Annotated in this window: 52 protein-coding genes, 2 tRNA genes and 1 pseudogene (2 of these 55 only partly in view); 12 read left to right on the top strand and 43 right to left on the bottom strand. The window is 49.0% G+C overall.

Going from position 1 to position 57,671, the window contains the following annotated elements; translation table 11 throughout:
* The 4 genes from ACO0LG_RS01280 to ACO0LG_RS01295 all read left to right on the top strand — a co-directional run.
* Window positions 1–34, top strand: the final stretch of a protein-coding gene (locus tag ACO0LG_RS01280; RefSeq protein ID WP_423022555.1) for a DNA-binding protein. Its footprint begins 230 nt before the window's first position; 34 of the gene's 264 nt are visible here — the last part of the coding sequence; the start codon falls outside the window, past its left edge; it ends in the stop codon at window positions 32–34.
* A 141-nt stretch (window positions 35–175) separates the two neighbouring features.
* A complete protein-coding gene (locus tag ACO0LG_RS01285) occupies window positions 176–505 on the top strand; it encodes a hypothetical protein (protein ID WP_423022557.1) in 330 nt (109 codons plus the stop codon).
* Window positions 505–1,683, top strand: coding sequence for a plasmid recombination protein (locus ACO0LG_RS01290; RefSeq protein ID WP_423022559.1), 1,179 nt, complete (start codon window positions 505–507; stop codon window positions 1,681–1,683). Before ACO0LG_RS01285 ends, ACO0LG_RS01290 begins: the two co-directional genes overlap by 1 nt.
* A gap of 2 nt (window positions 1,684–1,685) precedes the next feature.
* Window positions 1,686–1,883 carry a hypothetical protein gene (locus ACO0LG_RS01295; RefSeq protein ID WP_423022561.1) on the top strand — a complete coding sequence of 66 codons (198 nt, stop codon included), beginning with the start codon at window positions 1,686–1,688 and terminating at the stop codon, window positions 1,881–1,883.
* A gap of 153 nt (window positions 1,884–2,036) precedes the next feature.
* On the opposite strand, the gene ACO0LG_RS01300 is transcribed toward ACO0LG_RS01295, so the two are convergent.
* The 6 genes from ACO0LG_RS01300 to ACO0LG_RS01325 all read right to left on the bottom strand — a co-directional run bounded on the left by ACO0LG_RS01300 (window position 2,037) and on the right by ACO0LG_RS01325 (window position 7,968).
* Window positions 2,037–2,648: a hypothetical protein gene (locus ACO0LG_RS01300; RefSeq protein ID WP_423022563.1), complete on the bottom strand. Its 612-nt coding sequence runs from the start codon at window positions 2,646–2,648 to the stop codon at window positions 2,037–2,039.
* Window positions 2,649–2,830: 182 nt separating this feature from the next.
* Window positions 2,831–2,907: transfer RNA gene (locus ACO0LG_RS01305), tRNA-Arg, on the bottom strand.
* 117 nt (window positions 2,908–3,024) lie between these two features.
* Window positions 3,025–4,371 (bottom strand): phosphoglucosamine mutase, encoded by a 1,347-nt coding sequence (glmM, locus tag ACO0LG_RS01310; protein WP_423022565.1) that lies wholly within the window; start codon window positions 4,369–4,371, stop codon window positions 3,025–3,027.
* A gap of 14 nt (window positions 4,372–4,385) precedes the next feature.
* Entirely contained in the window at window positions 4,386–5,159 is a 774-nt protein-coding gene (gene folP / locus ACO0LG_RS01315; RefSeq protein ID WP_423022567.1) for a dihydropteroate synthase, read from the bottom strand.
* Between the two features lie 151 nt (window positions 5,160–5,310).
* The gene (ftsH, locus tag ACO0LG_RS01320; protein WP_423022569.1) at window positions 5,311–7,200 is read right to left on the bottom strand and encodes an ATP-dependent zinc metalloprotease FtsH; all 1,890 of its coding nucleotides are present in this window, start codon (window positions 7,198–7,200) and stop codon (window positions 5,311–5,313) included.
* Window positions 7,201–7,323: 123 nt separating this feature from the next.
* Entirely contained in the window at window positions 7,324–7,968 is a 645-nt protein-coding gene (locus ACO0LG_RS01325) for an RlmE family RNA methyltransferase (protein ID WP_423022571.1), read from the bottom strand.
* A gap of 32 nt (window positions 7,969–8,000) precedes the next feature.
* Here ACO0LG_RS01325 and ACO0LG_RS01330 point away from each other — a divergent pair, with 32 nt between their 5' ends.
* Entirely contained in the window at window positions 8,001–8,477 is a 477-nt protein-coding gene (locus ACO0LG_RS01330; protein ID WP_423022573.1) for a YhbY family RNA-binding protein, read from the top strand.
* Between the two features lie 150 nt (window positions 8,478–8,627).
* Here ACO0LG_RS01330 and greA read toward each other — a convergent pair whose 3' ends face one another.
* The 4 genes from greA to ACO0LG_RS01350 form a co-directional block, all read right to left on the bottom strand.
* Window positions 8,628–9,104 (bottom strand): transcription elongation factor GreA, encoded by a 477-nt coding sequence (gene greA, locus ACO0LG_RS01335; RefSeq protein WP_423022575.1) that lies wholly within the window; start codon window positions 9,102–9,104, stop codon window positions 8,628–8,630.
* A 138-nt stretch (window positions 9,105–9,242) separates the two neighbouring features.
* Window positions 9,243–12,461: a carbamoyl-phosphate synthase large subunit gene (gene carB / locus ACO0LG_RS01340; protein ID WP_423022577.1), complete on the bottom strand. Its 3,219-nt coding sequence runs from the start codon at window positions 12,459–12,461 to the stop codon at window positions 9,243–9,245.
* A 4-nt stretch (window positions 12,462–12,465) separates the two neighbouring features.
* The gene (carA, locus tag ACO0LG_RS01345) at window positions 12,466–13,620 is read right to left on the bottom strand and encodes a glutamine-hydrolyzing carbamoyl-phosphate synthase small subunit (RefSeq protein ID WP_423023268.1); all 1,155 of its coding nucleotides are present in this window, start codon (window positions 13,618–13,620) and stop codon (window positions 12,466–12,468) included.
* Window positions 13,621–13,934: 314 nt separating this feature from the next.
* Complete coding sequence (locus tag ACO0LG_RS01350; RefSeq protein WP_423002632.1) at window positions 13,935–14,339, bottom strand: heme-binding protein; 405 nt, start codon at window positions 14,337–14,339, stop codon at window positions 13,935–13,937.
* Between the two features lie 315 nt (window positions 14,340–14,654).
* Between ACO0LG_RS01350 and ACO0LG_RS01355 the strand changes: the two genes are divergently transcribed.
* Entirely contained in the window at window positions 14,655–15,152 is a 498-nt protein-coding gene (locus tag ACO0LG_RS01355) for a C40 family peptidase (RefSeq protein ID WP_423022579.1), read from the top strand.
* 129 nt (window positions 15,153–15,281) lie between these two features.
* Here ACO0LG_RS01355 and ACO0LG_RS01360 read toward each other — a convergent pair whose 3' ends face one another.
* On the bottom strand, window positions 15,282–16,253 hold the full coding sequence (locus tag ACO0LG_RS01360) for a patatin-like phospholipase family protein (RefSeq protein WP_423022581.1): 972 nt from the start codon (window positions 16,251–16,253) through the stop codon (window positions 15,282–15,284).
* Window positions 16,254–16,625: 372 nt separating this feature from the next.
* On the opposite strand from ACO0LG_RS01360, the gene ACO0LG_RS01365 reads away from it, so the two are divergent.
* On the top strand, window positions 16,626–18,749 hold the full coding sequence (locus tag ACO0LG_RS01365; RefSeq protein WP_423022583.1) for a bifunctional 2',3'-cyclic-nucleotide 2'-phosphodiesterase/3'-nucleotidase: 2,124 nt from the start codon (window positions 16,626–16,628) through the stop codon (window positions 18,747–18,749).
* A 75-nt stretch (window positions 18,750–18,824) separates the two neighbouring features.
* A complete protein-coding gene (locus ACO0LG_RS01370; protein ID WP_423022585.1) occupies window positions 18,825–19,553 on the top strand; it encodes a tetratricopeptide repeat protein in 729 nt (242 codons plus the stop codon).
* On the opposite strand, the gene ACO0LG_RS01375 is transcribed toward ACO0LG_RS01370, so the two are convergent.
* The 22 genes and pseudogenes from ACO0LG_RS01375 to scpB form a co-directional block, all read right to left on the bottom strand.
* Window positions 19,547–20,836 (bottom strand): NRAMP family divalent metal transporter, encoded by a 1,290-nt coding sequence (locus ACO0LG_RS01375; protein ID WP_423022587.1) that lies wholly within the window; start codon window positions 20,834–20,836, stop codon window positions 19,547–19,549. The two genes, ACO0LG_RS01370 and ACO0LG_RS01375, sit on opposite strands and share 7 nt — an antisense overlap.
* A gap of 44 nt (window positions 20,837–20,880) precedes the next feature.
* A complete protein-coding gene (locus tag ACO0LG_RS01380; protein ID WP_423022589.1) occupies window positions 20,881–21,705 on the bottom strand; it encodes a response regulator in 825 nt (274 codons plus the stop codon).
* A gap of 50 nt (window positions 21,706–21,755) precedes the next feature.
* Complete coding sequence (locus ACO0LG_RS01385; protein WP_423023270.1) at window positions 21,756–23,828, bottom strand: PAS domain-containing hybrid sensor histidine kinase/response regulator; 2,073 nt, start codon at window positions 23,826–23,828, stop codon at window positions 21,756–21,758.
* 162 nt (window positions 23,829–23,990) lie between these two features.
* Window positions 23,991–24,491, bottom strand: a pseudogene (locus ACO0LG_RS01390) (CHASE3 domain-containing protein); the annotation flags it as partial.
* Between the two features lie 74 nt (window positions 24,492–24,565).
* On the bottom strand, window positions 24,566–25,366 hold the full coding sequence (locus tag ACO0LG_RS01395; protein WP_423022591.1) for a Crp/Fnr family transcriptional regulator: 801 nt from the start codon (window positions 25,364–25,366) through the stop codon (window positions 24,566–24,568).
* A 369-nt stretch (window positions 25,367–25,735) separates the two neighbouring features.
* Window positions 25,736–26,545 (bottom strand): Crp/Fnr family transcriptional regulator, encoded by an 810-nt coding sequence (locus ACO0LG_RS01400; protein WP_423022593.1) that lies wholly within the window; start codon window positions 26,543–26,545, stop codon window positions 25,736–25,738.
* A gap of 222 nt (window positions 26,546–26,767) precedes the next feature.
* Window positions 26,768–27,487, bottom strand: coding sequence for a Crp/Fnr family transcriptional regulator (locus tag ACO0LG_RS01405; RefSeq protein ID WP_423022595.1), 720 nt, complete (start codon window positions 27,485–27,487; stop codon window positions 26,768–26,770).
* Window positions 27,488–27,893: 406 nt separating this feature from the next.
* Window positions 27,894–27,969: transfer RNA gene (locus ACO0LG_RS01410), tRNA-His, on the bottom strand.
* 167 nt (window positions 27,970–28,136) lie between these two features.
* Window positions 28,137–28,670: a hypothetical protein gene (locus ACO0LG_RS01415; RefSeq protein ID WP_423022597.1), complete on the bottom strand. Its 534-nt coding sequence runs from the start codon at window positions 28,668–28,670 to the stop codon at window positions 28,137–28,139.
* 243 nt (window positions 28,671–28,913) lie between these two features.
* Complete coding sequence (gene dusA, locus ACO0LG_RS01420; RefSeq protein WP_423022599.1) at window positions 28,914–29,960, bottom strand: tRNA dihydrouridine(20/20a) synthase DusA; 1,047 nt, start codon at window positions 29,958–29,960, stop codon at window positions 28,914–28,916.
* A 146-nt stretch (window positions 29,961–30,106) separates the two neighbouring features.
* Window positions 30,107–30,496, bottom strand: a complete 390-nt coding sequence (locus tag ACO0LG_RS01425) for a cupin domain-containing protein (RefSeq protein ID WP_423022601.1) — start codon at window positions 30,494–30,496, stop codon at window positions 30,107–30,109.
* Between the two features lie 64 nt (window positions 30,497–30,560).
* On the bottom strand, window positions 30,561–30,914 hold the full coding sequence (locus ACO0LG_RS01430; protein WP_423022603.1) for a DUF1294 domain-containing protein: 354 nt from the start codon (window positions 30,912–30,914) through the stop codon (window positions 30,561–30,563).
* Window positions 30,915–31,142: 228 nt separating this feature from the next.
* Window positions 31,143–32,507, bottom strand: coding sequence for a tRNA 5-hydroxyuridine modification protein YegQ (yegQ, locus tag ACO0LG_RS01435; protein ID WP_423022605.1), 1,365 nt, complete (start codon window positions 32,505–32,507; stop codon window positions 31,143–31,145).
* Between the two features lie 112 nt (window positions 32,508–32,619).
* Window positions 32,620–33,489, bottom strand: a complete 870-nt coding sequence (locus ACO0LG_RS01440) for a DMT family transporter (RefSeq protein ID WP_423022607.1) — start codon at window positions 33,487–33,489, stop codon at window positions 32,620–32,622.
* A 132-nt stretch (window positions 33,490–33,621) separates the two neighbouring features.
* The gene (gene typA, locus ACO0LG_RS01445) at window positions 33,622–35,454 is read right to left on the bottom strand and encodes a translational GTPase TypA (RefSeq protein WP_423022609.1); all 1,833 of its coding nucleotides are present in this window, start codon (window positions 35,452–35,454) and stop codon (window positions 33,622–33,624) included.
* A 123-nt stretch (window positions 35,455–35,577) separates the two neighbouring features.
* Window positions 35,578–36,510 (bottom strand): tRNA pseudouridine(55) synthase TruB, encoded by a 933-nt coding sequence (gene truB / locus ACO0LG_RS01450; RefSeq protein WP_423022611.1) that lies wholly within the window; start codon window positions 36,508–36,510, stop codon window positions 35,578–35,580.
* A 35-nt stretch (window positions 36,511–36,545) separates the two neighbouring features.
* The gene (rbfA, locus tag ACO0LG_RS01455) at window positions 36,546–36,944 is read right to left on the bottom strand and encodes a 30S ribosome-binding factor RbfA (protein WP_423022613.1); all 399 of its coding nucleotides are present in this window, start codon (window positions 36,942–36,944) and stop codon (window positions 36,546–36,548) included.
* Window positions 36,945–37,001: 57 nt separating this feature from the next.
* On the bottom strand, window positions 37,002–39,902 hold the full coding sequence (infB, locus tag ACO0LG_RS01460; protein WP_423022615.1) for a translation initiation factor IF-2: 2,901 nt from the start codon (window positions 39,900–39,902) through the stop codon (window positions 37,002–37,004).
* Between the two features lie 47 nt (window positions 39,903–39,949).
* Complete coding sequence (gene nusA / locus ACO0LG_RS01465) at window positions 39,950–41,509, bottom strand: transcription termination factor NusA (protein ID WP_422970513.1); 1,560 nt, start codon at window positions 41,507–41,509, stop codon at window positions 39,950–39,952.
* Entirely contained in the window at window positions 41,506–41,991 is a 486-nt protein-coding gene (gene rimP, locus ACO0LG_RS01470) for a ribosome maturation factor RimP (protein ID WP_423022617.1), read from the bottom strand. Before rimP ends, nusA begins: the two co-directional genes overlap by 4 nt.
* A 298-nt stretch (window positions 41,992–42,289) precedes the next feature.
* A complete protein-coding gene (locus tag ACO0LG_RS01475; RefSeq protein WP_423022619.1) occupies window positions 42,290–44,248 on the bottom strand; it encodes a pseudouridine synthase in 1,959 nt (652 codons plus the stop codon).
* Window positions 44,238–45,479: an SMC-Scp complex subunit ScpB gene (scpB, locus tag ACO0LG_RS01480; RefSeq protein ID WP_423022621.1), complete on the bottom strand. Its 1,242-nt coding sequence runs from the start codon at window positions 45,477–45,479 to the stop codon at window positions 44,238–44,240. Before scpB ends, ACO0LG_RS01475 begins: the two co-directional genes overlap by 11 nt.
* 590 nt (window positions 45,480–46,069) lie before the next feature.
* Between scpB and ACO0LG_RS01485 the strand changes: the two genes are divergently transcribed.
* Window positions 46,070–46,507, top strand: coding sequence for a hypothetical protein (locus ACO0LG_RS01485; RefSeq protein ID WP_423022623.1), 438 nt, complete (start codon window positions 46,070–46,072; stop codon window positions 46,505–46,507).
* Here ACO0LG_RS01485 and ACO0LG_RS01490 read toward each other — a convergent pair.
* Together ACO0LG_RS01490 and ACO0LG_RS01495 are read right to left on the bottom strand one after the other, a co-directional pair.
* Window positions 46,504–46,893, bottom strand: a complete 390-nt coding sequence (locus tag ACO0LG_RS01490) for a VOC family protein (protein ID WP_423022625.1) — start codon at window positions 46,891–46,893, stop codon at window positions 46,504–46,506. The genes ACO0LG_RS01485 and ACO0LG_RS01490 overlap by 4 nt on opposite strands.
* A 64-nt stretch (window positions 46,894–46,957) precedes the next feature.
* Window positions 46,958–47,194 carry a hypothetical protein gene (locus ACO0LG_RS01495; protein ID WP_423022627.1) on the bottom strand — a complete coding sequence of 79 codons (237 nt, stop codon included), beginning with the start codon at window positions 47,192–47,194 and terminating at the stop codon, window positions 46,958–46,960.
* Window positions 47,195–47,266: 72 nt separating this feature from the next.
* Here ACO0LG_RS01495 and ACO0LG_RS01500 point away from each other — a divergent pair, with 72 nt between their 5' ends.
* From ACO0LG_RS01500 to ACO0LG_RS01510, 3 genes are all read left to right on the top strand, one after another.
* Entirely contained in the window at window positions 47,267–48,931 is a 1,665-nt protein-coding gene (locus ACO0LG_RS01500; RefSeq protein ID WP_423022629.1) for a methyl-accepting chemotaxis protein, read from the top strand.
* Between the two features lie 749 nt (window positions 48,932–49,680).
* On the top strand, window positions 49,681–50,154 hold the full coding sequence (locus ACO0LG_RS01505) for a DUF2716 domain-containing protein (RefSeq protein ID WP_423022631.1): 474 nt from the start codon (window positions 49,681–49,683) through the stop codon (window positions 50,152–50,154).
* A gap of 37 nt (window positions 50,155–50,191) precedes the next feature.
* Window positions 50,192–50,782, top strand: coding sequence for a hypothetical protein (locus ACO0LG_RS01510; RefSeq protein WP_423022633.1), 591 nt, complete (start codon window positions 50,192–50,194; stop codon window positions 50,780–50,782).
* A gap of 317 nt (window positions 50,783–51,099) precedes the next feature.
* Here ACO0LG_RS01510 and aac(6') read toward each other — a convergent pair whose 3' ends face one another.
* The 8 genes from aac(6') to ACO0LG_RS01550 form a co-directional block, all read right to left on the bottom strand.
* Window positions 51,100–51,543, bottom strand: a complete 444-nt coding sequence (aac(6'), locus tag ACO0LG_RS01515; RefSeq protein ID WP_423022635.1) for an aminoglycoside 6'-N-acetyltransferase — start codon at window positions 51,541–51,543, stop codon at window positions 51,100–51,102.
* Between the two features lie 959 nt (window positions 51,544–52,502).
* Entirely contained in the window at window positions 52,503–53,804 is a 1,302-nt protein-coding gene (locus tag ACO0LG_RS01520) for a Y-family DNA polymerase (protein ID WP_423022637.1), read from the bottom strand.
* 2 nt (window positions 53,805–53,806) lie between these two features.
* On the bottom strand, window positions 53,807–54,256 hold the full coding sequence (locus tag ACO0LG_RS01525) for a LexA family protein (protein WP_423022639.1): 450 nt from the start codon (window positions 54,254–54,256) through the stop codon (window positions 53,807–53,809).
* 161 nt (window positions 54,257–54,417) lie between these two features.
* A complete protein-coding gene (locus ACO0LG_RS01530) occupies window positions 54,418–54,741 on the bottom strand; it encodes a type II toxin-antitoxin system HicB family antitoxin (protein ID WP_423022641.1) in 324 nt (107 codons plus the stop codon).
* 14 nt (window positions 54,742–54,755) lie between these two features.
* Window positions 54,756–55,091 carry a type II toxin-antitoxin system HicA family toxin gene (locus ACO0LG_RS01535; protein WP_423022643.1) on the bottom strand — a complete coding sequence of 112 codons (336 nt, stop codon included), beginning with the start codon at window positions 55,089–55,091 and terminating at the stop codon, window positions 54,756–54,758.
* 11 nt (window positions 55,092–55,102) lie between these two features.
* Window positions 55,103–55,321, bottom strand: coding sequence for a DUF2116 family Zn-ribbon domain-containing protein (locus ACO0LG_RS01540; protein ID WP_423022645.1), 219 nt, complete (start codon window positions 55,319–55,321; stop codon window positions 55,103–55,105).
* The gene (locus tag ACO0LG_RS01545; RefSeq protein ID WP_423022647.1) at window positions 55,318–56,394 is read right to left on the bottom strand and encodes a phage portal protein; all 1,077 of its coding nucleotides are present in this window, start codon (window positions 56,392–56,394) and stop codon (window positions 55,318–55,320) included. Before ACO0LG_RS01545 ends, ACO0LG_RS01540 begins: the two co-directional genes overlap by 4 nt.
* Window positions 56,391–57,671 carry the 3' portion of a terminase ATPase subunit family protein gene (locus ACO0LG_RS01550; protein WP_423022649.1) on the bottom strand. It continues 549 nt past the right edge of the window, so 1,281 of the gene's 1,830 nt are visible here — the last part of the coding sequence; the start codon falls outside the window, past its right edge — the gene reads right to left on this strand; the stop codon is at window positions 56,391–56,393. The genes ACO0LG_RS01545 and ACO0LG_RS01550 overlap by 4 nt, the downstream gene beginning before the upstream one ends.

Here is a 57,671-nt window from a genome sequence, read left to right on the forward strand (position 1 = left end):
AGAAATTCGCAAGCTATTAAATGGAGGTGTTTAAAATGAAAAACGCCCCACCACAAAAAGCAATGAGAGCGCCCCAGACAAGCGTAATTATACGCCCGGAATACTGCCAAAGAAAACCAATACCGTCACATCTGGAGTCCTTGCCTATCTGCTAGAAAACCAGAGCCCGACAGGTATGGAAGCCGCGTTCAAAATGAGCACTACTAGGCTTGCAGCAGTAATCCATTATCTCGGCAAAAAATATGCATGGAATGTTGAGCGAGATGACGCAGCCACTGGTACAAATGACGGGCGCATTTCATGGATAACCGTCTATTGGCTCCCTCAAGGGACAATATCAAATGCCTTTGCTCAAGATGCACGAGGCTGGATTGAACGGGTCAAAACGTCTCGTGCAACACAGCGCAAATTATCAGGCAAATGCAAACAACTGGCGAGCAAGTTAAATGCCTGTCGCCAGCGAGTCAATGACCCGCGCCAAGCTTCCTTTTGGGAGGAAAAATAATGTACTGCCATTTCCTCAGAATAAAAGGACTCAGCACAAAAACGACCGATTCAAGGACTCAAGCAGCCGTTATTCCGCGCGTGATGGGACATAACCTGCGCGAACAGGGCGCGAAAATGGGCGTCCGCGCTGATATTCATATCGATGCTACACGCAGTAAAGACAATATTGTGCTTAGAGGTGGGCGCACCTCTGCCGAGGTTGCATCAGCAGTTAATGCCCTGATGAAAGGCGTCATAGTTTCGAAATGGCGAACAGACACCATAGGCGCGATAGAGTTGATTTTTAGCTTGCCCAGCGCTGCAAAAATAAATCATCGCGACTATTTCAGCGCATCAGTTGCGTGGGCCGAAATTTTTTTTAGTGTGCCAATTGTTAGCGCCGTTATTCACCTAGACGAAGACGCACCCCATTGCCATGTAATTCTTGTCCCCATTGTGAATGGTAGATTATGCGGCAGCCAGGTCATGGGCAATAAAAGGCGTATGGTGGCAATGCAAGAGGATTACCATAGCTCAGTTGGCAATCAATACGGATTAGCCCGCCCAACACCTAAAAAGCGGTATGGCGCGACTATCAAGCAAGAGTGTATAGAATTAGCACGCAAGGCGCTGGAACCCGTCTGCGGGCTAACTGACGACCTTCTGCTATTTTTCATTGAAGCTTGCATGGACAATCCTGAAGCACTCATGCAAAAACTTGGATTAGAAATGCCAACGCCCAAGCCAAAGACCACATTTGCCGCAATCATGACAAAACCGTGCAAGCCAGAAAAACAGGTTCGCAGCAAGTCCGCAGCAAATCCCTACTCGAATAACTGCGGAGAAAATTCCGGCCATGGCAAACCCGAAGTAGCAGGCACGATGCTTTTGAGCGACAAAGAAAAACCTATAGAAGTTGGAGTAGCAATTCCTATAGTAGTTAAAATCGACCTCATAAAACCTCACAAAGAAAATCAACCTCTATCCTGTGTAGATGTTCAAATTCCAGAGAATTCAATTGCAAACTTGCCGGATGCTGTGCCTGATGACTACACACGAATACGAGAAACGGATATTCCAGCCAATGAATGGGACTGTGAACGCGGGGAACACATCAAGCAAACAGCAAGGGTAAGCAAAAGGGAGCAAGTGTTTGCTTCAGTCCAAAAAACACTTTCAATCCACAAAAGGTATTGACCATGAAGACCACAAATGCAGAACGCCTGCGCACCTACAAGGCGAGGATGAACGAAGCAGGTTTTAAGCGCCTGTCCATCTATGTGCATCCTGATTTAGTTGCCCTCATTAGGCAAGAAAAGAAGCCTTGCGAATGTGGCGGCAGAACCCTTGAGCGTCTATTGCTGGGTGCGGCACTAAAGCGGCCAAAGCATCGTTAGCCAGAAATAACCGACCGATACGCGCGCGCGTGATGGTGGAAATATGCCAGCCCCATAAGCAAACCAAAGCTAAGTTTTATTAAGGTATTGGTGTTAGATTTTGTTAAGGCGCATTGCTACCAACCTGATGCAAAACAGTTTTGTCGATGAGGTTTATTTCTTCAGTATTTTTGACCAAGCCCTCAAAGGAATCAAAACACGGTCTGGATACTCCGCGCTTCTTATTGGTGGTGCAAAGTGTTTCAAAGCCACAAATAAATCCCCATGATTAATATCAATTTGATTGCGCAATAGAACGCAACCGAGCCGGACGTTATAGGGCAAGGAAGAAATCGACGGATATGGCTCTTCAACAAATTGCTTAACTTGCTCATCACGCAAAGCAAGTAGGCCATTCCCATATTGAGAAGAAAAATCGACTTTGAACGCGGTTGCCTCTTCTGCAATCGCAAAAATTAGCTCGGGATCAATCCCGGCCCTATAAGACTCATAGAAAATCGTATGCGCAATCACTTCCGCATGATATCTATCGCCTATAAATTGATTAATGCGGGATATTGCTGCCTGCAAAAGACGCTTGCCAACTCCATTCTTTAATCGATAGTCGCTTAACATTGCAACGTCCGGCTTTGAAATTAAGAGTGACCAAGAATCAGTCAGAAACTCGCCACCCGGTTTTGCAGTCAATGTCAATGACCCGCAAATTCCTAAATTAGTCGCGGCACAGAGAAAAACTCCTAAAACGGTCGAAATGAAAGTTTTCATGGTCAGCAGAAAAATCTTTGTTTAAAGAACAGCAAAACAGGTTACTACGAAACCTTTTGCAAATACTTACCTCGAAAAAAATTAATTACTGAACATTTCTCAAATTGGGTTACATGGTGGTTACATGGAATCAGAAACGAAAAAGCCCAGAATTGTAATCTGGGCTAAGTCTTTGAATCTATTGGCCTGCCCAGCAGGAATCGAACCTGCGACCCCGAGCTTAGAAGGCTCGTGCTCTATCCAACTGAGCTATGGACAGTCTGGTTAATGGCTAGCAAAACAGTTGTTTGCGAGCCCAAAAACTGAAGGCTGAATAGTACATGGTATCGCTCACACTTTCAAGAATGAAACCACTGCTGACAGCTAATTTACTTACTTAGATTGCAGCTGGAATACAATCTGCCAGGCGGCGCGCGCTGGTGGAGGCGAGTTCGGCATCTTCTGCTTCTACCATCACACGCACCAAAGGCTCGGTGCCGGATGCGCGTATCAGCACCCTGCCCCGATCCGCGAGTTCGGTTTCGACCTTTTGCTTCTCTGCAACCAGCTTTTCATTTTTTTGCCAGTCAAAACCGGCCGGCACTTTGATGTTCAATAAGGTTTGCGGGAACAGTTGCAGATCATCGAAGCAGGCATCGAGGCTCTTGCCGTTGCGCCTCAGAGCCGACAATACCTGCAGGGCCGAGACTATGCCGTCACCGGTAGTATGTTTGTCCAGGCACAGGAGATGACCAGAACCTTCTCCGCCGAGCAGCCAGCCACGTTCCTGCATTTGCTCCAACACGTAACGGTCGCCGACTTTGGCGCGGGCGAAGCCCACACCGAGTTTTTTGAACGCCACTTCAACTGCCATGTTCGTCATCAAGGTACCTACCACGCCCTCAAGCTTGCCGACTGCCATGCGGTCTAGCACCATCAGGTAAAGGAGCTGGTCGCCGTTATAAATCTTGCCGTGCTTATCTACCATCAAGAGGCGGTCAGCATCACCATCGAGGGCTATACCCAGATCAGCGTGATTGGCGCGTACCGCCAGTGACAAGGCATCTGGTGAAGTTGCGCCGACCTTGTCATTGATATTCAGGCCATTCGGCTGATTGCCGATGGCGATAACATCTGCGCCCAGCTCATGAAACACATGCGGGGCGATATCGTAAGCAGCACCATGGGCGCAATCGACAACGATCTTGAGACCACGCAAATCCAGTTCTGCAGGGAAGGTGCTTTTGCAAAATTCAATGTAGCGTCCGTTGGCGTCACTCAAGCGGCGAGCCTTGCCCAGTTTTTCTGAGCTCACGCATTGCATGGGGCGTTCAAGTTCAGCTTCGATCGCGAGTTCAACGTCGTCTGCCAGCTTGTTGCCGTTAGCCGAGAAAAATTTGATGCCATTATCATCAAACGGATTATGCGAGGCCGAGATCACGACCCCCGCTGACAAACGCAATGCGCGTGTCAGGTAAGCCACCGCGGGTGTCGGTGCCGGGCCAGACAGCATAACATCGACGCCTGCGGCGGCAAAGCCGGCCTCCAGCGACGCTTCCAGCAAGTAACCTGAGATACGGGTGTCCTTGCCGATTAACACTGTGGGGCGGGCATCGCCAGTGACATTGGCTTGCGCCAGCACCTTGCCTGCGGCATAGCCAAGGCGCATGACAAAATCAGGCGTGATCGGTGCCACCCCTACTTTGCCGCGTATACCATCTGTACCAAAATATTTTCTGCTCATATTCTTCCTGCTCATCAAGGGGATAATGCATCCCAGATTTTGTATGCATCGACAGTTTCTGCCACGTCATGCACACGGATAATGTTTGCGCCCATCTGCTTTGCCAGCAGGGCTGCTGCGATACTGCCTGCCATACGCTTTGGTGCTGCCCTACCAGTCAAGCCACCGATCATGGATTTGCGGGATACCCCAACCAGCACAGGCAAGCCCAGCTCTTGCTGGAACTGCGGCAAGTGTTTGAACATGGCTGTATTATGTTCCAGCGTTTTACCAAAGCCAAAACCTGGGTCCAGGCAGATACGATTGGCTTCTATACCAGCATCTGCCAGCGCTGTCAGTCGATCGTGCAAAAATGTCTTCACGTCCTGATTAACGTCTATATATTCGGGACTGACTTGCATGTTTTCTGGCTTGTTCTGCATATGCATGACACACAAAGCTGCTTCTGCATTTTGCACGACAGCGATGGATTCAGGTGAACGAAAACCCTGGATATCATTGATCATATCGACGCCTGCGATCAGCGCCTCACGCATGACCCCAGGCTTGTAAGTGTCTATGGACAAGGGCTTGCCACAGTCGCGCAAGGCATAGATGACAGGCATGACCCGGTTCAACTCTTCATCCAGCGGCAACGGAGCAGAGCCCGGGCGGCTCGATTCACCGCCTATGTCGATCATATCGACACCATCTTCTATCATCTGTTCAGCACGGGCAATGGCACTTTCCAGGTTCAGGTATTTGCCACCATCAGAAAAAGAGTCTGGTGTGATGTTGAGCACGCCCATGACTAGGGTTCTGGATAGTGTTCCGCTCAAGGGATAGCGGAAACGGCCACATTGGAAATATTTCATTTTTTAAAAAGACTAAGGGTGAGGAATAACCCTCACCCTTTTACAAGAAATTCAAAAATTAATTGTGTGTTTTTTGTACGTCAGCTCAGGCCGCTGCTGTCGCACTAGGAGATACGCCACCAGACGACTTATCAGACGGAGAGCGGTTAATCACCTGACTTTGTTTTGGCGGACGTGGGTCCACACCGTTCATGATGTCACTGACCTGGTCCGCATCGATGGTTTCCCAATCGAGCAAAGCCTTAGTCATAACTTCAACCTTATCGCGGTTTTCTTCCAACAGCCGGCGTGCCAAAGCATATTGCGCATCCAGAATATTACGGATTTCAGCATCCACTTTTTGCTGCGTCACTTCGGAAATCGTTTTGGATGAACCACCAAAATAGCCATCATTCTGATTGTCTTCATACACCATCACGCCCATGCTGTCAGACATACCCCAGCGTGTAACCATCGCTCTGGCAAGTTTGGTTGCATGGGAAAAATCACTTTCCGCACCAGATGACATTTGACCAACGAAAATTTCTTCCGCTATACGACCACCAAATAACATCGAAATTTTGTCGAGCATTTTATCTTTGTACAAGCTCACTGCATCATGCTCAGGCAAAGACAGGGTCACACCCAAAGCAGAGCCGCGTGGCATGATCGTCACTTTATGAACAGGATCAGACGTAGGCAGCAATTTTGCCACTACGGCATGACCAGACTCATGGTAAGCGGTAGCCCTGCGTTCTTCTTCACGCATGACCATGGAGCGACGCTCAGGACCCATGTAGATTTTGTCTTTCGCATCTTCAAAATCGATCATTTCGACCAAACGTTTATTGCGTCTCGCAGCAAACAAAGCTGATTCATTCACCAGATTAGCCAGGTCGGCACCAGAGAAACCCGGTGTACCACGCGCCAGGATGTCAGCTTTTACGTCAGCAGAAATAGGTACCTTGCGCATATGAACGTTAAGGATTTGCTCACGGCCACGAACATCCGGCAAACTAACAGAAACCTGACGGTCAAAACGACCAGGGCGCAACAAAGCTTTATCCAGTACGTCAGCACGGTTGGTTGCAGCAATGACGATGACACCGGAATTGGCTTCAAAACCATCCATCTCAACCAGCATCTGGTTCAGTGTTTGCTCACGTTCATCATTACCACCACCCATGCCAGCACCGCGATGGCGGCCAACAGCGTCGATCTCATCGATAAAGATGATACAAGGTGAATGTTTTTTGGCATTCTCAAACATGTCTCGGACACGGGAGGCGCCCACACCAACGAACATTTCAACGAAATCAGAGCCAGAGATCGTGAAGAAAGGTACTTTTGCTTCACCAGCAATAGCGCGTGCCAGCAAAGTTTTACCAGTACCTGGAGGGCCAACCATCAACACACCACGCGGAATACGGCCACCGAGTTTCTGGAACTTGGTAGGGTCACGCAGGAAATCAACGATTTCGCTCACCTCTTCTTTGGCTTCATCGCAACCTGCGACGTCAGCAAAGGTAACATTGTTGTTGGTATCGTCCAGCATCCTGGCCTTGGATTTACCAAAGGAGAATGCCCCACCTTTACCGCCGCCCTGCATCTGGCGCATGAAGAATACCCAGACGCCGATCAGCAACAGCATCGGAAACCAGGAAATAAAGACTTGCGACAGGAAAGACTGTTCTTCAGGTTGTTTGACATCAAACTTGACGCCGCTATCCACCAGATCGCGTATCAAGCCCTTGTCCAGCACAGTAATCTGGGACTTGACCTTTTTACCTTCAGAATTAGTCGCCACGATGGTGCGGTTTGCTTCATCGATGGTCGCTTCCTTGATGTGCTTGGACCTGACCTCATCGAGGAACTCGGAATATGCAACAGAGGTCACGCCTATGCCGCTGCTTTTTCCATCAAACTGCTTAAAAAGTGTAAAAAGCACCAGGGCAACCACCACCCATATAGCAGCTTTTGAAAACATATTATTCACGAGAACTCCTTGAAGGCAGGATGCGCCATTTGATACTGTAAACGTTCATTCTACCCCCATTGGGTAGAGCTTGCTAGCCAGCATATGTTGGCAATATTGATGATTATCAAGAGGTAAATTCAATTATTCGGGATTTTTCAAGCCTTTCCCAAGCAAAAATATCTCGGAAGACTTGTCTTTGCTGGCTTTCGGCTTCTTGTTGACCACTGTTTTGAATTCATCTTTAAATAGTGTGAAAATATTGTTATAGCTGGGTCCGTGGAAGCATTTCACCAATAAAGCGCCACCCGGTTTCAAATGAGCCTTGGAAAAAGTAACTGCCAATTCGATAATATATTCAACACGGGCAGAGTCAACGGTGGAATTACCAGACAGATTTGGGGCCATATCTGATAAAACCAAGTCAACTTTACGCCCTAACAATTTAGATTCCAATTGATCAAGCACCTCATCTTCACGAAAATCGCCTTGTATGAATTGCACGTCGGCGATTGGGTCCATGGGTAACAGGTCCAAGGCAAAAATTTCACCCATGATGCCGCCACCTTCTTTACCTGCCAGCTTATTCCTTACATACTGTGACCAGCTACCAGGTGTTGCACCCAAATCAACAATAATTTGCCCTGGACGTATCAGTTTTTCTGATTCATCTATTTCTTTTAGCTTGTAAACGGCGCGCGCACGATAGCCTTCCTTTTGTGCAAGTTTCACATAAGGATCATTAATATGGTCGTGAACCCAATTTTGATTGAATTTATTCTTTGCCATTCGCGTAAAATACTGCTTTTAAAGGAATTACTATGTTAAAACTTACGCCCGCTGAAAGAAGCGAACTCCGCTCCGAAGCACATGCACTGAAACCTATCGTATTAATCGGCGAAGCTGGATTGACTCCTGCTGTGATCAAAGAAATTGATGCTGGCCTGAATGCCCATGGCCTGATCAAGGTACGCGTATTTGGCGATGATAGAGAAGCACGCATAGGTATGTACGATACCATCTGCGCCGAGCTGAACGCAGCCCCAGTACAACATATTGGAAAACTTTTGGTGGTCTACCGTCCAAAACTGGAAGGTATTAAAGAAACCAAACTGGTTAAAAAAGGTAAAGGCATGCGCGAAGTGACTATCGTCAAGCCTAGCCCGAGTGGTACAAAAAAACCGACTGTATCCAGAGTCATGGTCAAAGGTAATGAACGCGTTACCCAGGGTGGCAATATCAAACGTGCAAAACCACGTCAAAGCAGTGCAAAAAAATCATCGCTTGCCAATAGCTGACCTTGAATACCTCTGATATCTGATCAGTACTCAACCCGGCCAAACCAGGCCGGGTAATCTTTTGCCTGAGAATACGTCTCTCAAGCCACTCTACATCGCTTCACATCTATTCATATTCATTGACTGACTATGAATTTAAAAACGTCAGTATTAAACGTACAGTACATCCAGCACTTCATATTCACGCACACCAGCAGGTGCTTGCACACCAACAACGTCGCCAGCATACTTGCCGATCAAGGCACGCGCGATAGGAGAAGTGATGGAGACCTTGCTTAATTTCAAGTCTGCCTCATCTTCACCAACGATCTGATAGCTGACTTTTTGTGAAGTTTCCAGGTCTTCCAGATGCACGGTAGAGCCGAATACGACGCGGCCTTCTGCATCCAGCGTGCTTGGATCAATGATTTGCGCAGATCCCAGCTTGCCTTCCAGATCAGCAATGCGGCCTTCGATGAACGCCTGGCGCTCTTTGGCAGCATCATACTCGGCATTTTCAGACAAGTCGCCCTGCGCCCGCGCTTCAGCAATCGCATTGATAACGTCTGGGCGCTCTTTCGTCTTCAAAAGATGCAATTCTTTCTTAAGCAATTCTGCGCCGAACTTGGTGACAGGTACTGTACTCATATCATTTACACTCATAAAAGTAAAAATACAGAGGCCACATTAGACACCAGCATTACCGATGCCTTTGTGACCTCTGTATCGAAGTTCAAGCCTCCCTGATCTTGCATCAGCACAATCTCAGGGACACTGTTATTTCTATCAGTTTAAGGTTTTATGCAGACCTTGTAAATCATAAACATGTAATTCATTGAGATGACGCATACCTTCGACTGCAGCCTCCGCACCGGCTATGGTTGTGAACGTTGTTGCGCGGGCAATCAATGCAGAGGTACGAATAGCGCGAGAATCCGTAATGGCATTGCGCTTTTCTTCTACAGTATTGATGACCATGGCAATGTCATTGTTCTTGATCATGTCCACGACGTGCGGGCGACCTTCAACAACCTTGTTCACGATAGAAACCGGAATGCCTTCAGCCGCAATCGCCGTTGCCGTACCACGGGTAGCAACGATGGAGAAGCCCATCTCCACCAGATCACGGGCCACTTTCACGCCACGCGGTTTGTCGCTGTTCTTAATACTCAGGAATACCTTGCCGGACGTTGGTAATTTCACGCCAGCACCCAATTGCGATTTCACGAAAGCTTCGCCAAAGGTTTTACCCACACCCATGACTTCACCAGTCGATTTCATCTCTGGGCCGAGGATAGTATCAACACCAGGGAATTTCACGAACGGGAATACTGCCTCCTTGACGCTGAAGTAAGGTGGCACGACCTCGGCACCTATACCTTGTGAATCGAGAGACTGACCAACCATGCAACGGGCAGCGATCTTCGCTAATTGCAAGCCAGTGGCCTTGGATACATACGGTACGGTACGCGATGCACGCGGGTTCACTTCCAGCACGAACACAACGTCTTTACCCTCTTGCTGCTGAATCGCAAACTGCACGTTCATCAGACCAACGACATTCAAACCCTTCGCCATCAAGGCAGTCTGGCGCTTGAGTTCAGCGATGGTTTCTTGCGACAGAGAATAGGGTGGCAAGGAACATGCAGAGTCACCAGAGTGTACGCCAGCCTGTTCGATATGCTCCATCACGCCACCGATGAAGGTGCGCTCACCATCAGACAAGCAATCGACGTCAACTTCAATTGCATCATTCAGGAAGCGGTCTAGCAAAACCGGGGAATCATGCGATACCTTGACGGCTTCGCGCATGTAACGCTCCAGATCACGTTGCTCATGGACGATTTCCATCGCCCGGCCACCGAGCACATAAGACGGGCGCACCACCAGCGGATAGCCAATTTCTTGCGCCAGCGCCAGTGCATCAGCTTCAGTACGTGCGGTGCGGTTAGGCGGCTGACGCAAACCGAGGTCTTGCAACATCTTCTGGAAGCGTTCGCGGTCTTCCGCAGCATCGATCATGTCAGGCGATGTACCTACGATAGGCACGCCATTGGCTTCCAGATCGAGAGCAAGTTTCAAAGGTGTCTGTCCACCATATTGCACGATCACGCCGACCGGTTTTTCTTTTTCTACGATTTCCAGCACATCTTCCAGCGTCAGCGGTTCAAAATACAGACGGTCGGACGTATCGTAATCCGTCGAAACAGTTTCAGGATTGCAGTTGACCATGATGGTTTCATACCCATCTTCGCGCAGCGCAAATGCGGCATGCACGCAGCAATAATCAAATTCAATACCCTGGCCGATACGGTTAGGGCCACCGCCCAATACCATGATTTTTTTCTTGTCGGTTGGGTTGGATTCGCACTCTTCTTCGTACGTTGAATACATGTAGGCTGTATTTGTAGCGAATTCACCAGCGCAAGTATCTACGCGTTTGTAGACCGGGCGCACATTCAAAGCCTTACGCTTTTCACGAATCGCTGTGTCAGTCGTTTTCAACAGCTTTGCCAGACGACGGTCAGAAAAACCTTTTTGCTTCAGTTGCAGCATCAGGGCTTTATCAACGCTATCGAGCGACTGTTCATCCAGCCACAATTCGATATCCACGATGTCCTTGATCTGCACCAGGAACCACGGGTCGATATGCGTCAGTTGATGCACTTCCTCCAACGTAAAGCCCTGGGCAAACGCATCGCCAACATACCAGATACGGTCCGGGCCTGGCTCACCAAGTTCTTTTTCCAGGGTCTCACGATCCTGGGTTTTTTCATTCATGCCATCGACACCAACTTCCAGGCCACGCAGGGCTTTCTGGAAAGATTCCTGGAAGGTGCGGCCGATAGCCATTACTTCACCGACAGACTTCATCTGGGTCGTCAGGCGGTTATCTGCCTGCGGGAATTTTTCAAATGCGAAACGCGGTATCTTGGTGACGACGTAATCAATCGAAGGCTCGAAAGAAGCTGGTGTAGCACCGCCCGTAATTTCATTGCGCAATTCATCCAGCGTGAAACCAACTGCCAGCTTGGCAGCAATTTTAGCAATTGGAAAACCAGTCGCTTTTGATGCCAGCGCAGATGAACGCGATACGCGCGGGTTCATCTCGATGACGATCATGCGGCCATCAGCAGGATTGATGGAAAACTGTACGTTGGAACCACCAGTATCCACACCAATTTCACGCAGCACTGCCAAAGAGGCATTACGCATGATCTGGTATTCTTTATCGGTCAGTGTCTGTGCCGGCGCCACGGTGATGGAGTCACCAGTGTGTACACCCATGGGGTCCAGGTTTTCGATGGAGCAGACGATGATGCAGTTGTCGGCCTTGTCGCGCACGACTTCCATCTCATATTCTTTCCAACCTATCAGCGATTCTTCAATCAGCAATTCATTGGTGGGCGATGCTTCCAGACCGCGTTTGCAAATCGTCTCGAATTCTTCTGGATTATAGGCAATACCGCCACCTGTACCACCCATGGTAAACGATGGGCGAATGATGACCGGGAAGCCAACATCTTTTTGCACTACCCAGGCTTCGTCCATCGTATGAGCGACGCCGGAACGTGCAGAACCCAGACCAATCTTGGTCATGGCGTTCTTGAATTTCAAGCGGTCTTCAGCCTTGTCGATGGCTTCTGGTGAAGCACCAATGAGTTCGCAATTGTATTTGGTCAGCACGCCATTGCGATGCAGATCCAGTGCGCAGTTCAGTGCAGTCTGGCCACCCATAGTCGGCAAAATCGCATCCGGTTTTTCTTTATCGATGATGCGTTCGACGACTTGCCATGTAATAGGTTCGATGTAGGTCACATCGGCCATTTCTGGATCAGTCATGATGGTTGCGGGATTGCTGTTGACCAGGATCACACGGTAACCTTCTTCACGTAAGGCCTTGCAAGCCTGTGCGCCGGAATAATCGAATTCGCAAGCCTGACCAATGATGATGGGGCCAGCGCCGATAATCAAAATACTTTTTATGTCGTTACGTTTTGGCATTCTCTTATTCTCCTGTCTTTGCCCTGGCCATCATCGCGGTGAAGCGGTCAAACAGGTACGCAATATCATGCGGACCTGGTGAGGCTTCAGGGTGACCCTGGAAGCAAAAAGCTGGTTTATCAGTACGGGCAAAGCCTTGCAGTGAGCCATCAAACAAAGACACATGAGTAACGCGGCAATTGGCTGGCAACGTTGCTGCATCGACTGCAAAACCGTGGTTTTGCGAAGTGATCAAAACTTGTTTGGTCTCCAGATCCTGCACAGGATGATTGGCACCGTGGTGGCCGAATTTCATCTTGAGGGTTTTTGCACCGGAGGCCAGCGCCATGATTTGATGGCCGAGGCAGATACCAAAGGTAGGAACGCCCTTCTCTATCAACTCTTTAGCAGCAGCAATCGCGTAATCGCAAGGCTCAGGGTCGCCAGGGCCGTTCGACAAAAACACGCCATCCGGGTTCAGCGCCAGTACATCAGCAGCGCTGGATTGCGCAGGCAATACCGTCACCTTGCAGCCGCGCTCTGCCAGCATGCGCAAGATATTGCGCTTGACGCCAAAGTCGAAAGCGACAACATGGAATTTTGGATTTTGCAACTGACCATAACCCTGGCCCAATACCCACTCAGTCTCAGTCCAGTCGTAAGCCTGCTTGGCAGACACAACTTTGGCCAGATCCATGCCCGACAGACCAGGGAAAGACTTGGCCAGCGCGATTGCTTTTTCAGCATCAGCACCCACCAGGATAGCCCCGCCCTGCGCGCCTTTTTCACGCAAAATCCGTGTCAGCTTGCGGGTATCAATACCGGCAATAGCAACGATGTTTTGAGATTTGAGGTAATCAGAGAGGGATTGTTCAGAGCGGAAATTTGATACCAGCAAAGGCAGGTCTTTGATAATCAAACCCGCTGCATGGATTTTGTCAGACTCTACGTCTTCGGCATTGATGCCGGTATTACCAATATGCGGATACGTCAGGGTAACGATTTGGGCACTATAACTGGGATCAGTCAAAATTTCCTGATAGCCAGTCATTGAGGTATTAAAAACGACTTCACCTGTGGTCTGACCGGCAGCGCCAATCGAATATCCAGTGAAAATGCTTCCATCGGCGAGAGCAAGTATAGCGGTGTCCTGGCCGGAACGAAGAAGGGACTGCGGAATGGGCAGCAAGGGCAACTCCTGTATTGTTACCGCCGCTGCGACGCACCAAGCTGTCGTTTCCCTGACCGCGCAAGAGTTGCAGCGTGGCCTGGAAAGATGATGGAGCGATGTGAATTTGGGTAGGCGCTACGGCGAGATTTCGGATTAGTTAAACCCTCGAATTATAGCGCGAAACAGCCCATCAGGCAAATGCGAAATGCCTGATGGGCCGTTAAATTACCTGTATACTCAATAGTGTACGGGCGTTCGCTAATTAATTTCTTGAAACCACCACTGCTGCCATTCCGCAAAAAGAATGCGTCATTTGATATAAATTACAGGCCCAGCGCAGCAATGCCGGCTTTAGCGATTTGCGCATCTTCTGCCGATTTCACACCAGAAACACCTACCGCACCAACGCATTGACCATCAACAATAATCGGCACGCCACCTTCAAGCATGCCTTCCAGAGGGGCACTCAGGAAAGAAAAGCGACCATTATTGATAATATCTTCATAGATTTTTGATTCACGCTTGCCCAGGGCTGCTGTAGCTGCTTTTGCTGGTGCGATTTGGGAAGAAATAGGGGCGACGCCATCCAGACGCTGCAACCACATCAAATGACCACCGTCGTCCACGATAGCAATCACGACAGGCCAGTTATTGGCCTTGGCTTCTGCCTCGGCAGCAGCAGCAATTTTCTTGACATCATCCAATGTCATCACAGGTTTTGTTTGCATAAATACCTCTCCATTAAAGTCAGCGGATTGTACGCCAAGCAATTGCGCTTAGGTATACAAACAGTTTTTACCAATTTAATCAGCTCATTCTGGCAGTTTGACAATCTAAAGAAATCAAGGCCTATACAAAACTACTCAGAAGACTACTTAGCACATTGCCTTTATTTCAATTGAATGGCTGAAACTAATTGTTACGCAGAAAGGCATCCCAAATAGTTTACATTTTTTCTGAGTTCGCTTACAGTTGAGCGGTTTTTCCAACCAGGTGCAAAGATGCTAATAACCGTTTCCAGACTATCAAGGAAAGCCAAGTTAGTGCTTATCTCGACTATGCTGCTCGCCGCAGCGGCCAACCCAGCCTGGAGCGCAGACAATCCCTTCCCCGAATCATCGACCGCTTACACCAAACTGCAAGAAATCAAGCAACGCGCATCTGATCTGACGGTCAAGGCCATGGATTTAATGGGCATACGTTACAAGCGTGGTGGCAACTCCCCGGAAAATGGTCTCGATTGCAGTGGTTTTGTCAGGTATGTATTCAAGGATGTGGTTGCCGCCAATTTACCGCGCACTTCGGCAGAAATCAGCAAAGTAGGTGAACACGTAGAGCAAAAAGATTTACAGCCCGGTGATCTGGTTTTTTACAACACACTCAAACGCGGCTTTTCTCACGTAGGCATTTATCTGGGTGACAACAAATTCATCCACTCCCCCTCAGCAGGTGGCCAGGTCAGAGTAGAAAGCATGGACATCGCCTACTGGAAAAAACGCTTCAATGGCGCACGCCGCATCAATGATGATGAAGCAAAATAATTTCCGCATATCACAAGCATGTTAAAAAGCTAAATTATTTAGCAGCAATCTGCAATTCCACTCCTCAGTCAAAAAAATAAGGCAGAGCTATATGAGCATTGCCTTATTTCTATTTTTTGCATCCAAAAATCAGCGTTCCTGCATTGCTTTAATCTTTTGCTTAATCTCAGGCATCATCGCCATTGCCGCTTTTTCACCAGCGAGTATCGCCAGATTGCGGCCGTTAAAGTCGTTGCCCTTCATGCCGGGTAATTCTGGACGTATTACTATCTCGGCCTGCCTCAATTCAAACTGATTAATACTTTGCCCCATGATAGCCACCGTTTGCAGCAAAACATCGAGGGTAGCATTTGAAACCAGCGGCTCAGGTGGTGCGGAAATATTGACTGCAATCACCAGGTCAGCCCCCATCTCGCGGGCAAAACGGACTGGTACTGGCGACACCAGACCGCCATCGACATACAGGCGATCATTGATTTTCACTGGCTGAAATACGCCAGGTACAGCCGATGACGCACGCACGGCAGCACCGGTATTACCGCGCTGGAAAAGCACCGCATGGCCGGTGGCCAGGTCAGTTGCAACAGCGCCAAAAGGTTTGCGCAGTTTTTCTATCGGCGCCTGCACTACCAGACGATTGACATACGCTTGCAGTGCATCGCCCTTCAATACACCGCTAGATTTGGAAAACAAAGGCAAGGACCAGTCAGAGATGGTCACTTCATCCATGTCCAACGCCATTTTTTGCATTGCAAAGCCATTATTGCCCGCCGCGTACATGGCACCTACTACGCTGCCAGCACTGGTGCCGACGACGATATCCGGATTAATGCCTTGTGACTCCAAAGCCTTGATGACACCAATATGCGCAAAACCTCGCGCTGCACCACCACCAAGCGCCAGGCCTATGCGCAAAGGTTTCAAAGTCTTTGCCACCGGAACGGCCGGCGTTACAGCAGGCGAAACCTGTTGTGGCGAAGTCGTACACGCTGATACGCCGATTGCCAGCATTGCTGGCAAGAGCATGCGGGTGAAAATAGACTTTTTAGCAATAGGTGCAGCTAAAGCAAAGCTTGCAGGCAGGGAAAATATATGCGGCATGTGATTTCTAAGTATCGACAGTAAATGGTTTGCGAACCCCGGCTAGCAGGATTTTTTGCAGGTGCGTGATTATATTTCTAAAAGTGCCATAGCACCGGGCATGCGGAAAAAAACTATACAAATAGAATGCATAATGAATGCCCAATGAATGCTAAACAGCAGCCATTCCCAACTCCCCCATCGCGACCATCATCACTAAATCATGATATACATTATTCACTTACCTATATGTCATGCCATAGAAATAATTAGTATTGATAATCCCGCACTTGTCGCGCAATTGCCGACCTGAATTTATATGGGAAGTCCTGCGAGTTTGCAGCCACTCCATTTTTTAAAACTCGATGCCTCAAGCTACTCTTGAAAGATTTTATGAAAAAAATTTCCTGGTTACCGCCACTCACACCAATGGCAGCACTGGTCGCGATTGCCCTGGCAGGTTGCGGTAGCAGCAATCCGGCGACGACAACCAACGTGACACCCGTAATTGACCCGAACAGCATTCCAGAGGGAACCGTCGTCAAACTGGCCCTGCTGGAAACCACGGATATTCATCAAAACATACTAAGCTATGATTACTACGGCCTGAAAGCGGATACAAGTCTGGGCCTGGAGAGGACAGCATCACTGATCAAAGATGCCCGCGCAGAAAATCCCAATAATATCTTGCTCGACGATGGCGACGTTATTCAAGGAACCTTGCTGGGTGATTACCAGGCGCTGGCGGCGCCCGTTACTTGCAGTGGCACACTGGCTATTTATAAAGTCATGAATGCGCTGAAATATGATGGGGCTGGCCTGGGTAACCATGAATTCAATTATGGCCTGGGTTTTTTGAGCCAGATCACCAATACCGACTTTGGCCTGCCTGATATCAGTAAAGCCGGCACCTGTGGTGCGCCTAACTTCCCGCTGGTTTTGTCGAATGTTGTTGGCGCCACGAGCCAGAAACCTATCTTCAGTCCTACTTCCATCATCAACAAACAATTCGTCGCTACCAAACCTGATGGCAGCAGCATGAATGTCAAACTCAATGTTGGCATCATGGGCTTTGTGCCACCGCAAATCATGGACTGGGATCAAAAATCCCTGGCGGGCAAAGTGGTCGTCAATGGCGTGCAGGAATCTGCCAACAAATATGTACCTGAGTTGCGCGCCAAAGGTGCGGACCTGGTCGTTGCCTTGTCGCATGGTGGCCTGGATGCCTCGCCTTACAGCCCTAAAATGGAAAACGGCAGCCTGCACCTGAGCACAACCGGCATTGATGCGCTGATGCTGGGACATGCTCACTTGATTTTCCCTGCGCCAAAAGAAGTTGGCGCACCAGCCATTGATGCTTCGCTGGCCGCCCTGCCCGCTGCCATTGTGGATACCAAAAAAGGCCTGGTGAATGGTGTGCCAGCCGTGATGGCACAAAGCTGGGGCCGCCGTCTGGGCATCATACAAATGACGCTCAAATACCAAAGCGGCAAATGGGTAGTACAAAAAGACCTGACTAATGTAGAAGCTCGCGGTTTCAAATATAAAGATGGCACCAATATCATTGATGCAGATGCCTCTATCGCGCCACTGGTTGATACCGAGCACAAAGCCACTATCAACTATGCAACGCAAGCGCTGGGCACGACGACAGACTTTGAGATGTCAGCTTATTTTTCATTGGTCGGTGATGTCTCGGCGATACAAATCGTCAATCAGGCACAAATCGATTATGTGAAAAATTTCATCGCCACGTCAAATGATGCGACGATTGCGAGCTACAAATCCATCCCTGTCATTTCGTGCAGCGCGCCGTTCAAGGCAGGCCGCAATGGCCCGACTGATTTCACCGACGTTGCCCCTGGCGCCAGCGCGTCATCACCATTTGGCTTGCAAGTACGTAACCCTGGTGACCTTTACCTATACGGCAATAACAATCTGCAAGCCGTCAAAATCAAGGGTTCTGATTTGAAGAACTGGCTGGAGACTGCAGCAAAACAATTCGGCCAGATAGATCCTGCACTGACGACAGAACAAGATCTTGTTCCATCCTATTCAACCATCTATAACTACGATGTGTTCTATGCAGACAATAATGCCTTGATCTACCAGATCGATGTTACCCAACCAGCAGGCAAGCGTATTGTCAACCTGACGTATGCAGGCAAGGCCATAGGTGACAATGATGACTTTATCGTTGCAACGAATGACTACCGCGCAGGTGGCGGCGGCAACTTCCCTGGCATTGACGGCAGCAAAACCATCATCAAATCACCAGACGCCAACCAGGCAGTGGTCAGTGATTTCGTTAAAAAACAAGGCAAGATCACTGCTACAGCGAACGGTACTGGTCAAAGCTGGAGCTTTGTTAAAGTAACGACCAAGGGCCCCGTCATTTTACGCTCTACCCCAGGCAAAATATCCGTAGCACAAGCGCTGGGTCTGGGTCGCGTCAAGTCTGAAGGTGCACTGGATGCCAGTGGCTTTGCAAAATATGCGATAGATTTGAGCAAGTAAAATTCACTGAAAACAGTAGCAATGAATAAGCGCGCACTTCAAACCGAAGTGCGCGCCTGATCTCCTGGCGACACTATGTTGAACAAATTTAAAATCAGTGCAAGCATTTTATTGGCTTGCAGCCTATGCGCTTGCGCACCAGTACCAACTACGGCAGAAATCGAATCCGCTGGCATACAGGCTTTACACGCGCAACTGCCATCGGCCATCGCTTCACTTAAAAAATGGGCAAATACTGGCAATGCCGTAGCGCAGCGAGAATTGGGTTTGGCGTATGCGATTAAACCTGAACAGCAATCCCTGGCATTACTATGGGTGGAACGAGCAGCCAGCAACGGTGACGGCGAAGCCCAGTTCCAACTGGCAGAAGCTTATTATAAGAACCGCTTGGGGCTGGCAAAGAATGAACAGCAAGCCTGGAAATGGTATGGAGCAGCAGCAAATAATGGGCATGGCAAAGCCAGCTTCATGCTGGCGCGCATGGCCAAGTATGGCCAGGGAGCGCCGCAAAATCTCGCCATATCTGTCAAATGGCTGGAGAAAGCCAGTGAGCAAGGCAATGCCCAGGCCATGTTCCTGCTATCGAATGCCTATGCGGCAGGCGAAGGTGTCAAACCAGATCAGGCCCTGGCCAGAAAATGGCTGGAAGAATCCGCAGAACTTGAATACCCCGTTGCCATCCAGGCGCTAGCCATGGAACTGGAAAGTGGCAGCAAACATGTAGAAAAAGACCCGCTGAAAGCCAGGCATTTAATCAAGGAAGCGTCGGATGAACGCCTCATGCGCTGGAACAGATATCAATAAAAAAATGTCATCAGCATCGATATCACGGCAAGCGCCATCATACCGGTGGCGAGCCAGCCTAATATTTTCAATCTGCGGGTGATGACAAATTTACCCATGATATCTACCCTTGCTGCCATCAACATCATGACCACCATGATAGGTACAGAAATCACACCGTTGATGACGGCACTCCAGTACAAGGCCTTGATAGGGTCAATTGCAGTGAAGCCCAATACAATTCCAATAACGGTCGACAAGGCAATGATGGCGTAAAACTGCCAGGCTTGCATGGGCGTGTTTTCCAGACTGTTTTTCCATTTAAAGGCACCGGCCATCGCATAGGCAGACGAACCAGCCAAAACAGGTATTGCCAGCAAACCCGTTCCGATAATGCCCGCGCTAAACAACATGAAGGCAAAGTCACCAGCAATGGGCCGCAAGGCCAACGCGGCCTGCGCGGATGTCTCGATATCGGTGACACCATGCAAATTCAGGGTAACAGCTGTCGTCAGAATGATGAAGAACGCCACCAGGTTGGAAAATGCCATCCCTATATAAGTATCGAGCTTGATGCGCTTCAGATTGGCTGCTGCTTGTTCAGGTGCGTGGATCAGTGGGCGCGCCAGAGGATCAGCGCGCATTTCCTCTACTTCTTGTGAGGCTTGCCAGAAAAACAGATAGGGGCTGATAGTAGTGCCAAACAAGGCGACTACCGTTGTGATGTATTCTTTTTTCAGCGATAACTGCGGCATGATGGCACTGGTCGCAACATCTGCCCAGGGCGTATGCACGACAAAGACAGTAGCAACATAGGCCAGCAAAGCCAGTGTCAGCCACTTTAAAAACCGCACATAACGCTGATAAGAAATAAACACCTGCAGCAGCAAAGACAATACGCCAAAACCTATGGCATAAAAATGCGCTTTGCCGCCTATGAGTAACTTCAATGCCTCGCCCATGGCAGAAATATCAGCAGCAATATTGATCGTATTGGCAACCAGCAAAAGGCCGACTACGGCATACAATAACCATGCAGGGTAATGACGGCGGATATTGGTGGCAAGCCCATGCCCACTAACCCTGCCTATGCGGGCACTGACTACCTGTATCCCTACCATCAAGGGATAGGTAAACAAGACCGTCCACAACATATTAAAACCGAATTGCGCACCCGCCTGCGAATAAGTGGCAATGCCGCTAGGGTCATCGTCAGCTGCGCCAGTGATCAGGCCAGGGCCCAATTTTTGCAACAAGGAAGATTCTTTGGAATTTGTTGACACATCTGAAGTCGGTTTATTCATATTCCAATACTGGTCTTTTCAAATGCGGGTGATGAAGCTTTGCCTTACGATCTTCGGTGGGTCACATCCATACCCACTCCCCGGTATCCGGCGAAACGGCTAGCCGAGTCGAAGAAGGGTTCACCACTGACTTGCAGGTATTGTACCGTGCCATCCTGTTTGCTGCGCCGATAAATAAAATCCAGGAATGGGCGACGATTCGCGATATTGTCATCAAGCTGCTCTCGCTCATCCACGTCCCAACCCTCCATGCCAATGCTGGGCGCATTACCCAGCATGTCTTCTGCCCGTATGCCGAGCATTTCAAATACGGGCCCGGATACACTGGTAAAATTGCCAAACTGATCTTGCTCCCAATACCAGTCAGATGAAAGTTGGGTAAAACTTTTAAAGCGTGCTTCGCTGGCGCGTAACTCCGCAGTTCGCTCCAGCACAGTTTGCTCCAGCCGCTTATTGTAATTATCCAGTTGCTGATACAACAAGCGCACTTCCAGCATATTGTGTATGCGCGTTTGCACTTCCTGCAGGTCAAAAGGCTTACTGACAAAATCCTTGGCGCCTGCCTTCAAGGCACGCAGCTTATGTCCTGGCTGGGCAGTAATTACCAGCACCGGTAAATAGGCATCTGCGGCGATATTTTTTAATTCTTCCATGACTTCAAAACCATCCATGCCGGGCATCTGCAGGTCCAGCAATATCAGGTCATAGTTGTGTTCTATATGCAGGGCGCAAACAGTACGCGCGTCCATGGTGGTCGTAATGGAGGTATAGCCGGTATTACGCAGCATCTGCTCCAATAACATGACATTAGCTTTTTGATCGTCAACGATCAGGATGCTGGCCTTGAGAATTTCGACTGCTTCAAGCATTTCATTCTTTCAAAATCGTTCTTGCTGTAATACGAGGTTTCAATAAATTTTTAGTTCAGCTCAACTTCATTTTTTTTGCGAGTAGACTCAAGTTCGACCTTCTTGCCACTCAGGCCATGCTCTTTAGCGTGATGCAATGCCAGATCAAGCGCATCCATAAATTCGTTCACCTTGATAGGCTTGGTAAGATATCTGAAAAATCCTGCATCCAAACCTTTTTCTATATCACGAGGCATGGCATTTGCGGACAACGCCATGACAGGTATATGCGCTGTCAATGGATCATTAGCCAAAATTTTGAGCGCACCAAAGCCGCTGAGGCCAGGCAAATTAATATCCATCAAAATCACATCTGGTTTGCTTGACTGAGCAGTGGCTATCCCAAGATGTGCATCTACAGCAGTCAACAGCCTGAGATCGCTTCGACGGGCAATCAATTGCTCAACCAGTGCCAGGTTGGCGGGATTGTCTTCCACATACAAAAGACTACGTTTGGGCGATGCGCCTTCAGATGGTTGAGCAATAAACTGACCAGTTGGAATATCTGCCAATCCGTCCTCGTGCAAAGCTGGCGCCGAGGCCAAGGAAAGCTCTACCCAAAATACACTGCCGACACCAACATTGCTTTCAACACCAATGACGCCCCCCATGAGTTCGACCAACTGCTTGGTCACCACCAAACCGATGCCAGTACCCTCTTCATTACCGGCGTCCTGCCCGAGGCGATTAAAAGGCTGAAATAATTGCCCAACCTGGTCAGGCGACAGACCCTTACCTACGTCCCTGACGCTGATACGGATACGGTTCTCGGCACGAACAACATATTCGACAGTTACTGATCCTTCTTGCTGGTTATACTTAATCGCATTAGACAGCAAATTTACCATTACTTGCTTAAGCCTGGTGCGGTCAGCGAACACATACAACGGTATATCCATAGTAGGAAAAATCATATTGATGCCACGAGTCTGTGCCTGCGGTTCTATCATCGCCTGGCAATCCAATAAAACATCGGAAAGCAAGATGGATTCTTTTGAAATACTCACTTTGCCTGACTCTATCATTGCCAGATCAAGAATTTCATTGATCAATCGCAGCAAATACCAACCAGCTTGCAATATCTGGTCTATCGATAATTTTTGGTTTTCCGATGGTGGCGGCGTATCTGATGCCATCAATTGCGCAAAACCCAGCACGGCATTCAATGGCGTGCGCAGCTCATGACTCATGCTGGATAAGAATTCTGACTTGGCCCGATTCGCTTTTTCAGCAATCGCCTTGGCCAATTCCAGCTCGATATTATTGTTCTGCAGTCTTTGCTCGAATAATTTATATTCAGTGACATCGCGGGCTGATGCAAATACACCCTGCAACCTGCGCTCACGGTCATAAATAGTGCTGGCATTGTAGGAAACTTCCGTTTCCTTGCCATCTTTTGCTATGGCGGTCAGTTCAAAATTACTGACTTTGCCAGTTTGCAGCGCACTTTTCATCGCCAGTTCTGCTGCTGCCGGTTCGGTAAAATAATTTTTAAATGGCGCACCGATCAATTCATCACGAGTGCATCCTGTGATCTCTTCCATCTGATGATTGACATCACTGATGATGCCATTCAAGTCCGTGGTAATGAGAGCGTCGATGTTTGCCTCAATTAATGATCTCGTATAAAACTGTTGGTCACGTAAGCGCTGGCCCAGCAAAGCCTGCTCGGCTTCCACTTGCTTGCGTGCAGTATTATCTGTACCTATCAAAAGACAGCCAATAACTACTCCATGCGCATCCCGCAACACAGCAACCGAAACGATAGCCTGCAAACGGCTACCGTCCCGACGGATATAGGTTAGCTCATAAATGTCTTCCAGATTACGCATAGCCTTGAAGATCAAAGCATCAAAACCCGGGGCAACAGGAGTATTGAATTCTGCACTCAGCGCAGCCGCTTTCGCGGCGAGCTCTTCAGAATCAGAAATATCAGCAGGGCTGATCAAGTTGACGACATCGGCAGCGTCATAGCCCAGCATACGCTCGGCACCGACATTAAAAATCTGTATCAAACCCTGTGCATCGGTCGCAATAATAGAAAAATTCGGGCTATTAAAAATTGCATCCTGCAATGCACCCATCTTAAGCAGTACTTCACGTACTTTGACCGAGGTTTGCTCTCCAGCCAACCGCCCTAAACTGGCACGTCGTATCTGCAACGCCCACACTAATAAGAACACCAGTAAGAAGCCGACTGTGCCAACGACCAATTTGATGCGAAATGCTGCATTCGATTTGCGGTCTTCAAGCAAAACCTGCTCATCCAAAATCGCATCAGCGAGAATATTTTGTATTTTTGCTGAAGTGAGTAAGCCAGTATTAAACAAAACCCGAGTCCCGGGAAAGCCGAGTGCCTCAAATTGTTTCTGGCTTTCTTGCATGAGGGACGCTCTCTCATCAACTGCCTTTTGCAATTGCTGAATACGCGTCAGTTGCTGGGCGTTATCCACCGTCAAAGCACGTAAATGCTGGATGACAACCTGCATGTCATTGAGCCTTTGATTCCGCTGACTGAGGAAACTCTCTTCCTTTGTCAAAAAATAGGCTTTTTGTCCATTTTCCGCCTCTGACAGTTTGACACCCAGTTCACTAAGGTCGTCAATGACTTTGCGGGTATGGTCTATAGACTTTAATGCGTCAAACGGGACTGCAATATTCCAGGCTATGCCACCTATCATCAACAACGCAAGCAAGGCAATGCCAAAGCCGATCAAGGTGAGACGCTCTACTGAGATTGCCTTCATATATTTTTTCTTATTCACAGCAACCCTTCAATAAATTTTGAAATTCAAGACAGTATTTGCCAACTTACACTGCTTTACAAGCTGCCATGAATGCCTCCATGGATATAACCGGTTTTCCTAACAACGGTGACAGGCGCAACAGATAGGTCTTTACCCTGTCTCTGCGGAGCATCAGACAAAAGTCGGGCAAATTCTTTTTTTACTACGCCATAACACTCACACACATGATCCTCCAGCCCGAGTCTGTCAATGACGGTTATATGTCCGCGGCGATAACTGATAAAACCATAGTTTTGTAATTTACCTGCTGCTTCAGTAACGCCTTCACGTCGCACCCCCAACATATTGGCAATAAGCTCTTGCGTGATAGTGAGGTCGTTACCTGACATACGATCCAGCGTTAACAACAGCCAGCGGCATAATTGCTGTTCGACAGAGTGGTGACGATTACAGACTGCAGTTTGCGACATTTGTGTAAGCAGTGCCTGGGTATAGCGCAGCAATAAGCGCAACAAAGGACCGGCACGATTAAACTCTTCCATTAAAATGTGGGCTTTCAAGCGATAGCCGAGCCCCCCAGTCTGCACTATCGCGCGACTAGGCGTCGTGTCGCCACCCATGAACAATGAAACGCCTACCAATCCCTCATTGCCGACACCGGCAATTTCTGAAGATCCACCGTTTTCTAACAAATAATGTAGAGAAACAATCGCCGTAACAGGGAAATAGACATACTGCAACTTACCACCCGACTCGTACAGCACATCACCAAGCAACATTGACACCTGCTCCAAATGAGGGGCAAGTCGATCAAATTCTGTATCCAGCAATGCCCCAAGCAAATGATTCTGGTTCGGGTCTATCCGACTGTTCATATCAAATTCCCGCATAATGTAGAATTAAAAGCAAAGCGCAAATTCTGTCCAGAAAAATCTGCCCAGCACGCTCCCGCTTTTACTCTACAGAATCGCTCAGCAATCTGTCTGTTCGATTTCGCACATATAGAAAAAAGGACGAAAAAAAACTCAGCAGCTTTTTGCATGCTCAGCTTATTTAACTTGCGCAACAATTCACTCTAACTTTTAAAAATAATGTGCGAGTTTGGCATATATTAGACGGCAATTACGTGCGCTAGCGTACATAAAATAATCAATAAAAATAACGTCATGCATAGATGATTTTGTTCAAATATCTAAACGCAGGAATGAGAACGCAACTCGACGCATCCATATTCAATCAACGATTCAATTTTCTTTTTTTTCCTGACCAACTTGCCACGAAACAGGACGGGCCGACATTGAGCGTCGGTCTGACTGACCCAAAATATGCGAGGGATCGCCCTGTGGTATGTCTGCCAGCAGGCGATCAAATTCAAGTTTGACGACGGCATAGCATTCACACACCACGTTTTCCAACCCGGGACGATCTACCACATCAATACGCCCACGACTGTACCTTATAAGGCCTAGTCTTTGTATATTGCCTGCGGCAGCAGTGACGCCCTCGCGCCGCACACCCAGCATATTGGCAATCAACTCCTGAGTCATGGAAACAGAGTCTGAAGGCAAGCGGTCTAAACTCAATAATAGCCAGCGGCACAATTGCTGCTCTATGGTGTGATGGCGATTACAAACAGCGGTTTGCGTCATTTGCGTAATCAGCGCCTGGGTATAACGCAGCAAGAGGCGCAAAAAGGGGCCCGCGCGATTAAACTCCTCTTTCAAAAATTGTGCCCGCAGGCGATAACCATGACCAGCGCATTGCACCACAGCGCGGCTGGGCGTAGTTTCACCCCCCATGAACAATGAAATACCAAGTATGCCCTCATGGCCGACGATGGCTATTTCAGCGGAGGCACCGCTTTCCAGCACATACAACAAGGAAACAATGGAGGTAGTTGGGAAATAGACGTAATTCAAGGTGCCACCAGCCTCATACAAGGCCTGCCCCAGCGGCATTTCCACCAATTCGAGGTGCTGGGCAATGCGATCAAACTCTGCTTGCGGCAAAGAGGCGAGCAAGTGATTTTGCAGAGGGTTATTCGTAATGGTCATGGGTGGGGCTCTGAACTGCCAACTCGATGGAGCGGCATAGATTGTATAGACTGGATTATCTATACACAGAGTAGCAGGTATAAGGCTGGCGTATGTGCGCCATCGCGCATATAAGTTCGATTAATAGCAACTTATTGTTCAAACAAGAAAATAGTCTCCTTTTTGCAGACTATATGGCTGCCCTCAACAAGTAGATTACATCACACGTAGACTAAATCAAGTTTATTGAAAGGGAATGGAAGTGAGGAGTCGTGTAAATTCTTTTTGCACGACGAAATAACATTCGCAAACCACTTTTTCCAGGCCTGGCCTGTCCAGTACGATAATCGCACCGCGGCTATAGCAAATCAAACCTGCGCGCTGCAAATTGCCTGCGGCCTCTGTCACTCGTTCACGACGCACACCCAGTACATTGGCAATTCTTTGCTGGGTGATATTCACCGACTCTGAAGATAGCCTGTCCAGACTCAACAACAGCCAGCGGCATAATTGCTGCTCTACCGTGTGATGCAGATTGCAAATGGCTGTCTGCGTCATTTGCGTAATCAAAGCCTGCGTATAGCGCAACAGCACTCTCAACAAAGGGCCAGCGCGGTCAAACTCTTGTTTTAGCAATTGCCCCTTGAGACGATAAGCAAAACCAGCGCTTTGCACTACCGCCCGGTTTGGCGTGGTGTCCCCCCCCATAAAGAGAGATATGCCGACCACACCCTCATGGCCAACAGCAGCAATCTCGGCTGAGACGCCATCCTCTAATACATACATCAATGAAAAAATGGCAGAGGTAGGAAAATACACAAACTGTTGACGCACGCCAGACTCATACAAGACATCACCAACCGCCATAGAAATGAGTTCAAGTCCAGCAGACAGTGACGCAAATTCCGCAGGAGGCAAGGCCGCAAGCAGATGGTTTTGCATAGGACTGGGAGATGTGTGCATTAATGTTTTTGGCCTTAAAATTGCGTCAGAGATTTTGCCACATAAACAAACCTGGGTAGCGGAGCGCAAGCCTATCACGTCATGTAAAAATTCTATGCGCGCTTGCGCACACATGCCATCAGGAATAAGTGATTTAGCGAAATATTAGCTAAATCATCGCCATAAGCACCAATGCGTCAAAATATGTCTGGAAGATCGTGGATGTTGGCGGCAAGGAAAACCGGACGTAGATCCGGATAGATCACATGTTATGGCAAGCAGAAATCTGCCCGTATTAACTGACGAATTAACGGCGGGGCGATGAAGATACAAGAAAGCATAAATATTCAATACGCAGCACCAAAACAAAAAGCCCAGCATTTAACCGGGCTTTTTAAAGCTAAGTGTGATTGACTTAGCGAAATTTTGGGGTGACCGATGGGGTTCGAACCCACGACAACAGGAATCACAATCCTGGACTCTACCAACTGAGCTACGGCCACCACTGCATCGCGCACTAATATTGCAGTGCAAGAGAGCTACGCATTATACGAGGAATTTGGCTTGCTGGCAATAGCATTCTTGGTAATCAGGCTCATTCCCACTTAAGCCATCAACGTCACAAGTTCTCTCGAAGCCAGGTTGCGGCATGGCGCGCACGACGGATTGATCAGAATTTGCCTCCACCACCCGCACCCTCACGTTGGCGCCCCATGCCGCCTTTACGCTGCGGTGTCTCGCCACTATCGGGACGTTTGGCTTTAGGCGCGTCTGCGGTGGTGCGCAAGGAAGCGTTGATCAACAATTGCAAGGCCTGGCGTTGCTTGTCATCCAGCGCATCGTTCAGGGTCAGTACCAGCTCGCGCATTTGCTTGTTTTCCTGCTGGGTGGTTTGCTCTTCCTGTTCGATTTGCGGATTCAGTTCACGCAATTCGATATTGTTTTGCTCCAGACGCAACTCCAGCTCGGATTGCAGGCGATTACGACGGACATCGCGCTGATGCTGCATGGAAGTCAGCTTGCTTTCGGTCTGTTGCCACAACAATTGCTGATTAATATTCAGGTTCAATTCTTTTTTTAATTCCCCCGCTTTGGCAAGCAAGCTGTCCAGACGCACTTCCATGACTGGCGTTGCATGGGCAATGGAGGCAAACAGGGCGAAACAAGCGGAAGCGACTATCTTGTGTAAGTTGATAGAGTACATATCATTCCTGCCAATAAAGGTAGCGGGCATAAAAAAGCCCACGCAAATAAATGCGTAGGCGAAATCTCACTGAGGTAGTGAGTTGAAGGAGCGTGCAATGAAACATTATCAATATATTCCGACAAGAACCCAACTCAATAATGTATTACAAATACTTACGAATACTCGCGCTTTATTTACAAATTAGCTCATGTATTGAACTTCAATTTGCTCCATGCGAACCAGTCACATAACTAGCGATGATCATGCCGCAACAGAGGCTTGCGTTTCCAGGCTACGGTCAAAAGCAGTTACACTTTGCATGGCTAATGCCGCTTCCAGCAACAACTCTGGCTTTCCAGATGCAAGCCTCTTGCTGTCAGACAAGATTTGACGGAATACACGCGCCCCAACCAGCCCCATCATCAAACCCAGCATATGGCGGATCACGGTATTTAGGCGCAGGCCTTTGCCGGCATTGCCATACAATTCCAGCTGCTGGTAAATGTAAGGGATCATGTGCTGCAAAATCTCTTCCCTGCTTTTGACCGGAGTGGAGTCGCCATAATAGCGCTCATCAAAGCTGGCCATGAAGTAGGGGTTGTGATACGCCTCGCGCCCTATCATGACACCATCGACATGGTGCAGATGCAAGTCCATGTCGTCGAGCGTTTTAATGCCGCCGTTCAAAATGATTTCCAGCGCAGGAAATTCTTTTTTCAGGCGGTAGGCATAGTCATATTTGAGTGGCGGGATTTCACGGTTTTCTCTTGGGGACAAACCTTTGAGTATCGCATTGCGTGCATGGACGATAAAGGTCTTGCAACCGGCGTCAGCAACCGTACCGACAAAATCACGCATGAATTCATAAGAATCGACTTCATTAATGCCTATACGATGCTTTACCGTGACATCGATGGAAACCACATCTTTCATGGCCTTGACACTATCAGCGACCAGTTGCGGCTCAGCCATCAGACATGCACCGAATGCGCCTTTTTGCACACGCTCAGAAGGGCAGCCACAATTCAGGTTGATTTCATCATAACCCCATTGCTCGCCCAGCTTGGCAGCATGCGCCAGATCAGTCAACTCACTGCCGCCCAGCTGCAGGGCAACAGGATGTTCGCCAGGATTAAATTCAAGATGACGTTGTACATCACCATGCAAGAGTGAACCTGTCGTCACCATTTCGGTGTAGAGCCAGGAGTTGCGGGTGATATGACGGTGGAACTGACGGCAGTGTCTATCAGTCCAATCGAGCATGGGGGCCACAGAGACGCGGCGTGGGGGTAGTACTTTTGTATTCACAATAAAACAAGACGGCAATTTACAATACCGTATTGTACCTTGTCATTGGGAAATCACCTTTGAAAGGCGCATGCGAAGACGATCTCACGATCACGACAACAGGAAACACAATCATGAACCCTATAAATAAATAGGTGACCAGGAAATTACCTCTTGATCACAGGTTTATGCTGTGTACCTTCACCCCGGGTCATGAACAGCATGCGGCTCGGCGCAAAGACTTTCGCTGTGTGCCAGCGCCCCTTGGGTACCAGCACAGCCTCCCCCGCTTTCATGTGGATGTGTTCCACTGCATCATCGAGCTCGATGAGGAAATCAGCGAGACCGGACAGCAAATACACGAATTCGTCAGCCTTGGGATGCATTTCCCAGCTAGGCCAGTCAGATTCGCAAGCAAATTCACTGATCAGCCAGTGCTTGCCGTAAGTCTCGATTTCGGCTTCGGGTAAACTCCAGAATGCGGGGCCTTCTTCCAACACAGTCGCCATGCCATCAGCCGCCAGCGCAACATAGGTTTTTTGGGGCTCTATCTTCATGCGTAGTCTCCTGGAGTGTGGATCTTCTGCAAAAATCGTGATGCACATTACTAATTGGACAATACTACCTCAATAAGTTCAATGAGATTGATGACCAATAGAAAAGCACGGCAAGTGCAAAACAATTAAAGATGACCGTACTAACAAATGCCAGCCTGAAAGAGGGCTTGATAGTTTTGTGGCGGAATAATTTTTGTGCCAACACAGCACCCGGCCAGCCGCAAGCCAGGCCGCAAAATAATAAGGTACGCTCAGAGATTCTCGGCTTACGGTTTCTTGCAGCCGTCTTATCCAGCCCATACATGACGAGCGTGATGATACTCATACTGGCGTAGACAACGACGACACCCAGCATTTGCAACCTTTGGTCGGACTGCATCAGGGAAAATACGTCCATTATTTGATCAAAAAAATCCATGCCAGACCGGTACGGGTAGACGAGAGTTGATTATTGCAGACCAAACATCACCAGTCCATTCTTATACGCAATGTGCTTTCGCAACCTTGCTGACAACTCGCACGGCACGCGGCGATAAAAAATCATCAAGTGCCTCACATCATCCCGCATAGCGATACTTTCCCCCAAAAAATTGATGCCCCTTTTGAATCAAGAGCAGACGCTACGAAGGGAGCATCAACTCCATGATTACAACATCCTTGCAATCAAAGCTTTTTCATGTCTGGCATCCAGCGGGATACGCACCTTGTGCCCTGCACCAGCTATGATGTCCAGGACGTGATTGTTGATGCTACGCATCTCAGCCAGCCTGATCATTTCATTGCCATTCGGTGAAATTATTTCTATCTCATCACCAACGGCAAACCGGTTTTTGACTTCGACTTCAGCCCAGCCATCAGTCACTTGCAAGACCTGCCCCACATACTGGCTGCGGTGCGCCTTTGATACACCTTCCATATAGTTTTGGTGTTCTTTTGTATGGTGGCGCTGATAAAAACCGTCGGTATAGCCTCGATTGGCGAGACCATTCAACTGACTCAGCAATTCCGTGTTAAAGGGGCGACCAGCGACTGCATCATCTATCGCACGGCGATAGGTTTGGGCGGTGCGGGCGACATAGTAAATAGATTTGGTACGACCTTCGACTTTCAATGAATCAATGCCGATTTTCGCCAGGCGCTCCACATGCTCAACGGCGCGCAAGTCTTTGGAGTTCATAATGTAGGTGCCGTGTTCGTCTTCGAGTATGGGCATGAACTGGCCAGGCTTGCCGCCCTCTTCTATCAGATACGGGCGGTCAGCGAGTGGATGGCGCGGCATATCACCCATGGCGGAAAAAGATTGATTGGCCACGTCCAATGCTTGTTGGTAATTGAACGGGATACTCTCGACCGGAATGCGCGCCAGGTCACCGGTTTCATTTTCGGTGGCGTTTTCGACTTTGTAATCCCAGCGACAGGAATTGGTGCATGTGCCCTGATTGGGATCGCGATGATTGAAATAGCCGGACAACAGGCAACGCCCAGAATAGGCGATACACAAGGCACCGTGCACGAAAACCTCCAGCTCCATATCCGGGCATTGCTGGCGGATTTCCTCGATTTCATCGAGCGATAATTCTCGTGACAGGATGACGCGGGTCAGGCCCATCTTTTTCCAGAACCTGACATCGGCCCAGTTGATGGCATTGGCTTGCACAGACAGATGCACGGGCATTTCTGGCCACTTTTCACGCACCATCATGATCAGGCCAGGGTCGGCCATGATAAGGGCATCCGGCTTCATGTTGATGACCGGCTCCATATCGCGCAGATAGGTGTTGAGTTTGCTATTGTGCGGGAAGATATTGCTGGCGACAAAAAACAGTTTGCCGCGTGCATGGGCACCGTCTATACCCTGCTGCAATACATCAAGGGTAGAGAATTCATTATTGCGGGCGCGCAAGCTATAGCGTGGCTGGCCTGCATACACCGCATCGGCACCAAAGTCGAAAGCGGCATGCATTTTTTCCAGCGAGCCGGCGGGAAGGAGAAGTTCTGGTGCTTTGAGCATGGCAAAAAAATCCGAAAAGAAAAATGTTCGCGATTTTAGTGCCATCCCTGCAGACAGACAAAATTTACCAGGCCATCAGTTGATCTGCATCAATCTGCATGGCCAAGCATAGTCAGGCATTGTTGCCTCGGATGGCAGTCAACTCGTTGAACACCAGCGCAACCAGTACGACTATGCCACCGTAGATACTGGCAGTAGCTGGTACCTCACCGGCACCTAGCCAGGCCCAGATTGGTGCCAGCAAGACTTCAAGCAGAGACAGCAAGGCAATCTCCGGCGCGCTCAGGCTATTTGAGGCCCTGACCATCAGCATGCAGGGCAAGCCCAATTGAAAGAAGCCAAGTATCGCCAGGATGCCAATATCATGCAGCGAGGCGTGAAAAGGCCAGGCAAATGGCAACATTATCAGCGCAGAGATAGTGCCGCCCAAAAACACTGCTGGCACCAGATCAACCGCATGGCCACCCTTTTTGAGAATAATGACATTTGCCGAAGCCGCCAGAGGTATGCCAAAGGCGATCAACATACCAATCAGGCCGCGCTCATCCACTTGAGAAATGCTGCCAACAAACATCCAGCCCATGCCTATGCATGCCGCGGCAATCGCCCACCAGGTACGCGCTGGTATGCGCTGGTGCAAGACCAGCCAGGCCAGCAGTGCCGTGAACAAGGGTGACAGACTCTCCATGATGGAGGTATTGGCAACCGTCGTCATGGTCAGCGCAATCATGAAGCAGCTATACATGGTCGCCCACATGCAACCCGACAAAAAACCTATCTTGCCCAACAATTTAAGACGCGGAATAAAAGCCCATTTGTATTGCCGGAGCATGACAGCCGCTATAAATACAGCAGCAAAAAAACTGCGCCAGAAAGTGACTTCAAAATTACGCGCAACTTCGAGATGACGGGTAAATACGCCGGCAATACTCCACAAGGTGGCCGCACAAATCATCAGTATCACCGCTTTGCGGTGAGACATTTTATTTTGCATAAAGCTCCAAATAAAAAAACCCGCTTGACCCTGGCCAAACTGGCTAGAGCAAAACGGGTTAATCTTTATGTGGCTAAATTAACAGCCACATTCGCAAAGCCAGATCAAGAACAAATCACCTTAGTCGCGTGATGCTTTTTTACGTTCATGCTCTTTCAGGTAACGCTTGCGCAGACGGATACTCTTAGGTGTAACTTCGACCAGTTCATCATCGTCAATAAACTCGACCGCGTATTCCAGGTTCAACTGGATAGGTGGAACCAGGCGTACCGCTTCATCCGTACCGGACGAACGCACGTTGGTCAATTGTTTGCCCTTGATCGGGTTCACCACCAGGTCATTGTCACGGGAATGAATACCGATGATCATGCCTTCATACACTGGGTCATTGTGGCTGACGAACATACGGCCACGGTCTTGCAATTTCCAGATAGCGTAAGCAACTGCTGCGCCGTCATCCTGGGAAATCAGTACGCCGTTACGACGGCCACCGAGTTCGCCTTTGGAATTGTCGACTGGTGCATATTCATCAAATACGTGACTCATCAAGCCTGTACCGCGCGTCAATGTCATGAATTCGCCCTGGAAGCCGATCAGGCCACGCGCTGGAATACGGTATTCCAGACGGACACGACCTTTGCCGTCCGGCTCCATGTTTTGCAGGTCACCACGACGACGACCCAATTCTTCCATGACACCACCCTGGTTGGCTTCTTCTACGTCAACTGTCAGGTTTTCATATGGCTCATGACGTACGTCGCCTACCATTTTGAAGACTACGCGTGGACGGGATACTGCCAGCTCGAAGCCTTCACGGCGCATGTTTTCAATCAGGATAGTCAAATGCAACTCACCACGACCAGAAACTTCGTACGTGGAATCATCGCCCTCAGCCTGCACTACGCGCAAAGCCATGTTGGATTTCAATTCACGCTCCAGACGGTCACGAATTTGACGTGTCGTCACGAATTTGCCTTCGCGGCCAGCCAATGGGGAGCTGTTAACCATGAAGTTCATGGTCAGTGTTGGCTCATCAATCTTCAACATCGGCAGGCCATCAGGCGTGTCCGGTGCACAGATGGTGGAACCGATACCGATTTCTTCAATACCGTTGATCAGTACTATGTCACCAGCCAATGCTTCGTCAACCAGTACGCGATCCAGACCCTGGAAAGTCAATACTTGATTGATACGTGCTTTTGTTGGCTTGTCGCCTGGGCCATTCATCCAGACCACGTCTTGCAATGCCTTGACACGGCCACGCAGGATACGGCCAACGCCGATTTTACCAACGTAGGAAGAGTACTCCAGGGACGTGATTTGCAATTGCAAAGGACCGTCTGGATCATCTTCACGCGCAGGAACGTGTTTCAGGATAGCATCAAACAAGGGTTCCATATTCCCCTCGCGCACTGTATCTTCCAGACCAGCATAACCTTTGAAACCGGATGCGTAGATGATGGGGAAATCGAGTTGTTCGTCAGTTGCACCGAGTTTGTCGAACAGTTCAAAAGTCGCGTTAACGGCTTTTTGCGCATCGGCGTTTTCACGGTCGATCTTGTTGACGACAACGATAGGCTTCAAACCCAGTGCCAGCGCTTTACGCGTAACGAAACGCGTTTGTGGCATCGGGCCTTCCTGTGCATCAACCAGCAACAAAACACTGTCCACCATGGACAAAACACGTTCTACTTCACCACCAAAGTCAGCATGGCCTGGCGTATCGACGATGTTGATATGAGTGCCTTTGTATTCGACAGCACAGTTTTTGGACAAAATAGTGATACCGCGCTCTTTTTCGATATCATTCGAATCCATAACACGGGCATCAACCTGCTGGTTGTCGCGGAAAGTACCGGACTGACGCAATAACTGGTCAACCAGAGTGGTTTTGCCGTGATCGACGTGAGCGATAATGGCGATGTTACGAATAGCGCGTTTTGTAGTAGACATGATAGCGTTCTTATTGGGTAAATCTATGAGGTAAATCGGATAACCTGCGATTATAACATGTTGCAGCGCAAAAGTAGAAAAACTCCTATTATTTCAAGGAGTTGCTACCGTGCGATGACACTGTCAATGATCTGCAGCAATCAGGCGCTCGGGCGCGAGTATGCGGTATTCCTGCAACTGGGCTGAGCCAAGCAGCTGCCCATCCGATTCACGATAGACGCGAACGCGGCCAGTTTCAATGGGTAATGTGACTTCTTCTTTATTTAATGCCAGGCGTTGACCATGCAAAAAGCGGCGTGACAGCTCATCAGTCAAGTCAATCGATGCAAAGCTGGACAGTAAGGCATCTACTGGATCAAGCAATGCCAGCCGCTCAACTTCAGGCAGACTTTCAAGCTGCTCAAGAGTAATGGATTTGTCCAACACCAAATGTCCTACACCTATGCGACGCAATTCCTTCAGATGCGCGCCACAGCCCAACACCGCACCTATATCTTCACCCAGCACGCGCACATAGGTGCCCTTGCTGCATTTGACCTTGAGGCTCAGGAAAGGTGCCTCATAGGCCAGTAATTCCAGCTCATGAATAATCACGCTGCGCGCTTCGCGTTCCAGCGTGATACCGGCACGCGCATATTCATACAGGGGCTTGCCATCACGCTTGAGAGCTGAATACATGGGTGGCACTTGCTGTATAGGGCCAGTGAATTGCTTTAAAGTATCCTGGATTTGTTCAAGACTGACCGCTACCGGTTTTTCTTCCAGCACTTCGCCCTCGGTGTCGCCCGTTGTCGTCGTGATGCCGAGGTGTACGACCGTGGTATAGATCTTGTCAGCTTCCAACAGATCCTGGGAAAACTTTGTGGCTTCACCAAAGCACAAAGGCAGCAAGCCCGTGGCAAATGGGTCCAGCGTGCCGGTATGCCCGGCTTTGGCGGCATTCAAAAAGCGCTTGGCTTTGATCAGGGCATCATTACTGGAAAAGCCAACTGGTTTATCCAATAGCAATACACCGTGCACAGGCACGCGCTTTCTTTTTATCTGGGGAATCGTCATGTTGTCAGCAGCCTGTTGCCAGGCTGCGCACTGTGTCAGTCAGTCGTTTCTTCGCCGTCATCTTTGGCGCGGGTGGCATTGGCTTCGTCTATCAGTTTCGACATGGCGATACCACGGATGGTGGAGGTATCATGCACGAAATGCAGTTGCGGCAAAGTATGGATATGCAGGCGCAGACCCAGTTGATTACGCAGGAAACCTGAGGCCTTGACTAAAGCTTCTATCGTGTTTTTGACGGCGACAGGATCATCCACCAAAGTGGTGAAGTACACTTTTGCATGGGCATAATCGGGGGTCAACTGTACTTCAGTCAAGGTGATCATACCTACACGCGGGTCTTTTAATTCAGACCAGATGATTTCTGCCAGGTCACGTTGAATCTGGTCTGCTACACGCAGACCACGACCGGGGATATTTTTGCTGTGTTTTGCCATAATTTTCTTACCTCTCCATAAACCACAACCCCGGAACTAGTCCGGGGTTATCTTGAGTTACAGAGTACGTGCTATCTCTTGTACTTCAAATATTTCAAGCTGATCACCAACCTGAATCTCGTTGTAGCCTTTCAGTGAAAGACCGCATTCCAGACCGGCTTTGACTTCTTTGGCATCGTCTTTGTAACGCTTGAGCGAATCCAGTTCGCCTGTCCAGGTAACCACGTTGTTGCGCAGCAAACGAACAGAGGAAGTACGCCTGACCACGCCATCGGTAACCAGACAGCCGGCAATCGCGCCAACTTTGCTGACCACAAAGACCTGGCGAATCTCGACCATACCAATGATCTGTTCGCGCTTCTCTGGGGCCAACATGCCGGACAAAGCTGCTTTGACTTCATCTACTGCATCGTAAATGATGTTGTAGTAGCGAATATCAACGCCGTTAGACTCTGCCAATTTACGGGCAGACGCATCAGCACGGGTGTTAAAGCCGATGATGACCGCTTTGGAAGCGACCGCCAGATTGACGTCGGATTCGGAAATACCACCAACTGCTGCATGCACGACCTGTACACGCACTTCGCTGGTCGACAATTTGACCAGGGATTGCACCAGCGCTTCCTGCGAACCTTGTACGTCGGTCTTGACGATGATAGGCAAGTTTTTGACTTCGCCTTCACCCATGTTTTCGAACATGTTTTCGAGCTTGGCGGCTTGCTGTTTCGCCAGTTTGACGTCACGGAATTTACCCTGACGGAACAAGGCGATTTCACGGGCTTTGCGCTCATCAGCCATGACCATGACTTCTTCACCGGCAGACGGCACTTCTGTCAAACCTTGGATCTCTACCGGGATGGACGGGCCAGCCTCAGAGATATTCGCGCCATTTTCATCCAGCATCGCACGGACACGGCCATAAGCTGAACCAGCCAGTACCACGTCACCACGCTTCAAAGTACCAGATTGCACCAGAATAGTGGCAACAGTACCCCGACCTTTATCCAGACGCGCTTCCACGACCAGGCCTTTGGCAGGTGCATCTTTCGGTGCTTTCAGTTCCAGCACCTCAGCTTGCAACAAGACGTGTTCCAGCAGGGCATCTATACCCAAACCAGTTTTTGCAGATACCTGTACAAAGGGTGAATCGCCACCGTATTCTTCAGGCACAACGCTTTCAGCGATCAACTCTTGCGTCACGCGGTCTGCATTAGCACCTGGCTTATCAATTTTATTGATAGCAACCACCAGAGGCACGCCAGCTGCTTTCGCATGGGCAATCGCTTCTTTGGTTTGCGGCATGACGCCATCATCCGCTGCCACGACCAGAATAACAATATCCGTCGCTTTGGCACCACGGGCACGCATGGCGGTAAACGCTTCATGGCCTGGTGTATCAAGGAAGGTGATCATGCCACGCGGTGTTTCTACGTGGTAAGCACCGATATGCTGCGTAATGCCACCGGCTTCACCAGACGCGACTTTGGCGCGACGGATGTAATCCAGCAAGGATGTTTTACCGTGATCAACGTGACCCATGACCGTCACCACAGGTGCGCGCGGGAAGGATTCATATTCGCCGTGCTCAGTGGTATCCGTCAGCATAGCCTCAGGATCATCCAGTTTTGCAGCAAAAGCTTTATGACCCATCTCTTCCACCAGGATCATTGCTGTTTCCTGATCAAGTACCTGGTTAATGGTGCACATCTGGCCGAGTTTCATCAAATGCTTGATGACTTCGGATGCCTTGACTGCCATTTTGTGCGCCAGCTCAGCAACTGTCAGGGTTTCGGGCACAAACACATCTTTGACGATGGCCTCTACCGGCACCTGGAAATTGCTTTCACGGTCATCATGATGACTATTGCGACGACCTTTAGGGCCGCCCTTCCAGCCATCACGTCCACCGGAAGTGTCGCCGCGTGTTTTCAGACCACCGCCACGCTTCTTGGCAGCATCGTCTTGCCAGGTTGAAGACACGTTGGCAGATTTGATTGCCTTCTTGTCGCCAACCGCTGGTTTTTTCTCGTCTTTTTTCTCTACTGCTGCACCTGGCTTTTTGTCAGCCACTTTTTTATCAGCAGGCTTGTGCAAAGTACCTTCAGCAACCTTGGGGGCTACGACAGGAGCAGGTTCTGGTGCTTTGGCAGGACGACGTGCCGCGTTCATCATTTCTTTGATTTGCGCAACTTCATCAGCCACAGCTTTTCTGGCTTTTTCAGTAGCAGCAGCACGCTCGGTAGCTTCCTTGGCATCGGCGACGATTTTTTTCTTCGCCTCTTCTGCTTCGACACGCTTTTTATCTTCATCAGCGGCCACTTGAGCGGCTTGCACAGGTTTTACCTCTGCAGGCTTGGCATCTGAAGGCTTGGCGTTAGCGCTGGCATTGAGCGCCTTGGCGGCAGCTACAGCTTGCTCGGCTTTCGCTTTTTCAGCTTCAGCTTTGGCGGCCTCTATCAACTCAGCCGCACGCATGGCTTGCGCCTGGGCTTCTTTTTCAGCTTCCAGTTTGGCCAGGCGCTCTTGCTTCTCAAGCAATTCAGCTTCCTGACGTGCAATCAGTTCTGCTTCGTGGCGCGCTTCTTCATCAAAGCGTGCCTGCTCGGCAGCGTCCAGTACCGGTGCGGGAGCCTGCGCCTCATCTGCGGGAGCATCATCACGTTTAACGAAGGTACGTTTTTTACGAACTTCAACCTGAATGGTACGAGACTTCCCAGTCGCATCGGCTTGCTTGATCTCGGTCGTTTCCTTACGAGTCAAGGTTATTTTTTTCTTTTCGGTGTCCGCAGAAACGCCGTGGGAACGACGCAGATGCTCCAGGAGCTTATCTTTGTCTTCCTTTGTCAACGAATCTGACGTTGAGCTCTTACTGACGCCCGCCGCACGCAATTGCGTGAGCAGCAAATCTGCTGACATCGTTAGCTCGGTGGCAAATTGGGCTACATTGTTACTCGCCATTCAGTCCTCTTTTTCTATGTGCGCGTTATGAGATTGAAACCCGTGAATTACTTAGCTTCTACGAGTTTCCAGGCTTTGGCTAACAAAGCCTTGGCCTGATCATCATATTTAGCGTCGATGAGTTTCATCTCATCATCGGTCACATCTTCAAATGCATCTTTAATTAATTGACGGGTGCGGTCGGCAGACAATGCCAAAATCGCGCCAAATTCGTCATAAGCCAATCCAGCGAAAGCCGCCAGGGTCTTGATACCAGCCAAACCCAGCTTACCTGCCGTCACGCGGGTCATACCTTCGAGATTGACTAATTCATCTTCCATACCTTCGAGACCTTCTTCAGAAGCAATTGCTTCTGTCAACAAAGCGTCACGAGCGCGATTACGCAACTCATTGACGGTATCTTCATCAAAGGCTTCGATTTCCAGCATTTCGCTGATAGGTACGTAAGCGATTTCTTCCAGACTGGAGAAACCTTCGTCCACCAAGATGTCGGCGACTTCCTGGTCAACGTCGAGTTTTTCCATGAACAGGCTGCGGATGCCGGCAGTTTCTTGCTCGGCTTTATTCGCAGACTCTTCAGCAGTCATGATATTGATTTGCCAGCCTGTCAATTCAGCTGCGAGGCGGACGTTTTGCCCACTGCGGCCAATAGCAATTGCCAGGTTTTCTTCATCAACTACCACGTCCATGCCGTGTTTTTCTTCATCCACCATGATGGATGAAACATTGGCTGGTGCCAGTGCGCCGATCACGAATTGCGCTGGGTCTTCAGACCACAGCACGATATCGACACGTTCACCACCCAACTCGCCAGTCACAGCCTGTACGCGTGAACCACGCATACCAACGCAAGTGCCGATAGGATCAATACGTTTGTCCGCCGTAAACACGGCAATTTTTGCACGCACACCAGGGTCACGCGCAGCAGACTTGATGATCAGGGAACCTTGTTCGATTTCTGGCACTTCCAGCTCGAACAGTTTCATGATGAATTCTGGCGCGGTACGCGACAAGATCACTTGCGGGCCACGGGCATTGCGGTCTATGCGCAAAATGTAGGCACGGACACGGTCACCAACACGCAGATTTTCTTTAGGGATCATCTGGTCACGCGGCAAACGCGCTTCAATCTTGCCAGACTCAACCACGGCTTCGCCGCGCTCCATACGCTTGATGGTACCTGTTACCAGGGAATCACCACGCTCCAGGAAGTCAGCCAGGATTTGCTCACGCTCGGCATCGCGGATACGTTGCAAAACGACTTGCTTGGTATCTTGCGCAAAACGGCGGCCAAAATCAACAGATTCAATTTCTTCTTCGATGTAATCATCGACCTGAATTTCAGGATCATCTTCTACTGCTTCAAAATGCAGAATTTCCTGATCTGGCAATTGCAGGCCCGCTTCATCCGGCACCACATGCCAGCGGCGGAAAGACCTGAATTCACCAGTGTCGCGGTCGATTTCTACGCGAATATCGACTTCACCGGGAAAACGTTTTTTTGTCGCTTGCGCCAAAGCATGTTCCAGCGATCCGAAAACAACCTCTTCATCGACGTTCTTTTCACGCGCCAGCACATCCACCAATAACAACAAATCACGACTCATGCTTTGCGACTCCTAAAATCCACTTGCGGCACGAGGCGTGCCTTATCCACATCGGCGAGCGTAAACTCCAGCATGGCCGACCCATCTTTTACTTCAAATTCCAGCTTCAGATTTTCACCTTCAGGTTCGTGCAAGACGCCTTCGAAAGTTTTGCGATTTGGCGTGCCCGGCATGGGCATACGCAATTTCACATTGGCCTTCTCACCAGCAAAACGCATATAGTCAGCTATTTTTTTAAGTGGCCTGTCCAAACCAGGAGAAGAAGTCTCAAGGCGACTGTAATTGACGTTCTCTACCGTCAGCACATGCGATAACTGGTGACTGACTTTTTCGCAGTCTTCCACCGTGATATTGCCGCGCTCCAGATCCTCCGGCAAATAATCAATATAAACCCGGAACAAGCCGCGTTCGGCCTGTTCAAAGTCCACCAGATCATATCCAGTACCGTTGACGGTCTTTTCTATCAAATCCAACAAAGCCAAACTTATTCTCCGAAAAACACACTGACAATTTGCAAACCGGGCAAAACCCGCTACAGGCCTGGCGATTCGGGCTATTGAGCGCTGCGCCGCAACTCCCTCAACACGATATCAATCGCAAAAACCAAAAAAAAATGGGCAACCGCCCATCTTTTTTTGTAGCGCCTCGATTTTAAATTCAAATAAAGGCAAAATCTGCTAACTACAAGATTATAAACGATAAATTACCTCGTCGCAATGGAAAACGAGGTAATTTCAACACGTCCTGCTACTACAAAACGCTTGAAACGACCGAAAAACATTATGCGCCACGTGAGCGCCTGCGCGCTGCAATTCCCTGACCTATGGCCTGACCACTACCACGGGATGTAGGCCCACGGCGCTGTCCAGCATCCGGGAAACCCAATGCTGTTTGCAATGGATCTGGCTGGCGACTACGTTTTTTGCCGTTAGCGTTATTGGGGTTATTGCCAGCACCGTTGCCCGTTCCATTACCGGCACCATTGCGAGGATTACCTGCATTACCACCATTTTTGTTGCCATATGCATTGTTGCCGTTGGCATTACCGCCACGACCTGCACCATATTCAGCACGCTCACTACGCCCACTGGACATAGGAAAACCGACTTGCTTCTGGCTAATTGGGCCAGTACCAAAACCAGGTGCCTTATTGCCAAATGGCTTGCCACCTCTGGTTGGCGCAACAGGTTTATCACCACCAGCTTTTTCCAGACCACTCAGTTTCAACAAGGCGCGAACCGCATCTTCTTCCAACTCTTCCCAACGACCACGTTTGAGATTGGCAGGCAGGGTCATGGCACCATAACGGGTACGTATCAGGCGCGAAACCGTCAAACCGACCGCCTCAAACATACGACGCACTTCACGGTTACGACCTTCGCCAATAATGACGCGATACCATTTGTTGACACCTTCGCCACCACCGTCAGTAATTTTGGAGAATTGCGCCAAACCATCTTCCAGCTCAACGCCAGCCAACAGGCGCTGACGCATACCCTCCTCCAACTCACCGAGGGTACGCACGGCGTATTCACGCTCGATGCCATAACGCGGGTGCATCAGGCGGTTTGCCAAATCACCTGATGTGGTGAACAGCAACAAACCTTCCGTGTTGTAATCGAGACGACCAACTGCAAGCCATTTACCCACCTTCATGGTTGGCAGGCTTTCAAATACGGATGCACGGCCTTCTGGGTCACTGTTACTGACAATTTCGCCAGCCGGTTTGTGATAAATCAGTACGCGTGGCGGTTTTTTACTGACTTTGCGCATGATGGGTTTGCCATTGATACGCACCTGGTCAGTCGGCAAAATTCTTTGACCAATATGGGCAGGCTCACCATTCACCGAGACACGGCCAGCAACAATCAACTCTTCCATGTCGCGGCGCGAACCCAGACCAGCTTCAGCCAATACTTTGTGCAATTTAGGCGCATCATCATCCGCAGTCAGATCACGGCGCACTGGCTTGCCACGGCCTTTGCCTTTGGCCTCATCAGCAGCACCCGAGTCAAACGCCTCGGAAGTAACGAAGGAAAACACATCATCAGCAGCATTGCCGGCACCCGGACGTCCACCACGAGTTTGTTGCTGTGGACGCTTTGATTTGCTGGTACCTGCCTGGCCAGCGCTTTGACGCGGGCCACGTTCAGTACGTTCACCACGATCTGTGCGGTCGCTACGCTCACCGCGATCAGCGCGGACTGGACGCTCAGTATTTTCAACGCCGCCTGCTTTTTCACCGCGCTCTGTCCGTTCTGCGCGGTCCATCCTTGGCGCACGCTCTGCGCGGGGCGGACGTTCGCTACGGGGTGCTCGTTCGCTACGCTCGGCTGCCTGCTCAATAAGCACGACTGGCTCGGCAACTACAGGAGCTTCAGGCACAACTGCCACCTGATCTTCTACCACATCTGCAGGCTTGGCCTTGGCACGGCTGGCGCGTGGCGCTGCCCCAGGTTCTTTAGGGGTACGCGGCGCGCGCGGCGCGCGTGCTTTTTTCACCGGCGCTTCCGCAGCCTCATCGACTGATGCTGTCACCGCTAAAGTTGCCACTACTGCCTCTGCGGCACCTGCTGATTGCTCTGCATTCTCTTGCTTAGGCTTGGACCGGCTTACACCAGTACGCGGGGCACGCGCAGCGCGCTTTGCCGGTTTTGCGTCATCACCACCAGCAGGGCCGTTGTCATTCGCGCCCGCACCACCATCAGCTTGGTCAGCATTTACATCTTCAGGATTCATTGGATTCATTCTTCAGTTCTATTGGAGGCAACTGACTCGCTGCAGCGCCCGGTAAACTATCCGGTGCCGCAGTATCGGCTACCTGATCACTCAATTGCGTGACAGGTTGAGAATCTCCCCCAACCTCACTTATTTTTTCACTTATATCTTCGGTAATTTCTTTTACCAACTCTTCTGATACTTCTACATTTTTTGCTTTACTTGCGGTCTCAAGCAACTCTTCAATGGGAACACCCATTGCCTCATCAGTCGCAAGCAATTGATCTGGCGCATTGCCCGTCGAAACATCAACAGTCACGGCATCTGGTTCAGCGCTAACATCAGCTTCTTCTTGCGGCTCTTGCTCAGATGCAACTTCCATGCCTTGCACGATCTCGACCTGCTGTTGCTGCTGCGCATCTTGTGAATCTTGCATTTCTTGAATTTCTTGCGCCAATGACCCTGACTCAGCACCTGCAAGCATCTCAGCAGTATCCGCTGACTCTTTCCCCAGCTCCTCTGTTAGATCCACCAACGCCGCCAACTCAGGCTGCTCAGTATCATGAGCATCGACTCCAGGCAACTCAACATCGGCAGTTTGATCAGGCACAGACGCACCATCAGCCACGGGCTCTGCCACCGATGCATCCGCCTCAACCACAGCAAACATGCCACCACCCAAAGCCGCCAAGTCAGGAACCAGCTCCTCTTCGGCATCCCGCTTCACTTGCTGCAAAGGTGGCAACTGGTCCAGCGAAGACAAACCAAGATCATCCAGAAATTGCTTGGTTGTGGCAAACAATGATGGCCGACCCGGCACATCCCTGTGGCCTATGGATTCTATCCAGCCACGGTCTTCCAGGGTCTTGATCATCTGCGACGCCACGGTCACACCACGAATTTCTTCTATATCGCCGCGCGTCACCGGCTGGCGATAAGCAATAATCGCCAGTGTTTCCAGTGTCGCTCTTGAATACTTTGGTGGTTTTTCCGGGTTTAACCTATCTATATAGGCGCGCATTTCTGGCCTGCTTTGAAAGCGCCAGCCTGTCGACAAAGCGACCAGCTCTATGCCCTTGTCAGACCAGTCCTGGCGCAAACCTTCCAGCATCAGCTTGATGGTATCCGCGCCGACCACATCACCTTGATCATCCGCATCCTGGAACAGCTTTTTCATGGTGTTGACTGTCAGCGGCTCAGGCGCGCATAACAAGGCTGTTTCGAGGACTCGCTTTGCCTCAGCAGTATTCATGCAATATTAAAGTACACGGGTTTATTTGTTTTTAATTGATGTCATGCAGCAGGGCAACTGATACACCAGTTACCATCTTTGCCATTACTCACACCAGTTTTGTATTAAATTTGTTGCCACCAACCTGGTAGCAACGCCCTTTATGCGGGCGGCTGGGACTGCATGGAGCGCGCAAAGAACTTAGCAGCGCACAATCCCTAAAATTAGTAGACACTGGATTGTAGTCCAGAAATTAGCAGACGATCAAAAAATATCGTTAACAACCAATAAAAAAGCCACGCAGTAACGTGGCCTTTCTCAATAATTCTGTCTGCAACGGGATGAATAACGCGCATTAGCTGCGCACACCCCAAAATCTGCAACAAACCCGGAAAGCCAACCACAAGCCCTCCAACAACATCCTGCATACGACTGCAAGAGAGCGAGATTACCATGCATTGGGAAAGTGTGCACGGGAAAATCGGAACAAGCTCACATGCAATTTACGTGAGCAAAAATAAAATTGCATTTAAATTAAGGATATCAAATAAGATTTTATGAAACATTTACGATCTAATTTTCAATAGAACTGACTACAAATTATGTGTTTCATGACTATATTAAGTACCAATTCAGATTACGACCTATCTCTTGCAAACAATGAGCTCATTCAGTTCGTAAAAAAACTACCTGGCATTCCGGAAGAAAAATATCTACTCTTTGAGAACAAATGGTTCCTTGCTTCAAATGCTGGCTGCAGTTGCAACTTCAGGCATTTATCTGGTGGCAGCATAGAACTCAGATTTGGCGAACCAGAGGCATGGTTTCAGGAAGATGACGACACCATTGAAGCAACACGTCAAATTGCAGCAAGCATACGCACCCTGATACAGCAAGGCGCAAATGTAGATTGCTTTGATGCATGGGTACATGGCCAGAGCGATGCAATATCGCCAATCACCGACATCGAAGTCGATCTGAGTGAGGTCAGCGACACCACATTCCGTTTTTTTGAGGAATATCGATTTTCCTTCACGATCAAGCCTTAATCTGACTGCCGCGCGTAACTCAGCGTCAGCATTTCCCACTGGTGACCACCAGGCTCATTCCAGTAAATCATGTTCCCGCCATCATCAGTATTGACTCGCATCGTTACAGGCCCACGCACAGAACTGCGATATGGAATGCCAGCAAGCTTGATACGCCCGGGTATTTTATCAAACGTATGCTGGCTGACGCGAAAACAAAAATGATAAACGGGGAAGCCTTCATCAGCCTGGATGAAGTCCAGCGTCAAACCCTCATTCACAAATACCGGGGCAAATGGTCCCAAAGCCGTCGGTGCCCAAGGCACGCCCAGCAATTCAGCCAGCAGCTTTGCCGAAGCCAGCTTGTCGTGCGAAGGGACAATAGTGTGATCAAGTTCGATACTCACGACACTTCTCCTTGCCAGATCAAATTCAGGATTTACAATAATAATTTGTATTTTACTTATTTTTTTAAAATGCAGGCAGCACGCAGAAATTGGTTGAATTTACAATAAATTGCAGTTTTTGCGTAAAACATACACTTTGATTTTTCACATGGACTTCAATCAAAGATGATGCGTAAAATGCAATTAAATACAAATAAAGCAATTCACATTCACGCCCCATTACTTTAGCAAGAAACCCAAGACCTTCCAGTAGCAATTGCCAGCAAACTTGCCACACCATTTTTTGAAGTACTGCCTTCAAGGACGATTCGCCTTAGCCGCCGCTCATTGTCAATCACATCCGAACAGCAGCACAGCCTTTCAGGGGATAAAAATGTTTATTGCAAATCTCAAAATCAGCCAACGCCTGTATTCAGGTTTTGGCTTACTTATCTTGATGCTGATCGCCGTTGTCGCCATAGGCGCTTCCCGCCTGACTTTACTCAACAGCGAGATCAACCTGACCGTCAATGATCGCTATCAAAAAATATATGTACTGAACAACGCCATCAAAAACCTGAATCTGCAAGCCAGGAATTTGCGCAACATCTTGCTCATGAGCGACGAAGCTGAAATTAAAAAGGAAATCGACAGTGTACAAAAGTCCTCTCAGGTCATTACCAGCGAACTCGACAAACTGACGCCCACCATACGCAACCCAAAAGCCAAGGAATTACTCAGGCTTACTATAGAGCAGCGCGTGCAATACATTCCCGCCAGAGACAAAATGATCAAGCTCGTGACGGATGGCAACAAAGATGAAGCAAAAGATTTTCTGTTTAAGGAAGTCCGCCCCAAACAACTTAGTTACCTGGAAGCGATGGAGTCACTCATCAAGTTTCAAGAGGGATTAATGGCAGAGTCAGCCATGGAAACCAAGGAAACAGCTGAATCGGCGACTCAACTGATGATCGCTACCGGCATACTTGCCGCCATCATCAGCAGCTTTATCGCATGGTCGATCACGCGGCGCATAGTCACGCCACTCAACAGTGCAGTAGAGATCGCCAAAACCGTCGCCAGCGGCGATTTGACCAGTAATATCGATGTCACTGGCACAGATGAAATGGGCTCCCTGCTGCGCGCCCTGGCCCTGATGAACAAGAATCTGATAGACATCGTCGGACAAATACGCGATGGCACAGATACTGTCGCCACCGCATCCACACAAATCGCATCAGGCAACCAGGACCTTTCCGCACGCACTGAAAAGCAAGCAAGTGCCCTGGAAGAAACAGCATCATCCATGGAAGAACTTACCAGCGCAGTCAAGCAAAACTCCGATAACGCCCTCGAAGCAAATCAGCTTGCGAAAAATGCGTCTGAAGTGGCGGTCAAAGGCGGCAATGTCGTCACAAGGGTGGTCGATACCATGTCATCCATCAGCGAATCATCCAGGAAGATTGTCGATATCATCAGCGTCATTGATGGCATCGCCTTCCAGACAAATATTCTGGCACTCAATGCCGCCGTCGAAGCGGCGCGTGCCGGGGAACAAGGTAGGGGATTTGCCGTGGTTGCCTCTGAAGTACGCAATCTTGCCCAGCGTTCTGCAACCGCAGCAAAAGAGATCAAACTATTGATTGATACTTCTGTAGAGAAGGTAAATGCAGGAACCCAGCTTGTCGATGAAGCAGGGTTAACCATGCGTGAAGTTGTTAGCAGCGTCAAACATGTAACTCATATCATTGCAGAAATAAGCTCCGCCAGTGCCGAACAGACTGCCGGTATAGAACAGATCAACCGGGCCATTGTGGAACTGGACAATACCACCCAGCAAAACTCTGCCCTCGTAGAAGAAATAGCCGCCGCCGCCGAATCACTACAGGATCAGGCAAAACGACAGGCCGATGTTGTCAGCGTCTTTAAAATCGACGATACCACACCAGCAACCGCCGCCAGGCTGCACAATATTTCCGAACACCCAAAAGCCGCAAGGCAAACAAATGCACGAAAAGTCATTCCGCTACAGATATCTGCCTCAGCAAGAGAGAAATAAGCATAACGGGGAACGAGCACTCCCATAGAATTGGGCCACTCAAGCTGCTGCCACAAGTCCAGGGCCACCACAGCCCGGGTAGGTGCGAATAGCTCCAGCGTATTCGCACGCTTGTTACCATACCGACAAGGAGAGGTTATATTCCCCCTGCTCCGCAAAAAAATACTTCATACCTCTATGTGCCATTGCCTTGAATCCTCTGCAAGCTTCGCCGATGCGTCACATCATTGTCCGTCATACCTGCGCAACCTGGCGTAGACGAACAGCGAAAAAAACCAACCATCTTCTCATCTGAGCTATTGGAGGCACCAGAAAGTCAATCCATCAAGGCAAGTGAAAATAGATTTGTACATAGAAATGGCAATAACTTTGTATGCAATGAATGCGGCACGGAATGGTATCTTGAGTGGGCATGAGAACAAACGAGCTGGCCCATCTTTGGTGTGAAAACAAAAGCTACACACCCGACAGGCAACAATGATGTGAAGCAAGCCAAGAGGGATTTGCTGTCTTTGCTGTTAGGCGAGGAATTAGCGACAACTTGCGCAATGGCAGGCTGCACAAAGCATGCGCTTCAGAACATTTATTTGCGCGCGAGTCATTATGGTTTTCTTTGGTAACAGGAAATCAACCCGTGTTGAGGAGAATAGCTTAACGTGTTCGCACACAGGCTCGTGAATTAAAATACAAACAGTCGCCAAATAATCGCGCACGCAAATACACGTCCCTCATTTTCACTTCTAAAAACTATGCGACGTCTTGGCAATAACGAATACACGGAAGTCTGGGACAATTTTGAAAAGATGTTCTCATTTCGCCCATCAGTTAAGGGGCCATTCCCGGCAATAAAAGAGCCTAAGAACTCCATTACGTTTTTACTAGCACGAAACTATGATGACGCTATGATCGACGAGTTTCGACACGCTATTTGCAGTGCCTTGGCAGAGTGCGCGGCAGCGTCGGAAGAAATCTATTATCTTGACTGGCAACACGAATGCTATGCACTCAATATCAAGGCAAGCAATGATTCCCGCATAAATGGTTTGCCCGATGGGGACTACGCTATCTTTCTATCGAAAGACATGAGCATCGGTACTTTTGGGCATCCTTGGGAATATAGTATTTGCTTTTTTGGCGAGTCTTTTGCCAAGGCCATCATTAAACAAAGACCCTCAATTCTTGAAACAGTGACCCGAAACTCGGGTGGTTATGACCCGACGTGAATGCGATTGCGAAACTAAATGAATGAATTCTTCAAACATGAATTTCAATCCTGAAATAATTGATGCGTTAAGAAAACGCAGCGCTTCAGGCGAAAAACCCTCGGCATTATTGAAACACCTTGGAAGTGAATATCCGGATGATAGAGGGCTTGGCTTTACCGCCATGAAGTACTTTAGAGAAGCTTTTGGTCTTTCTCTTCGGCAGGTGCTATCTATTCCCGATTGGGTGCACGGTGGAATATCAGATGAAAGGGTCGATGAATATCTTTTGAGGGAATTAAGGGTATTCATACAAACTGCCGAATCTGCTCAACAAGCCGCTCTTGTTTTTCTGAGCAATGGCCCTTTTGCTGATGCCAACCCTGTACTTGCAGTCTCAAACATTCAGGAGTTTGATGAAGGCTGGGTTTTCCTCTATCAATCGGCAAGTTTTTTCAAAAAGGCAACTTTAGTGAAATGTTCCTTGGAAATCCGCCCATCTTCGTCGCTCGAAATGGCACTCCCGCACGCCATATCAGCTATCACCGCTCGATCGAAGAATCCTTGGCTGCGTCTCGTTATTCAGGCAACACTGAAGCAATTGCTAAAGCCGAAGTCAGGCTTTTCGACTGGAAACAAGGTGCACTAGCGATTTCAGCTATATACGCTATCCGACAACACTCTTTATTAGGGTTAGGTGCGGCAAAAAAAACTATCGACAACTGCCTGGACGGAATTCCATCAATGGTAGATACCTCTTCCGTCACAACGGCACGTAACTTGGTGTCGGAGTTATTAAAGGTGGGATTTGCGGCAGAGATTACTTATGGTGATTAAATATTTCCACAAGTCCGTGTAGATGCGGATAGCTCAGCGTATTTACAGGCATGACAGACGCAGCCAGCTACATTGAGGAAAAATGTCCCGATGACGATACCCCAGGTATTTAAAATGCATCCACCGGGTTTATGTCAAACTCTTCTTGAAGTAAACCACCCGCTCAGTCTCAGCAAAACCAAGCGCCGAGTGCATGTCGTGGCTGGCGGTATTTTCCAGCAGGGCGTCAGATGCAAATTCGATGCAGCCTTTGTTTTTTGCCCAGCGCTCTGCCTCAGCAACCAGGGCGAGGGCGATTCCTTTTTTTCTTGCTTGTGGCACGACAAACAAGCCCTCAAGAAAAGCAACAGGACTTGTGTCGGTTCCATTGACGTAATCACTCCTGAGTGACACGTCCACCATGCCTAGCGCCTCACCTGTCTCGCCAAACTCAATAAACTGCGCATAGCGCTCTGGCGATTCGAGCAATTCAGACATTTCGGCAAAATGTTCCTCACTTGTGCCGTCTGGCCACAATTGCTGTCTTAACGCCAGCCAGGCTGTTTGATGCAAGGAATTAGAGGGAATTGGCATAATGATTTAACATCCGTCAAAATTCATGGCTACTGTTGAAAATCACTGCATGACAAAAAGCAATCCACCCAGGTATTTCCAGCGGCAAGAATGATTGCCTGGCTGTGCAAAGCAAAAAGTCCTTGATCATTTCTGGTCAAGGACTTAAATACTTGGTTGCGGGGGCATGCATCTCACATTACAGACAGCAAGTAATGATTATCGACCGCAATTCGGTCCCCCATCTATACCCCTAATCTCATAGCGGGAAACACTTCCACCGTCACAAAATTAAGAGGCGCGAGAATATCACGCCGGGGGATATTTTGCAGCATAAAAGCACACTGAATCTAAAATAAAGTACCCTTCGGGAAAATGGTAACGCAGGTAACTGACATTTAAGAAAGCGTGGAAGGCACTGATTTATAAGGCTTTCAAGTGATTAGATAAAGGTAATAAATAAGTAATATATAAGTAATCTAGTTACCTATTCCTATAGTAATTATTTCACTTATGAATAGTCTTTATAATCAACGATCTAGATTTTTATTACCTTTTGCATTACCTTAAAATACCTTTTAAAGTAACCATTTATTTCCTTATAAATCAGGCACTTAGGATTGAATTATTTCTGCCCATACCTCTATTACCTTTTCCCCTAGATCGTCTCAAATCCCCTAAATCCGAAATACAACAACTGCATAAATTTCATGGCCGAAATTTTGATTAAGACTGCATGAAATACGCGTCAAGTTGCGTCATCTTTTGAGGCCTTCAATGTGCCTTCATACGTAGGCTGTGCTTAGTTCTATTCAATGACGCAGATTTGAGTCAAAAGCGACCTATTTAGCGGGCAGGCGTGGTGGGGGGATGTCTGCGCGCCAGGCCTTGAAATGGGGGAAAATGCAGAAAATTGCTTAAATACAATGAATTTGAAGAGATTTTGAAGCCGCTGAGTGCGGCGGCCTGGGGACGGTGATTTATCTTGCGTGCGCGGTGGGCAGCTCGTCCCAGCGTGTTGTATATGCCGGGGAGCGGTTCTCTGACTTCATAGACCAGCGAGACGCAAGCCCCGCAGAAGCCAGGCGCAAAACGTCCCGGCCATATCGCTGATTAATGGTGTCCATAGCATTCATGATGGCATCAGAATTTGCCCGTGTTTTTTCCTCACTAAACAGTGTGCCTTGAATGTTGGAATTGGAAGCCAGGTTCATTAAAACAATCCCTGCCTTCTTGTAGTTGTAGCCTTCCTTAAAAATCAAATTCAGGCCAGTTAAAGCCGCATGCACCATTAGTCTATTGTCATCAGTCTGCACAGAAAGCGGCACCGTAATGCCGTTGCTGTACTGTGCATCCTGTTCCCGAAACGGGTTTGTGTGAATAAAAACATGGATAGCGCCGCACACAGATCGCTGACCTCGTAGTTTTTCTGCTGCACGCGCCACGTAAGTAGAAACAGCCTGGGCAATTTCATCAATAGAAGTCATGAGGTTACCGAATGACCGAGAAGAAATAATTTCCTTGCGTGGCGGAACAACCTCATCAATTGACATGCAAGATATGCCCTTGAGTTCGTGCAAGGTGCGCTCAGTCACGACCCCAAAACTCTGGCGTATCAGGCTTGGTGAAGCCTCTTTTAAATCCTGAACGGTATGAATATTCATGTCGTGTAGTCTGGCACTGATACGGCGGCCCACGCCCCAAACGTCACCTACGTCGATACGCTCAAACAGCCAACGCATGCGCGCCTCTGACATCGTAGTAAAGTCGCAAACGCCATCAAATAAAGGCAGTTTTTTTGCCACATGGTTTGCCAGTTTCGCCAACGTTTTGGAAGTGGCAAAACCGACACACACCGGCAAGCCCGTCCATTTCAACACCTTTTTTCGTATGTCCTGGCCCATCACAGTCGGTGACTCCCAAAGCCCACCCATACCGTCCACATTCAGAAAACATTCATCAATGCTGTACACCTCCACATGCGGACTGTACCCCCTCAAAATTGTCATCACTCTATTACTCATATCACCATAAAGCGTGTAATTACTCGACAGCCCTATGATGCCGTGCTGCTTTATTAAGTCGGTCATGTGGAACCAGGGCGCGCCCATCTTGACACCAAGCGCCTTAACTTCTGGCGACCGTGCGACAACGCAGCCATCATTATTCGAGAGAACCACCACGGGTTTATTCATTAGACGAGGGTTAAAGGCCCTTTCGCAACTGACATAAAAATAGTTTGCATCCATCAGCGCAAATACTGGCTTCAATTGAGCGCCCATGGTCACACCTTGTATTTCCGTACATTACCAGTGATAACCCCCCAGATTTGCAGCTCTTGCCCTTCAGTCAGCCGTATGGGTTCAAACATGGGATTTTCTGGGTGTAACTCAATGCGCCCGAATTTCTGGTAAAGCCGTTTTAATGTGTATTCCTCATCAATGACAGCCAGAACTAAATTGCCATGGGTGGCGTCTATTGAGCGGTCCACGACAATGACATCCTTATCAAAAATTCCAATCCCGGTCATGCAATGACCAGAAACTTCAAAATAGTAGGTTGCCTCCTTATGTGAAACCAAGAACAAATTGAGGTCTAAATCTTTTTCTATAAAGTCCAGGGCCGGTGATGCAAAGCCTGCTGATACCTTGTGGTTTATTAAGGGCCGTTTGCAAGGGATAGGTTGCTGGGCCGCAATTCCAATAAGGGCTAATTTATAAGCTGTTGTTTCCATGACAATCAATCTAGATTCATATAATACTGTACGTTTAATCAGTATATACACCAGTTTGAGTAATCTCAAAATTATCGAAAGGCCCGATAATGGTTTGATATGCCAGGCAAACAACAAAAAAGCCGCACAAGGCGGCTTTGTCAGACTCAGAAGGAGAAAAACTAATGTGTGTGCGTTTCCAACAGGTCAGCAACCCACGTGTTTAAACTCTTCCCTGATGCCTCTGCATACATTGCAGCCCTGGCATGTGTCTCAGGTGAAATTCTCAGGCGCATGTTTCCAGAAAATGGCTTTTGCGCTGGCCTGCCTGTTTTCTCTGCAACTGCCAGATAATCATCGACAGCCTCTTCAAAGGCCGTTTTCAATTCGCTGACTGAATCGCCATGAAAACCAACAACGTCACGAATGCCCGCTATATGGCCTACGAAACATTCATCTTCTTCACTGTATTCAATGCGGGCTGCATAGCCCTTATAAGTCATCATTCCCATATTTACTCCTATTCCGGCTTGATGCCTGCTGATTGAAGGAAAGCCCGCGCATCCCGTACTTGGTAAGCCTTGGCTTCTTTCTGAGGATGTGGCCGGTGAAAAGTACCGACAACATCATTCAACAAAAAACGAACCCGCGAGCCATCCCCTTCAATGGTTTTTGCGCCCAGCGCCACGAAAAGGGATTCAATTCGCGCCCATTCCAATGTCATGGAAACGGGGTTAGTGAAAATGGTTTTCAGGGTTTTTGTGTGTGCGCTTTTCATGTAAAGAATAGTACCACATTTTGACACCACTGCAACCACTTTTTGACACCATTTAAGCCACCATCTTACACCAATCATCGCAACATTTTTTATAAAGACCGGCGACCATTCCTTATCAACGCGGCTTGTTCTTTATCAAAATCATCCCTGCAATCAGTATTGCAAAATTGTTCGTCATGGCTAATCGCCTCATCACAGAAAAGGCAATGCCCGTTGCTTTGTACATAGTGGTCACGGCTGGCAAAAGAAATTGCTTGGCTGGTGAATACTTCTATCAATTTATCTGATGAATCTGCAACATCACTCATTTTGCTGCCCCTCCCGCATCGCCTAAAGAATATGGATTGAATCGGATTACTTCCTCGCCCAGCCAGTCGTTAAACTCCCTGAAACGTGCCTGTAGCGGTTCCAGTTCATTCATGGCAAACACCTTTGCCGCAGGTTCAACAGCACCAAAACCGCCCGTATTGTTCGGCACCAGGCCCAGCAGCTGGGGTGGTACACGGTGGGCCGCCAGCATGTCATCACGAGTCACATTCTTGATACTGAAAAATTCATCCTTGGCCGCTACTTCAGACACCGGCAATATCTGGATGCCGTCTTTTTTACCGTTTGGCGCGTACATGAAAACATTGCGGAAATTGCCCGGTCCCTTGCTGTCCCGCAGTGCCTGGCGCATGGCGTCAACGTCCGTTTGATTCTGGGCCGCGTCGGTCATGTACAAAATGAACCCAGCGTGTGAGCCGTTCTTGTAATACTTCCTGCGAAAAAGCGTTGCCGCTTCATTCAACCAGGCAGAGTGCAAGGCGCTCAAATATTCCGGCAGGCCGTATACCTCTTGGTTAATGTCCGGTTCCATCAAGTGGAAAATCGAACCAGTGGCAAATTCATGTTCTTGCTGCCAGCCACGCACGAAAGCGTACTTGTCCAAATCGTCGCAGCATCGGCGCGTGTATTTGGACAATGCCGGTGCAAGCTGCAAAATCTTTCCGGTGCGGCTACTCTGTTTTTCTAGATAACCATTGCCAAATATCAGGTAATCAAGCGCAAAGCGGCTAAACGCCAGGCGTGACAGATATTTATGCGGTATGAAGGTGGCCGCCAGTAAATTGCGTTTGACGTATATTGCGGTGCTATGGTGGACGCTGGCACGGAAAGACTTTGCCAGGCCGTCCCAGCTTATGGGCGGTTCATAGTAGCGGCCATTTGACCAGCATTCGATATAGTCAAGAATTTCTGACCGGTCCAACACCGGCGAAGGGTCACCAAACGTAAACGCCTCTACGCCTGACGGTGGCGACAATACCGGCGCGCTGTCAGTTGCGCTTGGTGCGCCGGATGACGTGCCATTCATCTGGCCGCGTCGCTTTTTGTTACTCATGAATAAACCTCCATAAATGAATTGCTGTTACTGATGCCACCATCCAGCGGTTCATGATCAAGTACATGCATCAATGCCCAGGCTAAGTCAGCGTGTCCGGTTTCCTCGCTACGGTCAGCCTTGTACGTCACATGCTGGCCGCTGGCAGTTAGTGTCTTTTTGATCGTCATAAACGACTGCGCCAGGTCCGTTGCGCCCGCGTCAAACTCCAGCCTGCCTTTACTGATCACGTCTTGCGCTTTCAGCACCATGCGGCTTTTAACTGCTGGGTCATAGTTGATCTTGGTAACGTTTGGATAGAAATTTTTGACCAGTTGATAAACACCTTCGCCCATGCCGGTGGCATCAATGCCGATATACCCAACGTGAAAGCGAATAGTGGTTTGGCGTATCTGTTCTGCCTGGGCGGCAAAGTCCATGCCGCGAAACTGGATTCGTTCCAGCACGCGGAATTTGCCGCCCGGTGTCAGCGGTGGCGCCACAACCACCAGCCCGGCACTGTCACCCGTAAAAGTCGGGTCATATCCCACCCATACCGGGGCGTCACCGAATGGCCGTGTAGTGAAGTGCTTAAAATCCGTCCACAGTTCCCACGAATCGACCATGCATTTTTGCAAGGCCGTCAATGGGAAAACCGATAAAGTGTCATCAATAAATTGACACATCAGAAGGTTTTCAAACTGATCCGGGCTGTATTCGTAGGTGCGCAACTCTTCGATATCAAACAGATTACAGCCGCCGCGCTCAGCATCCAAAATCGTCACAATCTGACGCCACATCTTGTCTTCGCCAGTAAAACCGCTAGCAAGCCGTCTGTGACTGATATCGATGCTTACCTGGTCTTTCTTCGCCCTGCGTTTGTTGAACAGTTCACCTGTCCAGAATGGATAAGCCTGATGTGTGATGCTGGAAGGCGTTGAAAAGTAGGTCTTGCGCCACTGCTTATGCAGGGCCATGCCAGACGCCACCTTATTAAGTTCTTGAAAACTATGAGTCCAGAAAAATTCATCAAAATAGAAATTGCCGTGATAGCCCTGGGCAGTACGCGCATTGGTACCCAAAAAATACAGGTGCGCCCCGTTCGGCAATACGATAGGGTCACCGGCCAATTCAATGCCCGCTGCCTCCTTGGCAAACTGGATAATGTATTGCTTGAATACATGCGCCTGGGCTTTGGACGCAGACAGGAAGATCTGATTACGCCCGGTTTCCATCGCATCGGCCAGGGCCTCCCGCGCAAAATACCAGGTAGCACCAATTTGCCGCGACTTCAAAAT

Origin of the sequence: Undibacterium sp. Ji42W (genome assembly GCF_049340405.1) — a bacterium.
Lineage (GTDB): Bacteria > Pseudomonadota > Gammaproteobacteria > Burkholderiales > Burkholderiaceae_D > Undibacterium.

Coding starts and splice junctions, on each gene's coding strand:
- ACO0LG_RS01285 (WP_423022557.1), top strand. CDS start 176: ATGGAAGCCGCGTTCAAAATGAGCACTACTAGGCTTGCAGCAGTAATC.
- ACO0LG_RS01290 (WP_423022559.1), top strand. CDS start 505: ATGTACTGCCATTTCCTCAGAATAAAAGGACTCAGCACAAAAACGACC.
- ACO0LG_RS01295 (WP_423022561.1), top strand. CDS start 1,686: ATGAAGACCACAAATGCAGAACGCCTGCGCACCTACAAGGCGAGGATG.
- ACO0LG_RS01300 (WP_423022563.1), bottom strand. CDS start 2,648: ATGAAAACTTTCATTTCGACCGTTTTAGGAGTTTTTCTCTGTGCCGCG.
- glmM (WP_423022565.1), bottom strand. CDS start 4,371: ATGAGCAGAAAATATTTTGGTACAGATGGTATACGCGGCAAAGTAGGG.
- folP (WP_423022567.1), bottom strand. CDS start 5,159: ATGGGCGTGCTCAACATCACACCAGACTCTTTTTCTGATGGTGGCAAA.
- ACO0LG_RS01325 (WP_423022571.1), bottom strand. CDS start 7,968: ATGGCAAAGAATAAATTCAATCAAAATTGGGTTCACGACCATATTAAT.
- ACO0LG_RS01330 (WP_423022573.1), top strand. CDS start 8,001: ATGTTAAAACTTACGCCCGCTGAAAGAAGCGAACTCCGCTCCGAAGCA.
- greA (WP_423022575.1), bottom strand. CDS start 9,104: ATGAGTACAGTACCTGTCACCAAGTTCGGCGCAGAATTGCTTAAGAAA.
- carB (WP_423022577.1), bottom strand. CDS start 12,461: ATGCCAAAACGTAACGACATAAAAAGTATTTTGATTATCGGCGCTGGC.
- ACO0LG_RS01350 (WP_423002632.1), bottom strand. CDS start 14,339: ATGCAAACAAAACCTGTGATGACATTGGATGATGTCAAGAAAATTGCT.
- ACO0LG_RS01360 (WP_423022581.1), bottom strand. CDS start 16,253: ATGCCGCATATATTTTCCCTGCCTGCAAGCTTTGCTTTAGCTGCACCT.
- ACO0LG_RS01365 (WP_423022583.1), top strand. CDS start 16,626: ATGAAAAAAATTTCCTGGTTACCGCCACTCACACCAATGGCAGCACTG.
- ACO0LG_RS01370 (WP_423022585.1), top strand. CDS start 18,825: ATGTTGAACAAATTTAAAATCAGTGCAAGCATTTTATTGGCTTGCAGC.
- ACO0LG_RS01375 (WP_423022587.1), bottom strand. CDS start 20,836: ATGAATAAACCGACTTCAGATGTGTCAACAAATTCCAAAGAATCTTCC.
- ACO0LG_RS01380 (WP_423022589.1), bottom strand. CDS start 21,705: ATGCTTGAAGCAGTCGAAATTCTCAAGGCCAGCATCCTGATCGTTGAC.
- ACO0LG_RS01385 (WP_423023270.1), bottom strand. CDS start 23,828: ATGGGTGCATTGCAGGATGCAATTTTTAATAGCCCGAATTTTTCTATT.
- ACO0LG_RS01395 (WP_423022591.1), bottom strand. CDS start 25,366: ATGAACAGTCGGATAGACCCGAACCAGAATCATTTGCTTGGGGCATTG.
- ACO0LG_RS01400 (WP_423022593.1), bottom strand. CDS start 26,545: ATGACCATTACGAATAACCCTCTGCAAAATCACTTGCTCGCCTCTTTG.
- ACO0LG_RS01405 (WP_423022595.1), bottom strand. CDS start 27,487: ATGCACACATCTCCCAGTCCTATGCAAAACCATCTGCTTGCGGCCTTG.
- ACO0LG_RS01415 (WP_423022597.1), bottom strand. CDS start 28,670: ATGTACTCTATCAACTTACACAAGATAGTCGCTTCCGCTTGTTTCGCC.
- ACO0LG_RS01425 (WP_423022601.1), bottom strand. CDS start 30,496: ATGAAGATAGAGCCCCAAAAAACCTATGTTGCGCTGGCGGCTGATGGC.
- ACO0LG_RS01430 (WP_423022603.1), bottom strand. CDS start 30,914: ATGGATTTTTTTGATCAAATAATGGACGTATTTTCCCTGATGCAGTCC.
- yegQ (WP_423022605.1), bottom strand. CDS start 32,507: ATGCTCAAAGCACCAGAACTTCTCCTTCCCGCCGGCTCGCTGGAAAAA.
- ACO0LG_RS01440 (WP_423022607.1), bottom strand. CDS start 33,489: ATGTCTCACCGCAAAGCGGTGATACTGATGATTTGTGCGGCCACCTTG.
- typA (WP_423022609.1), bottom strand. CDS start 35,454: ATGTCTACTACAAAACGCGCTATTCGTAACATCGCCATTATCGCTCAC.
- truB (WP_423022611.1), bottom strand. CDS start 36,510: ATGACGATTCCCCAGATAAAAAGAAAGCGCGTGCCTGTGCACGGTGTA.
- rbfA (WP_423022613.1), bottom strand. CDS start 36,944: ATGGCAAAACACAGCAAAAATATCCCCGGTCGTGGTCTGCGTGTAGCA.
- infB (WP_423022615.1), bottom strand. CDS start 39,902: ATGGCGAGTAACAATGTAGCCCAATTTGCCACCGAGCTAACGATGTCA.
- nusA (WP_422970513.1), bottom strand. CDS start 41,509: ATGAGTCGTGATTTGTTGTTATTGGTGGATGTGCTGGCGCGTGAAAAG.
- ACO0LG_RS01475 (WP_423022619.1), bottom strand. CDS start 44,248: ATGAATCCTGAAGATGTAAATGCTGACCAAGCTGATGGTGGTGCGGGC.
- scpB (WP_423022621.1), bottom strand. CDS start 45,479: ATGAATACTGCTGAGGCAAAGCGAGTCCTCGAAACAGCCTTGTTATGC.
- ACO0LG_RS01485 (WP_423022623.1), top strand. CDS start 46,070: ATGACTATATTAAGTACCAATTCAGATTACGACCTATCTCTTGCAAAC.
- ACO0LG_RS01500 (WP_423022629.1), top strand. CDS start 47,267: ATGTTTATTGCAAATCTCAAAATCAGCCAACGCCTGTATTCAGGTTTT.
- ACO0LG_RS01505 (WP_423022631.1), top strand. CDS start 49,681: ATGCGACGTCTTGGCAATAACGAATACACGGAAGTCTGGGACAATTTT.
- ACO0LG_RS01510 (WP_423022633.1), top strand. CDS start 50,192: ATGAATTTCAATCCTGAAATAATTGATGCGTTAAGAAAACGCAGCGCT.
- ACO0LG_RS01520 (WP_423022637.1), bottom strand. CDS start 53,804: ATGGGCGCTCAATTGAAGCCAGTATTTGCGCTGATGGATGCAAACTAT.
- ACO0LG_RS01525 (WP_423022639.1), bottom strand. CDS start 54,256: ATGGAAACAACAGCTTATAAATTAGCCCTTATTGGAATTGCGGCCCAG.
- ACO0LG_RS01530 (WP_423022641.1), bottom strand. CDS start 54,741: ATGATGACTTATAAGGGCTATGCAGCCCGCATTGAATACAGTGAAGAA.
- ACO0LG_RS01535 (WP_423022643.1), bottom strand. CDS start 55,091: ATGATTGGTGTAAGATGGTGGCTTAAATGGTGTCAAAAAGTGGTTGCA.
- ACO0LG_RS01540 (WP_423022645.1), bottom strand. CDS start 55,321: ATGAGTGATGTTGCAGATTCATCAGATAAATTGATAGAAGTATTCACC.
- ACO0LG_RS01545 (WP_423022647.1), bottom strand. CDS start 56,394: ATGAGTAACAAAAAGCGACGCGGCCAGATGAATGGCACGTCATCCGGC.